Raw genomic sequence first — 57671 nt, forward strand, 5'->3', positions numbered from 1 at the left:
CGGTCACGCTGACGGCCGCCCTCGGCACGTGGCTGAGGCCCTGACCGCCACCGCGGCCTTGACTGAGCGTGTCTGGTGCTTTTGGGGTTGATGTCAAGAATGCCCTAGTTTCTCTAGTTTGCTCACTGTCACTACGATTTCTGCGTGCCTCCTGAGCAACAGAACACGACAGCCGTCTTCGTCAACCAGAGTGGACGGCGTCGAAGGCTGATCATGATCGGCTCGATCGTCGCGAGCGTCCTGGCTCTCGCGCTGCTCGCCGTCGTGCTCGCAGGAATGTTCTCCAGCACCACGCTCTCGGTGAACGGCTGGCCGGGCGACCGCTCAGGAGCGGCGGACGGCACGGCTTCGCCGGACCGCACGCCGACGCCTTCGCCGAAGCGGTCCGAGCGGCCGACCCCCTCCGCGACCCGCCCGGAGACGACACGCCCGCCGTCGCGCCGGCCGACCCCCAGAGCCACCGGCCAGGTCCGGCCGTCGGCGACGTCCGGGCAGACCTCGTCGCAGCAGGCGCGGCCCACGCCACGGCCCAGCACGGATCCGGCGCCGAGCAGCGACCCCACCACGGATCCCGCGTCCGATCCCACCACCGGCCCCGCGGACAACGAGGCGCCTGGCCAGACCAAGACGCCGCCGGGACTCGATCCGAACCGGACGAAGGGCCCGAAGAAGTGAACGGCCCACCCTGGCACGACAAGCTGGTCTGGCCGGCCGCGCCGCTCCCCGCCTGGCAGGACCACACCGCCCGGCAAGGCGACGAACGGCCGCACGACCCGACCGCGCCGCCCGTGCCGACCGCGAGACCCCCGGCCGACCCCAAGGGCCACTGGTTCCCGCTCGCCGTCTGCATGCTGCTGGCCGCCGCCGCGCTGGTGCTCAACGGGTACGTGACCAACGTCGGCGGCGAGACGCAGGCGCCCCCGCCCTCCACGGACTCCCCGACTCCGGAGCTGGAGAAGGCCCGGCGCGGCGGCCCCGTCCTCAACATCACGGCGAACGGGCCCGCCAGCGCCCGCCTGCCGGCCAGGACCATCGCGCTGACGTTCGACGACGGCCCCGATCCGGCGTGGACCCCGCAGGTGCTCGACATGCTGAAGAAATACGGCGCCAAGGCCACCTTCTTCACCGTCGGCTCCAAGGTGGCGCAATACCCCGACCTGGCGCGGCGCATCGTCGCCGAGGGGCACGAGCTGGGCAACCACACCTACTCGCACGCCGACCTCGCGGCGCTGCCCGCCTGGCGGCTCAAGCTGGAGCTGTCGCTGACGCAGCGGGCGCTGGCCGGGGCGACCGGGCTGCACACGACGCTGGCCCGCCCGCCGTACTCCTCGACCCCCGCGGCGATCTCCGGGCCGCAGTGGGCCGGCATGAAGGCCCTGGCGGCCGAGGGCTACCTCGTCACGCTGACGGACCTCGACACCAAGGACTGGAGCCGCCCCGGGACGGCGAACATCGTGGCGTCCTCGCTGCCGGCCAGAGGCCGGGGCGCCGTCGTCATGATGCACGATTCGGGTGGCGACCGGCGGCAGACCGTCGAGGCCGTCGGGGCCGTCCTGCGGGAGCTGACCGGCAAGGGCTACCGCGCCGTCACGGTGACCAAGGCGCTCGGCATGCCCTCGGCGCACCAGCCGGCCGGCGGCGCGGAACGGTTCGCCGGCTCCGCGCTCAACCTGGCCCAGCGGGCTTCGGAGACGTTCGCCGGCGTGCTGGCATGGGTGCTGCTGGCCGCGGGAGCGCTCACGGTGGGGCGGCTCGGCTTCTTCGCCGTGCTCGCCTGGGTGCACGCGGCCCGCAACAGGGGCGGCAGGCGGCGCAAGGGCCGCGCGCCCGTGTGGTCCGCGCCCCCGCCGGTGACCGTGATCGTGCCCGCCTACAACGAGGCGGCCGGGATCCAGGCGACGGTGCGGTCGCTGGTCGAGACCACGTACCAGGGCCCGCTCGAGATCCTCGTGGTCGACGACGGCTCGACCGACGGCACCGCCGAGCTGGCGCAGGCGCTGGGGCTGCCCGGCGTACGGGTGATCCGCCGGCCCAACGGCGGCAAGCCGGCCGCGCTCAACACCGGCATCGCCCAGGCCGCCCATGAGCTGCTCGTCATGGTGGACGGCGACACCGTCTTCGAACCCGCCACGATCGGCCACCTGGTCCGCCAGCTCGCCGACCCCGCGGTCGGCGCGGTGAGCGGCAACACCAAGGTCGGCAACCGGCGCGGCATGATCGGGCGCTGGCAGCACATCGAGTACGTCATCGGCTTCAACCTCGATCGGCGCGCCTTCGAGCTGCTCGACTGCATGGCCACCGTGCCCGGCGCGATCGGGGCGTTCCGGCGTTCGGCGCTCGTGGCCCTGGGCGGGGTGAGCGCGGAGACGCTGGCCGAAGACACCGACCTCACCATGGCAATGTGCCGGGCCGGATGGCGCGTGGTCTACGAGGAGAAGGCCCTGGCCTGGACCGAGGCCCCGACCTCGCTCGGCCAGCTGTGGAAGCAGCGCTACCGCTGGTGCTACGGCACCGTGCAGGCGATGTGGAAGCATCGGCGCGCCGTCCTCGAACCAGGCCCGTTCGGCCGCCGCTGCCTCGGCTACCTGACGCTGTTCCAGGTGCTGCTGCCCCTGCTGGCCCCCGTCGTCGACCTCATGGCGATCTACAACACGGTCCTGGGCGATCCGCTCCCGGTCGTCGCGGTATGGGCCGGTTTCGTGGTGGTGCAGGCGCTGACGGGCTGGTACGCGCTCCGCCTGGACGGAGAACGCGCCTCCGCGCTCTGGGTGCTGCCGCTCCAGCAGTTCGTCTACCGCCAGCTCATGTACCTCGTGGTCATCCAGTCCCTGGCGACGGCCCTGCTGGGCGTGCGGCTGCGCTGGCACACCGTACGGCGGGAGGGCACGTTCAGCGACCCCGGGCCCGCGGCGCCGGCCCCGCACGGAATCGACGGCGCCGAGCGGTTCGCGGACGCGAGGTGAGACGCGTCAGGCGGTGTGCGGCAGGGGTTCGAGCATGCGGTGCGGACGCCGTAGGGCGCGGCTGACGGGGTCGTCCCGGAGGAGGTCGGCGTCGGGGCCGGGGCGTACCTCGATCTCGGTGAGCTCGGGACGGACGCCGCAGGCCGGGCACATGCCGTATCCGTCGATCCTGGTGTCGCAGGGCACGTGGCAGAAGATCCGCCGCGGCTTGCCCGACAGGTGGCGTTCGCCCCAGCTGCTCAGGGCGAGGGCGGCCGGCCAGAGCTCCTGCCCCATCTCGGTCAGGACGTACTCCTCGCGCGGCGGCGACTCCTGGTAGCGGTGGCGGCGCAGGACCCCGGCGTCCACCAGCGTGGTCAGGCGCTGGGACAGCACGGCTCGCGGGATGTCCAGGTGGGCCAGGAAGTCGCCGTAGCGGCGCACGCCGTACAGGGCGTCGCGGACGACGAGCATCGTCCAGCGCTCACCGACCAGCTCCAGGGAGCGGGCGAGCGAGCAGTCCTGGCCGTCGTAGTTCTTGCCGAGCGCCATGACCCCCAGGGTAATTCATTCATTGAACCTTGGCGTGTTAGCGTGTGCCTCCACAGTTCAATGAATGAACCAAGGAGACGCCGTGACACTCACCCGATCGGCTCCCGCCACGACGACCCCGCACGCGGCGGGCACGGTGGCCGTGGCGGCCTGCGCCGCCGCGCTGCTCGCATTGGTCAACTACACGGTGCCGATGGTCACGCTGTCCCAGGCCGCCGCCGACCTCGGCTCGGGCCCCACCGGTCCCGCCTGGATGCTGAACTCGATCTCGCTCGGCCTGTCCGCGCTCCTGCTGGTCGCGGGCGGGCTCGCCGACGACCACGGGCGCAGGCGCGCCTACGTCGCCGGCACCTGGGCGCTGGCCGCCGGAGCCCTGCTGGCGGCGCTCTCCGTGAACACCGCGATGTTCGTCGTGGCCAGGCTGGTGCAGGGCGGGGCGAGCGCGGCCATGCTGGCGGGCAGCCTGGGCATGCTCGGCCACGCCTACCCGGGTGGCCCGGACCGCGTCCGGGTGACCGGGCGCTACGGCGCGATGCTGGGGTTGGGCATCGCCCTGGGGCCGCTGCTGTCCGGCTCGATCGCCGCCGCCTGGAGCTGGCGCGGCGTGCACGTCCTGATCGCCGTCGCCGGCGCGGTCCTGGCCGTGGCGGCCGGCCGGGTGCTGCCGGAGTCGCGCAGCGACCGCCGCCGCCCGCACGACCTGCCCGGCGCGATCACCCTGGCGCTCGGCACCGCCGCGCTGCTCGCCGGGGTCACCGAGGGCCGGCTGGGCTGGAACCGGCCCGTCGTGTACGCGTCGTTCGCCGCCGCGGTCGTGCTGCTGGCCGCGTTCGCGCTGATCGAGAACCGCCGCCGCGAGCCCCTCATCGAGCTCGGCCTGCTGCGCCGCCCGCTCTTCCTGGTGGCCACCTCGGGCGCGTTCGTCACCGGGATCGCCGTCATCGGGATGATGAGCTACCTGCCGACCGTGCTCCAGGTGACCCGTTCGCTCACCCCGCTCACCAGCGCCGTGCTGTTCTCGCTGTGGTCGGGCATGTCGTTCCTGGCCTCCCTGCTGGCCCGGCACCTGCGCGTCCACTCGGGCGTCCGCCTCGCGCTCGGCCTGCTCCTGTCCGCCGCCGGAGCCGTGCTCACGCTCGGGGTCGCGGACGCCGCCCCCTGGACGCGGGTCGTCGCCGGCCTGGTGGTGGGCGGCGTCGGCAGCGGGCTCATCAACGCCTCGCTGACCCATCTGGCCATCGAGAGCGTGCCGCTCGCCCGGGCGAGCATGGGGTCGGGCGCCAACAACACCGCCCGGTACGTCGGCTCCTCCCTGGGCGTGGCTGCCATGGCCACCACGATCGGCGCGCTCGGCTGGCAGCACGGCACCGACGTCACCACGGTCGCCTACGCCGCCATCGCCGCCCTCGCCGCCGCCCTCACCCTCACCCTCGGCCGCTCCCGCACATGAGCGCGTCGCGCCGTCGGACCGTGGCGGGCTCAGGGGAGGTCGCGCCGTCGGACCGTGGCGGGCTCAGGGGACGAGGACCAGGCGGCCGCGCAGGCCGCCCTTGGCCAGGCGGCGGTGGGCGGTGGCGACCTGGTCCAGGGGCAGGGCCTCGGCCACGCGGAGGGTGAGGGAGCCGGCCTCGACCAGCGCGACCAGGTCCGCGAGGCGGGCGCCGTCGGCGCGGATCCAGTGGTCGAACACCTGGGTGCCACGCAACGGCAGCGGCGCCCCGCCCGCGACCAGCGCGGCGAAGAGGCCGCCCGAGCGGACGGCGTCCAGGGCCGCCGCCCCGGTCACCGCGGCGTCCAGCGCCCCGTCCACGCCGCCCGGCACGAGAGCGCGTACGGCCTCGCCCAGCCGCGCCGTACGCGGCACGAACCACTCGGCGCCGAGCCCGCGCACCAGCGGCTCGTCCTCGGCGCCGGCCACCGCGACCACCCGCAGCCCGCGCGCGGCGGCCAGCTGCACGGCGAACCCGCCCACGGCCCCGGCCGCGCCGGTGACCAGCAGCGTCCGCCCGGCGGCCGGCTCCAGCCGGTCGAGCGCCTGCACCGCGGTGAGCCCGTTGAGCGGCAACGTCGCGGCCTCCACCGGCGAACGGCCCGACGGCGCGCGGGTGACCGCGTCCGCGTCGAGGACGACGTACTCGGCCTGGGCGCCGAGCGGCACGTCGAGGCGGTCCGACAGGCCGATCACCCGCTCGCCCGGCACGACACCGGTCACGCCGGGGCCCACCGCGTCCACGATTCCGGCCACGTCCCAGCCGATGCCGATCACGTCCCGGGCCGGCAGCAGGCCCGCCTCGCTGAGAGCCCCGGACCGGGTGGCCAGGTCGACGGGATTGACCGTCGCCGCCTCGACCCGGACGCGGACCTGCCGCTCCCGGACCGCGGGCACCGGCACGTCCGCGATCTCCAGCACCTCGGGCCCGCCGAAAGCGTGAATGACGACTGCTCGCATCGATAACTCCCTCATCAAGTTTCGCTGCGACAAACCTACGGAGAGCTGCTCTCCATCGGGAAGTACGCACTTCGAGGTGCGTACCGCACGCGGACGAGCGCGGCTCGGATGGCTTCTACCGCCGAACCGGCACCCTCCAGCACCTGCTGATCATGGTCTATCCCGGACGCGGCGCGCGATGGCCCGTCACCGCTGAACACGGAGAGTATTCGCTGGCGACCCGGTACCCGTATATCCGCAGATCAGCCATCATGTTGGGAAGGGGATACACGGGTGAGCGTCACCCGTGGTGATACGGGGAGGCCGGAATGAGATGGTGAAACGGCTGTTTCCACGCTCGATCCGGGCGCGGCTGACCACGGTCGCGACACTGGCGGCGGCGGTCGTCTTCACCATCACGGCCGCCATCACGCTCGCCACCGCGCCCGCCAATCTGCGCGGGGCCGTGCAGACCAGACTCGAGCTGGCCGTCCGCCGGGTGGCCGGCGAGCTGGAGTCGGGAGAGTTCCACACGGTGCTGCAGACCCCGTCGCGGGTCCAGCTCCTGCAGGTGGTCTCGGCCCGTGGCAACGTGATCGCGACCAGTCCCGGCGTGAGCAACATCCCGACCCTGATGAGGTTCCGGGCGGACCAGCCCGAAAAGATCTACATGACCGAGCTCACGCTGTCCCCCCATCTCACCGAGCCCGAGGCCCACTACCTGGTCATGGCCCTGAAGGTGAGCTCGCCGATCGGCGTCACCACGGTGTACGGGGCGGCCTCGCTGACCGACGTGGACAAGGCCATCAAGTGGGTGGAAGTCCTGATGTTCCTCGGCATCCCGCTCATCCTGCTGAGCGTGGCCGGCATCGCGTGGGCCGTGGTCGGGGCCGCCCTGCGCCCGGTCGAACGCGTACGGGCCGAGATGGCCGAGATCACCGGCCAGGACCTCAGCAGGCGCGTGCCCGTGCCCGACACCGGCGACGAGATCACCGACCTGGCCACCACCACCAATCACACCCTCGACCGCCTCGAACGCACGGTCGAGACCCAGCGCCGCTTCGTCGCCGACGCCTCCCACGAGCTCCGCAGCCCCATCTCGGCCCTGCGAGCCCAGCTGGAGGTGGCCAGCGCCTATCCCGACGAGACGGACTGGAGGGCCACCGGCGAGCAGGCGCTGGCCGCCGCCGACCGCCTGACCGGCATCATCGACGAGCTGCTGATGCTGGCCCGGCTGGACGCCGGCGCGGTCGGCGAGCGCCGCGTGGTGGACCTGGTCCGCGTGGCCGAGGAGCAGGTCAACCGCCGCGCGGGCGGCCGGGTGCCGATCGTCGCCGACCTGTGCGTCTCGGCGCCGGTCTACGGCTCGCCCCTGCAGCTCGACCGCCTGCTGACCAACCTGCTCGACAACGCCACCCGCCACGCCGCCACCCGGATCGACCTGGAGGTGGCCGTGGACGGCGACAAGGTGACCGTCACGGTGACCGACGACGGCGACGGCATCCCGCCGCAGGACCGGGAGCGGGTCTTCGAACGCTTCACCCGCCTGGCCCCCGCCAGGGCCAAGGACAAGGGCGGCAGCGGCCTCGGCCTGGCTCTGTGCCGCGACATCGCCGCGGCCCACGACGGCACCCTCAGCCTCGCCGACCACTCACCCGGCGCCCGCTTCGTGGCCGTCTTCCCGGTGCCCGAGCGCTCCTGACATCGCTGTTCGGAACTTTTCGGAACACGGCGTATTCCTTGTTGGGCCCGGCCGCCCGGGCCAAGGTGAAGGTCATCCAGGTTCCCGTACCTCCAGCCATCCGTGCAGAGCACAGGGAAGGAATCACCCCGATGACCGCGACGATCGCAAGACTCGCCGACAACCTGCTCCAGCGCCTGGTCCCGCGCGCCGAGGCCGCGGCGGCCTGCCCCGGGTGCGGCTCCGACTGCCAGACCCGCTGCTGCACCACGGGGGCGCGCGTCATGTACATCACGTGCTGCCCGAGGATCGGCAGCACCGGCTGCAACTGCTACTCCCGAGGCGACTGCTGACCGACGAGGGCGACGGCCGTCACCCGTGCCCGGCACGCGGTGACGGCCGGGTGAGCCCCGGGCTCGCCGGCTCGCCGTGATCGTCTCCCGTCTCGACGAGCTCGTGGAGCTCTTCTCGCCCACCCACAACGAAGGGGAACAGCATGACCGTGCTCGTCGTCGCCGTGGTCCTGGTGGCAGCGCTCTGCCTGCTGGATCTGCTGCTGACGTTCGGGGTGATCAGACGGCTCAAGCAGCACACCGTTCACCTCGAGGACCTGCTGCAGCGCCGCTACCTCGGCCAGGACATGCTGCCGGTCGGCTCGCGGATCGGTGAGTTCGAGGCGGTGACGGCCGACGGGCGGATCGTGTCCGGCGGCACGCTGACCGGCAACACCGTGGTGGCGTTCTTCTCGACGGAGTGCGGGCCGTGCAAGGAGGCGCTGCCGGGCTTCGTGGAGGCGGCGCGGGAGACGCCGGGGCAGGTCCTCGCCGTCGTCGCCGGTGACGCGGAGCGCGCGACCGAGATGGTCGAGCGGCTGGCGCCCGTGTCGCTGGTGGTGGTGGAGGAGATGGGCGGGCCGGTCAGCCGGGCGTTCGAGGCCAACGCCTTCCCCGGGTACTGCGTCGTGGACGCCGAGGGGTACGTGATCGCGACCGGGCCCGACATCATGCGGTCGCCGGTCGTGGCGATCGGGTGAGGTCGACCGCCGGACAGGCCCTGGCGCTGGTGTGGCGGGCCGCCTCCGGCACCCTCCTCGCCTCCCTGGCGAGCGTGCTGCTCGCCTCGGCCGTGCCCGTGGTCATGGCGTGGCTGACCAAGCTGATCCTGGACGGCCTCGTCACGGGCGGCGTACTCCTGCCGCTCGCGGCGGGCCTGGCCGCGAGCGGGCTGGCGGGGGCGCTCGCTCTGCAGGCGGGGCAGTATCTGCGAGCCGAGCTGGACCGGCGGGCCGGGCTGAGCGCGCGGGCCGGGCTGTTCGCGGCGGTCGAGCGCTGGCGGGGGCTGGCCAGGTTCGAGGACCCGGCCATGCTCGACCGGCTGCGGCTGGCCGAGCAGAGCGCCGCCGCGCCGGGCCGCGTGGTGGACGCGCTGTTCGGCCTCGGGCGCGGGGCTGTGACGCTGGCCGGGTTCGTCGGCTCGCTCCTGGTGATCAGTCCCGCGTTCACCGCCGTCGTGATCGGCTCGGCGCTGCCCGCGCTCGTCGCGGAGCTGCGCCTGGCGCGGGGGAGGGCGCGGGTGCAGTGGGAGATCGGCCCGGCCGAACGCCGCGAGCTGTTCTACGGCCACCTGCTCGGCAGCGTGGACGCCGCCAAGGAGATCCGCCTGTTCGGCCTCGGCGGCTTCCTGCGCGGCCGGATGATCGCCGAGCGGCGGTCGGTGGACGCCGCCAAACGCGGCCTGGACCGGCGGGAGCTGGCCGTGCAGAGCGCGCTCGCGGCGCTGTCCACGCTCACCGCCGGAGGAGGGCTGATCTGGGCCGTCGGGAGCGGGATGTCGGTCGGCGACGTGTCGATGTTCATCGCCGCGGTGGCCGGGATCCAGGGCGCGATCGAGGGCCTGGTCGGCTCCACCGGCCAGGCGCACCACCAGCTGCTGATGTTCGGGCACCACGCCGCCGTGCTGCGCGCCGAGCCCGACCTGCCCTCACCGGGGACGGGCGGGCCGCCGCCGCTGCGGCGCGGCATCGAGCTGCGTGACGTGTGGTTCCGCTACAGCGAGGAGCATCCGTGGGTGCTGCGCGGGGTCAGCCTGTTCATCCCGTACGGCCGGTCCGTCGCGCTGGTCGGCCGGAACGGCGCCGGCAAGAGCACGCTGGTCAAGCTGCTGTGCCGGTTCTACGACCCGCAGCGGGGCGCGATCCTGTGGGACGGCGTGGACCTGCGCGACCTCCCCGTCGAGGAGCTGCGCGCCCGGACCGGCGCGGTCTTCCAGGACTTCATGGCGTACGACTTCAGCGCCGCCGACAACATCGCCGTGGGCGACCTGGCGGTGCTGGGCCGGGCGGCCCCGGTCGAGGAGGCGGCGCGGCGGGCCGGGGTGCATGACGTCCTGGCGCGGCTGCCCCGCGGCTACGACACGCCTCTGACCCGCATGTTCTTCGGCGAGAGCGAGGACGGCGAGCAGGAGACGGGCGTGCTGCTGTCGGGCGGGCAGTGGCAGCGGGTGGCCCTGGCCCGCGCCTTCCTGCGCGGTGACCGGGACCTGATGATCCTGGACGAGCCGAGCGCCGGGCTGGACGCCGAGGCCGAGTACGAGGTGCACAGCCGGCTGCGGGAGATCAGGGCGGGCCGCACCAGCGTGCTCGTCTCGCACCGGCTCGGCTCGATCCGGGACGCGGACCTGATCGCGGTGCTGGTCGAGGGGCGGGTGGGGGAGCTGGGGCGGCACGACGAGCTGCTCGCCCGTGGAGGTCTGTACGCGAGCTTGTGGGCGAAGCAGGCCTCGGGATACATCGACGCGGAGGAGCAGCGCATCCCATGATCTTCATTGTCGTCGCGGCACTCGTGGCCGTGCTCTTCTGGGCGCTCAGGAAGAGGTACCTGGTGGTGACGGTGCGGGGGTACAGCATGCGGCCCTCCTACCTGCCCGGGGAGAAGGTGCTGGTACGGCGGACCGCCGCGGCGAAGGTCCGGCGCGGTCAGACCGTCGTCTTCGAGGCGCCGGGCCGTACGGGGGAGGGGGCGGTGGCGGAGGCCGCGCCGCCGCCCGGCTCCTTTGTCGTGGACGTGGGTCTGCTGATCAAGCGGGCGGTGGCCACGGGCGGCGATCGCGTGGACTTTCCCGTTCCCGGGGCGGGGCCGGTCGTGCCGGAGGGGCATCTGGCCGTGCGGGGCGACAACGTTGACGAATCCTTCGACTCCCGAGATTTCGGATATGTCCCACCAGAGCGGGTGGTGGGCGTCGTGGTGCGCCGCCTCGGAGCACCTTAGCCACGCGGGTCGCCTGGTGTGCGGGTCGCTTTGCGGTGCGAATCGCCTTTGCGCAGGTCACTGCCCGCGCAGGTCACTGCCCGCGCGGGTCGCCGCCTGCGCGGGCCAGGTCGGCGAGCTCGGCGATGACCTGGCGGGCCGCAGCCTCGGTGATCGGGTCGGGGGTCCGGCTCGCCGCCGCCACGATGAGCCGGTAGCCGAGGACGGCCAGCTCCTCTCCCAGCGGCCAGACCGGGTCGTCGGGCCGTGAGGCGGCCGGGGTGCGTACGGACCGGGCGGCGACGCGGCGGTGCGCGTCGAGCCAGGCCGCCGTCTCCTCCGCACGGCAGCCGCAGGCCCTGGTGAAGGCCACGACCAGCTCCCGGCGGGGCAGCCGGTTACGGCCGAACGCCGAGGCCAGCGTGCTGTACGGCAGGAAGTCCCCGGCAGCCGCCGCACGGGCTTCGAGCTGCCGGTACGTCAGCCCCGACCACGCCTTGAGGCTGCGCAGCCCCGCGACGAACTCGGCGGGCGTACGTAATCCGATGGACGGGATGGCGGCGGCATGGTCGGTCACGGGTGAAAGAGTCGATCAAGGAATGTTGAGCCCGCGTTGAGCATGCGTCGAGCGCCCTCAGTCCGGCCGGTAGTCGCGCATGTAGCGGGAGACCTTCTCGGTGTAGTCGCGCCACCGTTCGGGGATGCCGCCCGCCCGCTTCAGCGGGTCGACGCCGCTGCGGTAGAGGGCGGCGAGCTTCAGCGCCGGGTCGCCGGGCAGGTCCGCGACCCTGGGACCCAGCGTGCACAGGAACCGTCCCATCGACAGGATCGACAGCTCCGGGCTGAACGGCGGCGCGGGCTTCGGGCTCTGCAGGCCGCCCGGCTGCCAGTACCACAGCACCGACGGGGTCCACCTGGAGATGCCGTACTCGTCCTTCACCGGATCGGACAGGCCGGGGTCGTAGCCGGACTCCGCCTTGAGCATCGCGGCGATCAGGGCCGGGCTGAGCCCGGGCTCCTGGCAGTACGTGCCCGCCTGCACGATCAGCTCGCGGTACTGGCCGGGGATGTCGGAGCCGTCCCGCAGCCACCGGCTGGTCGAGCCGCTCGCGGGCGGCGTGCTCGCGGCCGCGCGGGTGCCGCCGGGCTGGTCCGGGCTCTGGGCGAGGTTGACGGCCACGACGGTGACGGCGGCCGCGGCCACGACGGCCGCCGCACCCCCGGCGATCACCCTGCGCCGGCCCTTTTCGGACGGCCGCATATGCGCTTCCCCGCCCGATGACAGCCCCTGTGCTTTCCCGCCGGACGGCCGCCCCTGTGCTTCTCCGCCCGACAGTCGCACCTGCGGTTTCCAGCCCGACGGCGGCACGGCGGCGGACGACGACAGGGCCGCGGCGTAGGCGGCCGCGTCGGGCCAGCGGGCCTCCCTACCGGGATCCAGGGCGCGCATCACGGCGGCGTCGACCGCCTCCGGCACCTCGGGACGCAGCGCGCTCGGCGGCACCCGCTGCTCCGGCTTGGCGGGCACCCTGCCGGTGAGCATGTGGTAGGTCAGCGCGCCCAGGCCGTGGACGTCGGCGCGCGCGTCCGGCGCGCCGTCGAAGTAGAGCTGCTCGGGAGCCTGGTAGCCGGGCGAACCCGCGGGCAGCGTCAGCCCGCTCAGGTGGTCGGTGGACCGCGCGATGCCGAGATCGGCCACCATCACCCGCTCACCGCCCTCGGGACGCGAGCAGAACAGCACGTTCGACGGCTTCAGGTCGCGGTGGACGACCCCGATGCTGTGCAACACGGACACGCCCTGGCAGATGTCGCGCATCAGGCCGAGCGCCTCGTCGACGGTGAGCGCCCCGCCGGACAGGCGGTCCTCCAGCGTGCCGCGGTCGGCGTAGGTCATCACGAAGTACGGGCGGCCGTCGTCGAGCTCGCCCACGTCGAAGACCTGTACGAGCAGGTGGGAGTCGGCCCTGCGCAGCAGCCGCGCCTCCTGGAGGAAGCGCCCGCGCACGTCGGGCTGGCGGGCCCAGTTGTCGGCGAGGATCTTGACGGCCACCGGCGAGCGCAACTCGTCGTCATGGGCCAGATAGACGGAGGCGAACCCCCCGACACCGATGAGCTGCTCGATCCGGTAGCGACCTGCTTGGGACGGAGCCGTCATTCAGCTCATCATCGCCGATCATCGTGGATCCGTCCACGCGCCCTGGTAGCTACCAGGTTACGGAAACGGCCCCGCGGCCCGCAGGATCGACGCGGATACCGACATCGGGAGGAAAAGCATGATGAGTATCCGACGGGCCGCGCTCGCCGCAGCCTTCGGGTTGGCGATCGCGGGGGTCGCCGGCCCGGCTGCGGGGACCGCCACGGCCGCCGCGGGCGACGCCAGCCCGTGCGGGAAGCCGTTCCGGCACGGTAACGACACGGTCCAGAACTGCCCCGACTGGTCGCCGAGCGGGAGCATCCCGGTCTACGAGTCACCGGCCAAGGGCAAGATCGTCGGCTACATCGATCCGGCGGGGGACGACTGGTACCTGTGCGAGAAGGCCGGGGCGAGCTACACGCTGGGCTCGTACCGGAACTACTGGTGGGCGGCCACCATGGCCGACAACGACAGGTGGGGGTACGTCAGCGAGGTCTACTTCCGCGGGGGCGGCAACGACGAGTCCGACGGCGGCCTGCGGGAGTGCAGGCGCCCGGGTGGCAAGCCGTTGCCCGTATGACCTGGACGCCTTCACCGGCACGCGAGTAGGGTCCCGCGGATGCACAGCACCATCTTGATCCAGATGGCGGCGGCGCCTACCGACGACCGGCCGTACTCGCTGGAGCTCGCGCCCGGGGAGCAGGCGCTCTTCGGGCGCGGGGCTCCCGGCTCTCCCGTGGATCTCCGGCTGGACGACGCCGCGGTCTCCCGGCGCGCCGGCGAGATCGTCGCGGTGGGGGACTACTGGCTGCTGTCCAACCTCAGCACCTCGAAGACGTACGTCGTGGAGAACCCGGAAGGGGGCGGGGAGTTCGTCAAGGTGCCGCCGGGGCGGATGGGGGCGCCGATCCCGTTCGAGTTCTCCAGGGTGAGCCTGCCGGCGGTCGACGGCACGGTCTCGTTCCTGGTGTTCGCGCCGCAGCACGTACATGTGCCGCCGCACCGCGCCGACGAGGGCGCGGCCACGCAGGTCGCCTACCCGCTCGACCAGAACGCCAAGTACTTCCGCATCCTGGTGGCGTTGTGCGAGCCGCGCCTGCGCGACCCCTCGACGTCGCGCATACCGACGATCCCCGAGATCGCCGAGAGGCTCCCCGACCTGGAGCTGAGCCGTACCGCCATCGGCTTCCACATCGGCTACCTGGCCGAGAAGAAGCTGCACGTCAAAAGCCCGCAGGGGGTGAGGGCAAGGCCGACTGGCAGCGTCACGCGCTGGTGTCGCTGGCGCTGAGGTTCGACCTCGTGACCAGCGAGCACCTGGCCCTGCTGCCGGTGCCCGGCCGCTGAGCGTCAGCCCGGCCGGAACGCCCTGACGGCCAGGACGGACGGTACGGGGCGCTCCTGCGGCTCGTACACGCGCCCGACGGCCAGCCCGGCGTCGACGAAGGCGTTCATCAGGTCGGACAGCGGCACGTGGCTCATCCCGACCCGGTCCCGGACCCCGCCCTTGCGCCACCACGGCGAGCGCTTGTGCCACCCCTTGATCCGGTACGTGGGATGGATGATCACCGCGCCGTCCTCGCGGGATTCGATGTGGGGGCCGTTGAAGCACGGGTGCACCCCGTAGAACAGCAGTTGGCCGCCCGGGCGCAGGACCCTGGCCGCCTCCCGCAGCAGCCCGGCGAAGTCGGGGATGTCGGTCGAGACCCAGATCGCGGTGACGGTGCCGAACGTGCCCGTGGCGAACGGCAGGGCCGTGGCGTCGCCCTGGAGGAGGGGCGCGGGGTCCCGGCGGCGGGCCAGGCGCAGCTGGTCGGCGGAGCGGTCGAGGCCGATGACGGTCCGGCCGGTGGAGCGGATGGCGTCGAGATAGAGGCCGGTGCCGCAGCCGACGTCCAGGCACGGCCCCTCGCCGGGGCCGAGGAGGTCGACGATGTCCTGCGTGGTGACGTGGGCACTGGAGCCGATGTACTCGTCGTACCAGTCGGCCTGGCCGTCATAACGCGCGGTCATGATCTATTCATACCTGCCGTGGCGGGGCATCGGGGCGTCCTTGCAAGGGCGGTCAAGGAAAATTACTCACCAAAGCTATACAAATCGGACTTAAGGCCATAATCTCGACATGCCCCAGCCCGGGGAGCTGGCTGGGGCACCAAAACCTCATGGCGCGTCACCGGGAAGCCGAGCGGGTCGCCCGCACCATCGCCTCGGAACACCGGCGCGCTGAGGCCATCGCCTCGATCGCCGAGGTGGCGTCGCACCTCCGCGTGAACCGCGGTCAGAATGTGGCGATCGGGTTGACCGGACTGCCGGACGTGCCGGCGAAACGGACCGGCGCGACTGCGAGGTGGAAGTCCCACTGGCCGAGCTCGGCGGCCGTGGTCGCGCACGCCTCCAGGTCGCAGTTGTCGAGCATCCACAGACCCATGGCGACGAGGCTCACGGCGTGAACCGGCATCAACACGTCTTCGTACCCCGACGGCTGAACGTCCTGGGGGGTGTCAGCGCCGATCAGCGCGACCTCCCGTTCATGCAGCCACGGCAGGCAGGACGCGTGCCAGCCGGCCTGCGTGAAACCGCTGACCGCACCGCTCTCGTGCCGGACGCGGCCATAGCCGGTCCGCAGGAGTACCGCATCGCCGGATCGCACCCGCACACCCTGGCGACGCTCGGCCTCCTCGAGATCGTCGGGAAACACACCCTGCCCCGGTTCCAACCACGGCACATCCCGCACGCTCGCAATGTCCAGCAGGACACCACGCGTGATGATCCCGTTCGCCGCCGCCGTGACGGACGCCCACGCCGATCCCGTTGCGGCGTCGACCAGCGAGTGCGACCGCCCGTTGTACATCGTGCCGTCCCAGAAGATGTGGCACGGCGAGTCGATGTGGGTGAGGGTGTTGCCGTGGAACGTGACGCCGAGCCGCTCGGACGAAAAGCCCCAGCGCCGGTCGTTGTGGAATGCGGCCACCGGCATGTTCTCGGCACCCGGCATGTCGGCGGCGCACGGGCACGTCGTCGTCGACCGCTCCATGTCTTCCGGTACGGCGACCTCCCATGCGCACGACACGCTCCTGCCGTGGCGCACGGCCCGCGCCGCCGCCAGCCGGACGTCGTCGGTGATGTGGTTCAGAGTGCCGAGCTCGTCGTCGTCGCCCCACCGTCCCCAGTTCGACAGCGTGTCGAAGTACTCGAGCACGTCGTCCTGTGTGGGCATCGGTCGCTCCGCCGTCATCCCAGCATCGACTCCTCCGGTCACGTGGTTCGAGGCACCGCAGGCAGGGTATCCCGCCCTCTCCTTTGATATGACCTCTTTGATATGACCTCGCCGGGCCGGCGAGACGGTGTGACCTCGATTCGCGTCCGAGGGCGACCCCGACCTCCGAAAGAACCCAGCAGGAAAGATCATCCAGGCCATCGCCGTGACCTTCTCCGCCATGGTGCTCGGCGTCGCACTCCTCGCGGGTCCGGGCTTCGGATGAAGGGTTACCTTGCCGGAGTGGCTGACAGTCGCTGTGAAGACGGCCAGAAGCTCCCACCAGCCCCGCCCGTCTCAGCACAGAGAGTCCACATCTCCGACTGAAGATCGGCGCTCAGCGGATAGAGCTGGATGAACCCGGACATCTCACCGCTCAGCCGCCAGGTGCTGGGGGGACATGACGGCGATGTCGTCACCGAACGCGACGACCAGCCGGCCGCCCGACGCGACGGCGACATGCGACACCGCGCCGGGCAGATCCGCCTGTCGCAGCTGGCGCCCGCTGCCCAGATCCCACATCCGGACGGTTCGATCCGCGCCGCCGGTCACCAGGGCGGGGCGGCCGTCCAGTTCGGTCACGGCCACGGCCATAACCGGTGCCATCTGCCCGGTCAGGGGGTCTCTGACCAGTTTTCCGCTGTTCAGGTCCCACACCCGGACTGTCTGATCCGCACCGGCGGTCACCGCGACCGGGGCGCCGTCCAGGTCACTGATCGCGACGGCGTTCACGGCTCCGCTGTGACCTGTCTCCGGCTGACAGACCGGGCGGCCGCTGGACAGCCACCACACCCGGATCTCGGGCGTGTCGGACCCGTGTCCGGCGGTGACCGCCACGGCGCGGCCTCGAAGCGAGCCGACGGCTGTGGCGGTGACATGGGTGTACCCGCCGCCGCGCCCGGCGACGGCCGTACACATAGAGCCGCTGTCCAGGTACCACACGCGCGCCTGGTTGTGCCGTCCGCCGGTCACCACCACGGGGCGGTCGGTCAGCCGGCCGGTGGCGAGCGCGGTGATCCGGCCGTTGTGGTCCTGCCGGTAGTCCGAGGTGGTGAACGTGATGTCCAGCTCCTGACCCTCAGGCAATCGCAGCAGCCGCGGCACGAATCGCTGATTACAGGTGATCACCGCTATGGGATCCCCGTGGAAGTCGGCCAGGGCGAGCTGTGTCCGTCCTTCTCCGGTGGGGATGGCGGGGGTCACCGCAGTGCCGTCGGCCAGGTCGGTGACGCACACGTACCCCTCGCCCCATCTGGGGTCGTCGGCGGGGCCGTCGTGGTGGGCCGTGACGATGACCTCGCGGCCGTCGACCTCGCAGACCGTCAGGGCGGTGATGTCGCCCGGCAGGCCGCGCGGCGCTCCGGCGGCTGGCGCGGCGCACGCGGCGGTCAGATCCCACGCCTGCACCACGGACGAGAGCATGCCGCTGGTGACGGCGATCGGACGGCCGCCGGCCTCGGCCACGCGGATCGCATCAGGTTTTCCGCGCCCTGGAGGCAGGGGCGCGCACAGCGGCTCTCCTGTGGCGAGGTCCAGCACTCGTACGCGCCCGTCGCGGTCGAGGGCGACCACGATCGAGCGGCCGTCGAGTTCGGCGGCGGCGAGCGAACTGCTGCCACGCGCCAGTACGTCCTCGGGCAGCAGTTCGCGGACGAGAGTCCCCTCGCGCAGATCCCGCACTTCGACCAGGCCTTCGTAGCCGCCGGTGACCACGACGGGGCGGCCGTCGAGAGACAGGGCGAGCAGGCTTTCCGGCCGGCCGGAAGTCTCTGTCGGCGCTGCGACCTCCGTCCCGTCGAGGGGATCCCACACACGCACGAAGCCGTCGTAGTCACCGGTGACCGCGACCGCGCGGCCGTCCAGGGTCGTCGTGGCGATCGAGACCACCCTCGTGTCGCCGTGCGCCTCGAACGGCGTGCCGAGAGGGCGCTGCGCGAGCAGGTCCCAGACTTTCACCGCCGATCCGCCGGAGATCGCCACCGGACGGCCCGCCACCGTGGTGACGGCCAGCGGATCGCTTACGTGACCTTCGGTGACGAACGGCGAACCGACGCGCTCCCCGGAGCCGACGTCCATCACCCAGACGCTCGCCCGTACGAGGTCGTCGACGATGCTGTACCCGCTGACGACCAGCGATCGACGGCCGTCGAGCACCACGCTCTCCAGGGCTTCGACTCCTCCGTCGTCGAACAGGGGCCTGCCGACGCAACTGCCCGACGCCAGATCCCAGGTCCAGCCGTCACGGCCGAAGGCCGCGACCGTCACCACGGCTTGGTCCGGCGGCCCGCCGGCCGCCATCGCCCAGACTGCGGCCGGCCCGAGTCTTTCGTGGTCCGGCAGATCGGCCGACCACAGCAGCGCGCCCTTCAGTGCCGTGCCCGTTGCCCACTCCACCCGGTACGGAGCGGCCGCGCCGTGCTCGTCCGGCGTCTCGGCGAGCCGTCGCCCCAGATCATCGGCTTGCCACCGGGCGGCGTCCACGGTCAGGACCTGACGGCGCGCGGCGGGAGGCAGGTCACGATGCCGGCCGGCCGACGTGCGGTAGACCGCCGCGGCCAGCCGCGCCTCGGCGCCGTCTGCTCGCGACGCGAGCGCCATCACCTCGTCGGGGTCGGCGTGGATCAGGAAACGCGGATCGCCCAGCGTCTCGTCGGCCGACGCCTGGCCCGAGGCATGTGCCTGGCCGGAGCCGGGTAAGTCATGATCGCCAGTAGACACGACGAGCAGGCTAACACCGGCCCGCGCCGGTGATGCCCGGATGCGGCAACCACCCCTCGTCCACGCCCTCGACGATCGACTCGCCCGGCACCGCGCGCAGCCGGATCACGATCCCTCGCCCTTGCCCGCGCCGCGCTTACACCGTCAAGACCCCCTCCGCCCGTGCTGTGCGAACCGGTCAACGCGCCTTACGCGCCAGAAAAGATCGTCTCGCTTTGACCTGCAAGGAGGTCGTGTCCTCATCAAGGCCACCGACCCACGCCGCGACACCCGCTGTATGGCGGTGTCGGAGAACCTCAGCGAGACGATCACCATCGCGATCAAGGCCTGCGCCTGAAAGGGGGCAGTCACGCCGCGACGAAATCATCTCGCGCTGACGCCGACCGATGCCGGGTGATGGCTGCCCCGAGAGTGAGGGTCAGCCCGCTATGCCCTCCTCCTCACCCGTGGGCTCGGTGCCCGTCATGAGCCCGGCGTTCGTGGTGCCGAACTCGTACAGATAGACCGGCTTCTCCTCGCGCAGCAACTGCAGGATCCCGGTGAGCTGCGACAGGTTGAGATGGATGAAGATCTGGCCCGCGGCCGCGTCGATCACCGGCGGCGCCAGCGGGGTGCCGTCGGGGTAGAAGTAGGCGTAACCCCGGTAGGTGCCGCCCTCGTACAGGTAGATCCCGGTGACGGCGACGCCGGGGCTGAGGTTCGTGGTCGGCCTGGAGGACCAGACTCGCACGCTGTAGCTGTCGATCGTGTAAGTGGCCATCGTCTCGCTCCTTTCCGCTCCTTAGGAGGGACGCCCACGACGGCTGATACGTGATGCGTGTCCGCATGCGGCCAGGACACGCGGCGCTGGACATCTGTGGCGGCAGCGGTGGCGCGGCACAGGGGTGACCTCGGAGATGCCGACCGCGGTGACCTGCCGACCGCGGTGACCTGCCAGCCACGGTGGGCCAGCCACGGTGGGCCAGCCACGGTGGACCGGCTGTGGTGGGCCGGCTGTGGTGGGCCGGCTGTGGTGGGCCGGCTGTGGTGGGGCGGCCGCGGTGGGCCGGCTGTGGTGGGTTGGCTGCGGTGGGTTGGCTGCGGCGGGCCGCCGGAGCGCGTCGACGCCCTCGCCGCATCCCACGTCGAGTGCCTGGCCCGGCAGGAGATCCTCGGCCCCGGCTACGAGCACGCCGTTGGGTTGGCACTGAGCACCTGGTCACGGCTGCGGTCCATCGTGTCCGAGTGCTGGGCGTCCATGCCGCGTGGACCTTGCGAGGGACGTCGGGGGTGCTCGCGCATTGTGCCCGCTACCGTCCCGACGACCCTCGTTTCCCCTGAACAGCCCCCGCAGGCGCATGCGACAAGGGCACCCGAGCCTCGGACGTCCCCCTGCCAAGGGGAGTTCCCCGCCGAGCGCCTGGTAGAGGCCTTCCTCGGGCCTGCTTCCCTGGACACCACCGCCCCGTACTTCCGCGCCGGTACCGCCGAACAGGCCACCGTCGCCGACCGCATCTCGGGCAACAACAGCCCTTCGGGCCGTACCGCCGGTTCCTGCGCGGTTCCTCCTCGATCCCGAGCCAGGTCACAGGCGATATGTCAACGTCCCCGGCAGGTGCGGAGCATGTTGAGCAGAGCCTTCTTCTCCTTTTTTGTCACGAAGAGCCGGTAGTGGTGCTTCACGGTGATCCATGAGGTCGCGTAGCGGCACCAATAGGCGCGGCGCGCCGGACGCCAACTCTGCGGCCCCTGGCCACCCTTGGCGATGTTGGCGGAGTGGCTGACGACGACCAGTTCTGGTCGGGTGAGGTCGTTGGCGAAAGCGCGCCTGCGTGCCTGGCTCCACCTGCTGGCGCCGGAACGCCAGGCATACGACAGCGGCACGACGTGGTCGACATCCACATGCTTCTCGCTCTTCAGCCACTTGCCGTCGTACGGGCTGTACCAGAGGCCCTTGACGGGGTAGCACGTGGCGTTCCTGCGCACGCGTCGCCCGTCGCGTGCCAGCACCGTCTCCCGGGTGTCGCACTTACCCCTGTGGTGCGCCCATCGGGGCAGGAAGCGCCGGTGGGCATAGCCGCGGATCGATAACGCCCTGGCGACCTTCAACTGGGACAACATACGGCGGGCGAGCGCGGCGCCGGCTTCGGCCTGCGGCCGCTTGCGGGTGTCGGCCGCCGCCGGCGGGATGGCGATGATCGGGAGGACCAAGAGGGCGAGCACGGTCACGTGGATTGTCCGCCTCAAAAGGATCATGGTTCCATCCATACCCGGTAAGTCCCCGTTGCGGGCGGCGCTACTCAGTGCGTCACGTTCCTGTGGCGCGGCGGCACACTGTGCCCTGCGAGGCTGATCAGTACGGGCCGGTGAAGACGGCTCCAGGACACCTGCGCAGCCCATCCCCGCTGAGCGTGCGACTTTCCGGCCGCCGCCCGCCAACCCGTGCCCAGCACCCCCCACGCCGCCCCGAGCGCTCCAGCCAAGGAGGCGCCGGTAGTGCATTAGCCTGGCACGGCGGCTCGTCGAGATCACCAAAGTTCATGTCCATCGGGCACTTCTGCGTTGACGGGCGCAAGATAGGCAACCGGATTCGGGGCGGCCCAGGTGGGGTTCACGGGGTGTGCCCTCGGTGAGGGCGACGCCGATGCTCCAGCTCGCCCCGCCGAGGACCGGACTGCGCTGGGTGCTCATCCCGTCAGTCGTAGCCGCGGCGCGAAGAGCCGTACGGTCCTCGAGACGGCCAGCCGGGACACCGCGTCCCGGCGTGGCGCCAGGGTGCTCACAGGAAGGCGCTGACCTGCGTGGCGAACTCCTCCGGATCGACGATCCGCACGCCCAGGCTCTCGGCCTTGGCCCGCTTGGACCCGGCCTTGTCGCCCGCCACCAGCAGTGATGTCTTGGCCGACACGCTGGAGGACGCCTTGCCGCCCGCGCGCTCGATCAGCTCGTTCATCTGGTTGCGGCTCAGCGCCTCCAGCGCTCCGCTCATCGCGCCGGTCACCACGACGGACATCCCAGCCAGCGGCAGCTCGGACGCGCCGTCGGCCTCCGCGTCACCAGGCTCGGCGGGTGGTGTCCAGCCCGGCTCCGTCATGGCGACGCCGGCCTTGACCAGCTTGTCGATCAGCGGGGCCAGCTCGATCAGCTCGGCCACCACGACCGGGGCCTTCTCCGGGCCGATGCCGTCCACCTGCTGGATCGCCTCGGCGTCGGCGGCGCGGATGGCCTGCATGCTGCCGAAGTGCCTGGCGATGCGGCGGCTCATGGACCGGCCGGTGCCGCGCACGCCGAGCGCGCAGAACACCCGGCTGAGCGGCCGCGTCTTGGCCTGCTCGATGGCGGCCAGCAGGTTGTCGGTGCTGGTCTCGCCCATGCGCTCCAGGCCGAGCAGCTGCTCTCGGGTCAGGAAGAACAGGTCGGCGAAATCGGCGATGAGGCCCGCGTCCAGCATCTGCTTGATGCGGTTCTCGGCCAGGCCCTCGATGTCGAGCTGGTCGCGGCCCACGGCGTAGACGATGGAGGCGATTGCGCGGCACTGGCGCCCGCGCACGCACCGCCACCGCTCCTGCGAGTTGTCGATGGCGTCGCCACAGGACGGGCAGGCCGCCGGGATCTCGATCGGCTGCTCCTCACCCGTGCGCAGATGCACGACCGGCGCTTCGACCCTCGGGATGACGTCGCCCGCCTTGTAGACGGTCACGCTGTCACCGAGCATGAGGCCACGCCGGGCGATGTCGGCGGGATTGTGCAGGGTGGCGTAGGTGACGATGCTGCCGTCGAGCTCGACCGGCTCCAGCACGGCGCGTGGCGCGATGATGCCGGTGCGGCCGGTGTTCCACTCCACGGCGAGCAGTTTGGTGATCTTCTCGGTGGCGGGCAGCTTGTAGGCGATGGCCCAGCGGGGCGCCCGCGAGCTGAACCCGGCCTCGGCCTGGTCGGCGGCCAGGTCGCACTTGATCACGATGCCGTCGATGCCGAACGGCAGCTCGGCGCGGACCGCCGCGATCTCCTCCACCCGCTCCTGCACGCGCTCAACGCTGTCGGCCACTATCCCGGCGACCGGCGTGGCGGCGGTGGTCTGCACACCCTGCGCGGCCACCCAGCCCATGATCTGGCTGTGCGGCAGCTCCCGCAGCCGCACCGCCAGTTCAGAGTCGTCGTCGGAAGGTGGCAACACCCCATAAGCGAAGAATGTCAGCTCGCAGACGTACGGCCTGTCCTGGGCACGCAGCGTGCCCGCGGCCGCGCTGCGCGGGTTGGCGAACGTGGTGCCGTCGTGGGCTTGCCGCTTGGCGCAGGCCTCCTCGAACTGGGAGGCGGTCATCATGACCTCGCCGCGCAGCTCCACCGTGACCGGCTCGGCCAGCCGATCGGGCAGCCCGACGATGGTGCCGATGGCGTGCGAGACATCCTCGCCCGCGCTGCCGTCGCCCCGCGTGACCAGCTGCGCGAGGCGGCCATGCCGGTAGCGGGCCGAGATCGCCAGCCCGTCGAGCTTGGGCTCCACGCTCCACGCCGTCACCGGGCGGCCCAGCCGGCGCTCCAGCGAGGCCGCCCAGTCGGCCAACTGCTCGGCGCCGAACACGTTGTCCAGGCTCAGCATCGGCACCGTGTGCGGCACGTCGCCAACCACGGCCCCGCCGGCCACCTTGCCCGTCGGCGAGGACGGCAGCACCGCCTCGGGGTGGGCCTCTTCGTACGCCTGGATGCCCCGCACCAGCCGGTCGTAGGCGTCGTCGTCAAGCGTGGAGGTGCCGTCGGCGTAGTAGGCGGCGGCGGAGTCAACGGCGAGCTGAACGGCCTCGGCGTAGGCCGTGTCATCGGCGAGGACGGTGAAGGGCGGCGTCTCGGTCATGGCACCACCATGCCGGTAGCCACCGACAATTCCGAGACCCAGATCCCTTCCAAACCGGCGATCGGACTGCGGCGCCTCGGACGCTGCCCCGACACGGATCGGCGGTCATGACGACGCAGCAGCCGCCAGGCCACCCCGCCCCCTACACCGAGCCCGAAAAAGTCTCCCTGAAGTGGTTTGCGATGGTGACGCGGCGCAGCAGCATGTTGGCAAGTCAACGAAGTCCACACCGAGTTCGAGCGAAGTGGGTGCGTTCCGAGACCCCGGAGATGTTCAGGCTGATGACATCCGATTGGAACAACCGACAGCGACGCAGCCGGCCCGGCTGCGTGCCGGCCGGCGGCAGGTGGCGAGGACGCTTACCGTCTCGCGGGATCCACCACCCCGGCGACGTCGGAGATGTCGATGGTCCCGTTGCCGGGATCGGCGAGGTGGGTGCGAGAGTCCAGAGCGGCGTGACGATTGTCGCTCATCACCCAGAGCCGGTTGGGCGGGACCTGAACCTCGAACCGCAGATGCGAGGCCGGAGGCGCGGCAAGGTAGGGCTCGTCCAGCGCCTTGCCGCTCACCTGGAGCCGCCCCTGAGGATCGCAGCAGTTCACCGTGCTTCCCGGTACGCCGATGACCCGTGATACGTGTAACTCACCTGGCGCGGCATTGGCCCAGTTCTTGGGGGTTCGATAGACGATGACGTCGCCGAGGTGGGGAGCGTAGTGTCCATCGGTGCTGCGTGGCGACAGGTTCGCGCCCGCCTTGATCGTCGGTTCCATCGACTCACCCGACATGGTGATGGTGAACGTGCCGACAACTCCGCAACCAGCAGTGGAAGCCAGTAAGAGCAAGAGGGATAAAGCGGTTGTACGTACGCGAATCACCGGCGCATTATCCCGAATGGTGAGCCCTGGCGAGGGTTATGCCACGGCCACGCCCGCCGAACCGCGTGGTGATCAGCTCACTGACCGCGAAAACCCACAGCAACCTGGCCGTTACCGCGCCCAACTTGTGGTTTTCGCCGATAAATCCGTCCTGGTCGTCCCATTCAACGCCTGCCATCCGGGGCATGACTCGGCAGATCCGCGCGGCGCGACAGCGAACAGGTCGGCTGTGCCGGCGGCCTCGTGGTGCTCGGCCGCAGGTACCGGGGCGCAGGGCGACGGCGGTGATCAAGCCGGTCACGAACTCAACGGCTGGGCGGGCTACTCGGGACCGTGCAGGAGCCTGCCACCGACAGGATCGACCAGCCTGTATCTGGTGCTCGAGTGCGACCTGCCGATGAAGGACTTCGCGTTCACCAGGTCGTGATCAAGGAACGGCAGAATCTGCGATCTCCATGGAAAGGAACCTCATGAATCGGATGATTGCGGGCGCCGTCGTGTCGGCCATGACCATGCTCATAGCCGCCACCCCCGCCCAGGCCGCCGCGGCGGACCCGGTCAAGACGTTGCAGGGCAAGCTGAAGGCGGGCAAGGGGGTGAAGTTCACCGACGTCACGTCCTTACTGCAGGACTCGGAGAAGATCACGTTCCTTCGGCGGTCCGGGAAGTGGCAGTTCGGCAAGAAAGGCATCGCCGCGTCCGACATCACCACCGACTACAACAAGCACACCGGCGGCATCTTCGACTACATGTACTCCCTGAGCGGCGGGCGTACGATCTGGGTCGACGGCAAGAGCTGGACCACGCACCCGATGTACGGCGAGGTGCCCAACGGCAAGAAGTACCTCGTGGACCCCCTGCGCATGACAGGCAGCTACATCGGCACCTTTTCCCAGCTCGTGAACCCGGCCGAGCCTGCCACGCTGAAGGTTCTGCTCAAGGGCAAGAAGCAGGGCCGTACGTACTCCGGCAAACTCACCTACGCGGCATTGGCGAAGGCGTCACCCTGGTTCCGCGCGTCATCGCCGCTCAGCGAGGGCGACAAGACCGTAGTGGAGTACAGGCTCACGCTCGGCCCTGACAATCTCCCTCGCAAGCTCCTCACCTCGCACCTGGCCTCCACCCACGTCGCCGACGGCGTCGAGGTAGGGGACGGGCGCTTCAGCACCGAGACCAGCTACTCGGGATGGGGCTCGAAGGTCAGCGTCTCCGCGCCACCGAAAAGCCAAGTCGCCGGCTGAGCCCGGAACCGGCTTCGCTACCTTTTCTGTTAGCCCCGGGTACCGCTAAAGGCCGCTTACCAGTACGTATCCCGGAGAACGTCCGTCACAACGGCCACGCCGGGACATCGCGCTTGCTCGGTCTGGCGTCCGCGCGTGTGGACTGGCCACGCCGAGTTCAGCCGGCTCGGCGTGGCCCGGTTCGCTACCGGCCCAGACCGGTCAGCCGCTGCTGGGGACTCTTGGCTTGCAGACCGGGACCAGTGCCGGCGCCGCGTGGGTCGCTCGCGCCCGCGAGACCGCCATCGATGCCCTCCCGCGGCCGACTCCTTGGAGGAGGTGCTCAACCGCGGCAGGAGCCAGGGCCGGTGTCCTTCCGAGGGCGGCCGCCGCCGAAATTCATCGTCAAGGGCAACCAGCCCGCCCCGCTGACCCGGCTCAAGGCCATCCTCAACCGTCACCAGCGCCACCGCCAGAAGCGGCGTTGACGGCGGATGAGCAGCCGCCCGGCCACCTGCCTGCCGCGTACCACGAAATGGAGTCCCCACCGATCGCGGGACCGCTCAGGGATCGAGGACCCCGAGGATGCCCGCACGCTCAAGATCGGTCGCTCCACCGCCTACGAGGCGCTGGCTCGACGCTGAACAGTGGCTTATGGTCGATCGTCACGGCGGGTAAGCCTAGGCCCCGCTTTGCGACGGACTCAGGCATGATGGCGGAGGGCTTGCCATGCGCTGTCCCCGGATCGCACTCTGTAGCAATGACGTCGCCCTCTGAAGACGAGCCTCCGGCCGACAAGCCGTCCAGCGGCCAGCCCGGCGCTTCTGCCGAGAAAGCGCAAGCTGGGTCTGCGGCTGATGACGACACCAAAGTCGGCCTCTGGCTTGTGGGCGGCCTCATCGCATGGGTGGTGGTGGGCACGCCGTTCGTCATCAGCCTGGTCGGGTCGCTGGCAGGCGTTGACATGGAGGCACCGGCGGGACAGGCGCTGCTCGACAGGTTCTACTGGTGGGTCGCGCTCGGCGTGCCAGGAGCGATCGCCGCGGTCGGCGGTTCCTTGTGGGGGGTGACCACGCTGCTGGCCCGTCGCCGGGAACGGGTGGCGCGGCGGGAACTTATCCTGACCGAGCGCGTCAAAAGGCTGCAGGACATGGTCAAAGAGGCGCAGGCGGTCTCGCGCGAACTCGAGCGCTACCTGCAGGAGCGGCTGGTCGCGCTTCAGCAGCTCAGCGCGCAGGTGGACAGTACCGAACGGCTGGCGGCGCTGACGCCCGAACAGGTCAAGGCGCTCGACGACGTCTTGCGACGCCAGTTCACCGGACAGAACCGCAGGGGGTTCGTCACTCAAATCGTCTTCTTTCTCTTGGGCATCCTGGTCGCATTCGTCGTCAATTGGCTGTCCAACCCGATGCTCGCCCTCGTGCGGAACTGGCTGTCCTGATAGCTGGTGCAGGCGCTGCGCCGCGAGCCGACCAGGTATGCGGGTGGGTTCCGCGCTGCTCGGGCTGCAGATCACCGATGCGTGCGGCGCGTAGCCGCGCGGCCGCGACATGCCTTGAAGGCCGGTCCACGTGCTTGCGTACCTGAAAAGATCATCTCGCTCTGACCTGCGAGAAGGGACCTCGAACCCGAGGAGGAGCAGCTGAGGTGGGCTGCCTACTTGTGCGCTGGAGACCTCTACAATGCCGCGGGTGGATCGTGACCAGATTCTCCTGACTCATCCCGGTACCTCGAAGCCCAAGTACCTGGAACTCCGGGTCGACGGGGCTGAGCTGCACCGGAACTGGTGGGCCGGCACGGGGAAGCCTCAGGGGCGCACGAAGTCGTTCGATCACGGAGACGCGGCGCGCGAGGCTATGGAGAAGGTCGTCGCCGAGAAGATGCGTGACGGGTACGCCCTGCTTCGCGACGTCGCGGCAAGCGAACCGGGCGACGTCGTCGTACAGTGCGCGACACAGGCGAAGAACGGCGTCGTGGCGATCGCTCTGCACCCGGACGGCCACACTGTCGCGGTCGCCCGCGGCATCCCCGACCGGATCGGGGCGGCCGGCTCCGATGTGCAGACAGTCGACCTACGGACCGGCGCGCGCCAGGTGGTGTACACCGATGCGTACCAGTACTCACTGATCCATACCGTGATGTTCGAACCGGACGGATCGCACCTGACGTTCACCGTCCGCGACACGATCTCCATGGCGGAGGTGAGCTACACGGTGGCGCTCGCCACCGGTCATGTCCAACGCCTGCCCTACACCCGGCCAGGGTGGGACACCGCCCGCCGGCGGATGCTGATGGTCGACAACGATCACGCGCTGCGAGTGCTGGGCCCGGACGGCGATTCGTGCCTCGATCTTCCGGCAGGCAAACGCTTCCAGACCACCGCCGCACTGTCGCCGTCGGGTCGGCTCCTCGGCCTCGCCCACGACCCGGACAATCGCGATACGGAGTACGACCTCGAGATCTGGGATGTCGACGCAGGTCAGCGAGTGCTCGCTGCCCCGTTCCCCTTCCCGGCAGGGTTCCAGGGGATCAGTCACCGGTTCGACAAGCTGGCGTTCGATGGGACCGAGCAGATCCTTGTCGCGAGCGGCGCGACGTCAGGATGCTTTGGCGTCTCGGTGGAATCCGGTGACTTGTGCTGGGCGATCGAGGACGAGTGGGAGGGGTGCGAGCGGTTGGGTGACTTCGCGCTGTCACCCAACGGCACCCTGCTCGCCGGCGTTCTCCACCGCGGCCCGGTCGTCGTTTATGACGTTGCGACCGGACAACCGCTGGAGCCGCACTTCGCCGTACCCGGCGAGCGGTCGGGCTGGTACCAGGAGGTTGGTTTCTCCGCCGACGGCCGACTTCTGGCGGTCAGCGACTACCCCGGCCGCACCACGGTGTTCCGGTTCGACGGCGTGGAGTTCACCAAGCCCGGCGGCTGATCGCCGGCACCCGGGCGACTGCGGTCGTAACCGCATCCGTTGACTGTGCGGTTGCCGTTTTTGGCGGGCGCGATCGCGTTCTGGCACGACCCCGACTTCACCCTCCGCTGAGCGGACAACCTTGATCTGCGTGGTGGGCGCTGGGCTTTGTCCCCGGTGGGCGTGCTGGTCGTCTCAGTTTGCAGGTGTCCGGTGGCCCCAGCTGCGTAGGGATGGCCCTCGGCGTCCAGCATCTCGTGTCTGCGAACAGGCAGGTAACGATCGCTGGAGGCCGGGAAACTGGCCTTTAGACCGCGAGCTTCCTGAACTGTCCCGTCACGACGAGTACGGCGAGCAGGATGGCCATGACGAGCCAGCCCGGCCAGCCGGAAAGCGATGCGTGGAAGGCGGCGTCGGCGACGTTGACGGGCCTTCCCAGGATTGCAGGAAACGCGGAGGCGATCAGGTTAGCCGCCGCGTGAGCGGCGACCGCCGGCCAGATGCTCCCGGCGGCGAGGCGCAGCCAGCCCAGCAGTGCGCCGAGCAGCACCGACGCGGTGGTGAAGGCAAGCACGGCCAGGCCGCCCGGCAGGCCGGGATAGTGGTACCCCTGCAAGGTGAACGGGGTGTGGAACACTCCCCAGATCACCCCGCTGATCAGCAGGCCACGCCAGAGCCCGAGCGGGAGCAGCTTGGGCAGCAGGTAGCTCCACCCGAACTCCTCACCGAACGTCAGGACCATCCCGAGCGGAAAGATCAGGAGCTGGGAGGCCAGCATGCTCGCCAGCCCCCCGAGGGGCAGGGGATCGTGGAAGGCGAAGCCGCCGGCGGCGGAGCTGACGCCCAGGGCGGCGAGTGCCAGGAGCGGCGGGAGGAGCAGGCCGGCTGCGCTGTAGCCGGCCACCCTGGGCAGCGACCGCGATGGCAGGACGCCCGTCTGCTTCAGCAGGTCGCGTGGGCGGCGCAGCTCTCCTGTCAGCGTCGCCGTGACGAGTACTCCCAACGTCGGCGTGTACATCGCGATCATGAGGATGGGCGCGGCCGCGTCCTCGTGAAGGTCGCCGCCGTTGAACCAGGCAGCGGCGCCGGCGGCCCAGATGCCGCTGAAGGTGACGGCGAGGAACGCCGCGATCCTGGACCATGGCACGGCGGGGTGGTGGAGGGTTTTCGTGGTCATGACCACGGACGGTAGGTCTCACCCCGATCCGCTGACGATGGGGCAGGCGGCCCGGCCGGTATTACAGTCCGCTGTAGTGCGTCCCCCGGTTGCGGTGGCCAGACTGGATGCCGTGCGTGAACGAGGGCGGAAGATGTGGCGGGGTAGCCGATACCTCCTGCTCGGGTTGCCGACCGCGATGGCCACGATGATGGTGCCGCCGCTTCTGGCGGCCGCGGTGCTGTCGACCGGGCTGGGCGGCGTCGGGCTCGTACTGTTTCCACGGGCGATGGCCGGGCTGCGGCGGTGGGCGGAGTGGCACCGCCGTCGCGCCGCCGCGCTTTTGGGCAGGCAGGTGTCTGCCCGGCCTATGACGCTGGGCGAGGGGATTCGCGTGCGGTGGCGTCAGGTGCTCGACGACCCGGAGACCAGGCGTGATGTCCGCTGGGTGTTCAGGCACATTGTGACGGGTGTTCCGGCGGGGCTGGCGGCGTTGTTCTGTGTCGGCACGGTGGTGTTCACCGTGTTCGCGGCTCCTCTGTGGTGGTTGTTCCCACCGGATCTACCGCTGCGGCTGCTGGGCGTCTTCCCGGTGACCGGGTGGGGCAGCGCGTTGGCCCTGGGACTCGCCCAGGTCGGAGGCTTCGCAGCCCTGGCGTACTGGGCGGTGCCCAGGCTGGCGGGCTTCCACGCGAGCAGGTGCCTGGCCGCGCTGGAGCCCTCGGCGGAGGACCAGCTCGCCCGGCGGGTCGGCGAACTGGCCGAAAGCCGCGCGGGAGTGCTGGATGCCCATGGCGCGGAGCTGCGCCGTATCGAGCGGGACCTGCACGACGGCACGCAGGCCCGGCTGGTCGCCATCGCCATGCGGCTGGGGGTGGCCAGGGAGTCGCTTCCCGACGACACCGGCGACCTGGCCGACCTGCTACGGGAGGCCCACGAAGGAGCGGAGGAGGCCATGACGGAGTTGCGCGACGTGATCCGTACCATGTATCCGCCGATCCTCGCCGACCGAGGACTCCTCGGTGCGCTGGCGGCGCTCACCGCGCGCTCAGGCGTGCCCGCCGAGACCGACCTCGACGATCTCGGCCACTTGCCTGCGGCGGTTGAGGCCGCCGCCTACTTCGTCGTGGCGGAGTCGCTCACCAACGCCGCCAAGCACAGCGGCGCCACCCAGGTGCGGGTGCGGATCACCCGGGAGGGCGGCAGGCTGCTGGTCGAGGTCACCGACAACGGCATCGGCGGCGTCGACGAGGACCGGGGCACCGGCATCACGGGCATCCGTCGCCGGGTCGCCGCGCTCGACGGCACCATGATCGTCACCAGCCCGCCAGGCGGCCCGACCGCCATACAAGTGGGGTTGCCGTGCGAGTCGTGATCGCCGAGGACAACGTCCTGCTCTCCGCGGGTCTCGAACTCCTCCTGGGCACCAAGAGCATCGAGGTAGCCGCCGTCGTCACCGACCATCCCGGCCTGGTCGAAGCGGTGGACCGGCACCGGCCGGACGCGCTGATCGTCGACGTCCGGCTCCCTCCGTCCTTCCGCGACGAGGGCATCAGGGCCGCGCTGGAGATCCGGCGCGCGCATCCCGGCCTGCCGGTGCTCGTGTTGTCGCAGTACGTCGAGAAGGTCTACGCGCGAGAGCTGCTCTCCGACGGCCACGGGGGTGTCGGCTACCTTCTCAAGGACCGGGTGAGCCGGGTCAGCGAGTTCGTCGACGGCCTGCGCCGGGTGGCCGAAGGCGGCACCGTCATGGATCCCGAGGTCATCGCCCAGCTGCTGGCCGGAGGCGGCACGAGCGCCATCGACGCGCTCACCAAGCGGGAACGCGAGGTGCTCACCCTGATGGCCCAGGGCCTCGGCAACAACGACATCGGCAAGCGGCTTTTCATCACCGACAACGCCGTTCACAAGCACATCGGCAACATCTTCACCAAGCTCGGCCTCCCACCCGCCGAAGGAGGCCACCGCCGAGTGCTCGCCGTACTCGCCTACCTGGACAGCACCTGAAACCGCCCACCACGAGCCGGGCGCGCGGCCGGGTCGCCGACCGCGGCTTTCCGCGGAGCAGGCCGCCCTCGCCCAGGAGTTGCCGCGACCGGAGCACGGCCGCCCCACGCAAGTCGTCCCGCCGCCGCGGCAGAGAACCGGGTGCCCGCCTCCGGTCCGATCATCGACAGTCCCGGTTTGCGGCAGCATGAGGTGAATCATCGAGGCCGCTGGAGGGCAGTTGGTCATTTTCGCCTGCGCAGGATGCGATGCCGTACTGACCGCGCGGCTGTCGCGGGTCGAGCTGCCCGATCACGCACGCCAGCGGTTGGGCGATCGCAAGCTCCCCTCGCTGCTGGAGCCGGGAACGTACGCGGTGGACCCCAAGCCGTCCTTTCCGCCGTACCGGTTGTGGGACGAGGTCGGCGCGGCGGAGGCGGAGGCCCGCGGCGTTTACGCGCCCGTGTATTCGCTGCCGTACGGCCCCTCGGGACGGATCGGGGTTGCGCCGGGCGATCTGCGTGGAACCGTCCACATCTTGCGGCGGGATGACAACTCCTGTTGTGGCCTGAGTGGCAGCGCCGGCCCCAACCTGGCGTGCGCGGAGTGCGGGCGCGCGGTGGCCACCCTCGTCGACGACTGCTACCGCTGGTACGTGGCGTGGCTGGATCCGGACGCCGTGCGCCCCGTCAGCGTGTCGGGCCCCGCCTGCCGGGTGATCGGCTGGGAGTCGCTGCGGGAGGAGTATCCCGGCATACCACCCGTTGCGGAGCCCGGATGGTGGAGCCTCGAGTGGCGTGCGGCGGTCGCGGTGTCGCTGGCCCACCTGCTGGCGGCCTCGGGCGGGAAGCCGGTGGTCGTGCCCGATGGGCTTGCCGGGCAGGTGTTCGGCGGGGCGCTCGACAGGATGCTTCCGGCGGGCCCGCCGGAACGGCGTCTCGTCCTGGCCGGGCCGGGGCTGGCCGCCGCGTCCGGGAACGTTCTCCTGGTGCCGCGGCATCCGCAGACCGGCCGGGTATGGCCGTCCGGCGCGCAGGCGGTGGTGCCGCTGGCCGCCGAGGTGTGGACGTACCTGGCCTTCCATGACGACCGGCGGCTTCTCCCCGCGGCGAACCGGATACCCGCCGACGTACGCCGAGACGATCCGCCGCCGCTGTTGCCGTACGACCGTTTCAGTCCCGACTGGCAGGTGTTCCGCGACACGCTTGTGCGACTGCCGGCGGTTCGTCGGCCGTGGTTACGCGCGATCTATGACCGGGTGGCGGCCCTCTGATTCAAGCACCCGCTCTCCTGGCTCATCTCGGCGACGAAGAAAAGTCGCAGCAGGAGGCGAACATACCGCCGAGGGTACGTTGGCAGGCGATCCCATGGCGGAGCCTTACGCAGTGGGCGCGACCGGGCCGGTCATCCGGCCCGGTCGCGGAGGCAGATCAGCCGGGCGGCACGATTCCGTTCTTGGAGACGGGGACGGCCAGTTGCGCGGCGCCGGTGAGCCTGAGCTCCTCGGGGGGCAGGCTCCCCAGCACCGGGTTCAGGTGTCTCAGGGTCAGCGGCACCGGGGAGATGGCCGGGCTGCTGATGTCGAACTTCTCCAGGTCGATCCAGCGTACGACGTTGAGCACGTCCGCCGGGATGTCGTCACGGGCCTTCTGCACCGGGACGCAGAGCTGGCGGGCGGCGGTGACCTGGACGGTCTGGGTGGGGATCTGGTTGACCAGCACGGGGTTGAGCTGGGTGAGGGTCAGGGGCAGGTTCATGGACGGGTTCGGCTGGTGCGCGTAACACAGCAGGTCGATGTGCGAGATGACCCGCAGGATGTCCGGGGCGGGGACCACGCCGTTCTTGGCGACCGGCACGCACAGATGCTGGGGCACGTTCAGCGTGACACTGATGCCCGGTACGTTCTGCAGGACCGGGTTCAGGTGGCGCAGCCCCAGATTCTGGTTGATCGAGGGCCCGGTCACCCGGTAGCACGACAGGTCGACGAACCTGACGTAGTCGAGGACATTCGGCGGTGGGATGACGTTGTTCTTGGCCACCGGGACGCAGAGCTGCTCGCGCTGGCCCAGCGTGACCTGCACGGTCGGCAGGTTGCCGAGCACGGGGTTGAGGTGGCGCAGCACCAATGTGGTGGCCGGCGGCTGGTACGCGGTGGTCTTGAAGCACTCCAGGTCGAGGTTCGACACGAATTCCTTCGGCGTCGGCAGGGCCAGGGCCGCTGCGGGCGGCGCGACGAGGAAGGCGGCGGCGAATATCGCGAGGCCAGCGGATAAGAGACGTCTTATTGCGATTCTGCTGCGGGGATTTGGTGCGCCCTTTTTGTTCATGTGCCCTCCAGGGCCGGATTGTTTGCTTTGACTGTGCGCTTGTGAATCCGGCTTGACAAGGCTCGTGTCCGCAATGTGCCACGGGTTTGTAAGCATGCATATCCGGCAATTTAGAGCGACCTAAAATTTCAGCCGTCCACTTCCCTCAATCCCTCATTTCGCCTGCCATTGTTTACTGCTCGGACATGGCAGCCGCGGCCCGGCTGAACCCGGCCGCCGCCGAGGAGACCCGGCGCCTGCCAGAGGAGATCGGTGCAGGACAGCGACCAACTGGACATTCGGGGCGTGATCGCGCCGGGTCAGGGAGATCGCGGCGCTCCACGGGAGTCGTGCTCGCCCTCTGCGAGCAGTTCGATGGCACGACGGGGGTGGACCAGAGTGCCACTCGCGGACCTGCCGTCGGCTGTCACGAAGCGCCCAGACGTCCGGCGATTCGGGCCTGACCGGCTCGGGTCAGCCCGACACGATCGAAGCAGTCGCGTCCACCAGGCGCCGCGCGGGCCGGGCACGCCGGGCTACCGCTGCCGATCGGCAGGATCTCGATCGGAGGCGTTGTACGGGCTGCTCGCCGATGGACCGGTCTTCATCGACCACAATCAGCAGCCTTCGCCCGCCGACTGAAGCGGCGGCCCGTGGGAGCAATTAGGCGCGCCAATCCATTATGGCTGGTAGTTGTCGTCGATGGTCGGCTGCTTGCCCAGCCTGACTCCACTGTATGCGTTGGCTGTCATCGCCCAGTTTCCAGGGGAGGCGACTCCGACAATCAGATCCACTGTATGAAGCGAGTTTGCGAGGACATCTTTTTCGAAGTCGATGCCACTCGCGGTTGCTGCCATCACCAGGTCATTCTGATCTATCACGGTCGGCCCTCCTTCGAGGTAAGCGCTGCCGCCGGCGGTCAGCGTGCTGTCGGTCGTGAAGCTGCCCGTGTTGTGCGTGGTGTTTGCCTCGAGGTGGTTTGTGATACTGGCCGTGCTCGCTTCGAGGTTGTTCGCGACGGTGAGGTCGCTGAGGGTCGGGTTGGTGATGGTGGCGCACAGGTGCACCAAGTGTCGGCTCCAGTCGGACGCGCCACGACAAGGTCACCTGACGCTATAGAAATGCGGTGGTATGAGACATTGCCAAGGCCGACAATGATCGTATGCCTGACGCTGCCATCGCTGAGCGCAAACCTCGGCTTGCGGTCCTCACGGGAGCCGGAATCTCCGCCCCCTCGGGGCTGCCCGTGTACCGAGGTGGCAACGGCATGTGGGATCGCAACCCCGACATCGCGAAGCTCACGACCGCCTCCCGCTGGCGCGGCAAAGCCCAACAGGCATGGGAGCACTGGAACGAACTACGCCACGCCGCATCCATCGCCCAGCCCAACCCGGCGCACGAGGCGTTGGTCGCCGCCGAATCCCACTTCGACGTGCACATCGCCACCCAGAACATAGACGGGCTCCACACCCGGGCCGGATCCGCGAACGTCACCGAACTCCACGGCAACGCATTCGCCACCCGCTGCTCCCGGAAGGCGTGCCACGCTCGCAACGGCGCCTGGTTCGACGACGACATCCACGAAACCGTGCCCACCTGCCCGCACTGCGGACGCATCGCGCGCCTCGACGTCGTCCTTTTCGGAGAGCAACTCTCCGCCAAGAAGATGCGTGCCTCGATCGAGGCTTCCCGCCGCGCCGACGTGTGGATCGCCATCGGCACTTCCGGCACGGTGTTCCCTGCCGCCGGGCTCATCGAGTTCTGCCGACCCGGCACGGTCCGGGTGCTCGTCAACGCCCAGCCATGGAGCGACAGCGCTTCGACGTTCGAGAAAGAAGTGCTCGGCGACGCCGCCGCCGTTCTCGGTGATGTGCTCCGCGAACTGCACGTCGCAGCCCTGAGGTGACTGGCTGGTCGGCGTGCGCCCGCTCCCGGCGCCGAGCCGGTGCGGCGGTCGGCGGACCGGGGCCCGCCACAACAGCGAACAGCGGGGAACCTCGCCGATCAGGAAGCCGGGGTGTCCCGGTCGATCGCGGAACGCAGCACTCCGACCATGGCGGCGAGCTCGGCCAGCAGGCCCGACACGGTGGTCCGGTCGCTGCCGTTGATCGACACCATGCGCAGCTCCTCCGGCTTGGGGAGTTGCGCCATGATCTCGGGCAGCAAGCCGATCAGCTTGGCCTGAAGGCTGGCCGGAGACTGCTGGTTGTCGATGTCGGCCCGCATCCGCAGCCGCTCCACGTCCAGCAGCGCCCGCTCATGGTCGGCCAGCGCCCGGGAACGCGCCAGCTCCAGCTCGCCGGCGAGCTCCAGGCTCTTGAGCTCCTGTTCCCGCTCGATCCGGAGCCTGCCGGTCTCGGCCTCCTCGGTGTGCCGTTCGCGCTCCATCCGCAGCGCGTGCAGGGTCGTATGGGTCTCCAACTCCGCCACCGCCCTGGAGTCGTCGTGCCGGCGCTGGGTGCGCCGCAGCTGCTCGGCCACCTCGGTGTCGAACTGCCACGCCTCGTTACGGGCCCGCAGCCCGGCGAGCTCCCGCTCGTTCTCCAGGCGCTGGGTCTCCTTGAGGCGTTCGGCCGCCATCTCGCGCTGGGTGATCGCTTCTTCGGACTGCAGCTCGGCCAGGCGGGCGAGCTGCCCCTGCTCGGCCCGGTAGGGCTTCTGTAAGTTCTCCCAGAGCCGCGACGAGCTGACTACGGCCTCCTTGATCTGGACGGTGACGATGCGCAGACCGAGCCCCTGGTCGCTGTCGTCCTCGCCCTCGGCCACCGCGCGCAGGCGGGCGGTCAGCTCCTCGATGATGGGCTGCTTGTCGCTGAGCACGTCGCGCACGCCCATGGTCGCGACCTTGTCCTTGATGGCCGCCTCCGCCTGCTCCCGTAGCTGGAGGTTGACCAGCCGCATCGGGTCCTGCGGATCGCTGAAGTCCAGTTTGCGGTACGCGACGGGGAAGGTCTGGATGATCCACTGCACGTACCCCTGCACCAGCACACCCTGGAGCTCGCGGCAGACGCAGTAGGCGTTGATCAGGATGGTCTGGGTGGCGCCAGGCACGACCAGGAAAGAGTCGGTGGACGGGTTGAAGCGGAACGACACGCCCAGGCCGACGTGCAGGGGCTTCTCGCGGCCACGCCGGGTGTGCACCACGAAGGCGTTGGGCGGGACGAGCACGTTCTTCCAGCGCCAGAACCCGGTGATGCGTACGTCCACCGGGCCCGCGGCCGCCGTGTCGGGCGCCGCCCCGCCGATGGCCCGCTCGCGTTTGGCCAGCGGCCCCGCCGGCGGCGCCGGCTCGCCGGGGGCGGCGCGGCGTGCCCTGAGGTCGTCCTCGAGCACCGCCTGCTGCGCGACGACCCGTTCCAGATAGGCGTTGCCCTTGTCAGCGGTGCTCATCGTCCCCTCCGCCCACCTCACGACTGCCGCCGAGTCTTGCCTACGCCGCCGAACCACCGCAACCCGCGATCCGCTCGCGATGCCCTACGCCGTTGCGGGCGGTGTGAGACCCGAGGGCCGCGCGGACGCGGCGACGGCCGTGATCAGCTGGGCCGGTTGCCCGTCGGAATCACGATCTTGGTCTGCGCCCCCTTGGTGAGGTAGTACGTGGTCCACTTCTTGACCGCCTCGTCGAGGAGCCAGGCGGCGGCGGGCACCAGCGGCAGCCCGATCAGACCCTCCCGGAACTGCACCAGCAGCGGCCAGGCGGTCTTGACCACCGGGTCCCACAGCGGCTCGCGTCGGATGCCGTTCCAGTCGGCCACCTGGTTGCCGGTGAGGTACCTGGAGAACGCGTTGACGAGAGGCTTGTCGACGCCGCCGGGGCTGGTCAGCTCCGCGAGCATGTCCCGCAGGATGGCGTTGAGTTCCACCCCCTCGGTGGTCGGTCCCATGTTCCTGGGCAGGACCAGGTCCGACTGGGTGTAGGAGGTGTCCCAGGTGGCGGGGAGGAACTCGTCCCTGATGCCGAGCATGTGCCCCAGCATCTGCACCGAGTGCAGGTACCCCGCGGCTTCGGTGGAGGAGATGCGCACCTTCCACTCCCGCATCCCGCGCATGGAGTAGGTCGCCAGGGTGTGCCACGTGACGAGCATGTCCTCCTGGCTGATCGGGATAGGGCCGGACCAGTGGGGAGACGACTTCAGCAGGTGCCGCACCGCCGCGTGCACCAGCCGGGTCTTCACGGCCTCGACCACGGCCGTGCCGCCGGCACCCCAGGCGTTCTGGGGTCTGACCGCGTACGCCAGGATGTTCGTCTTGGCGATCCGGTCCTTCAGATCCGCACCACCCGCGGAGTAATAGACGGCGCGTGCCTCCTTGGGGATGGCGGTGGCCAGCATCCCGGCGCCGACGATGGTGAGGACGACGATGTAGTTCCCCTTGAGCGCGTGGAACCGCGCCCCGGCATCCAGCAGGGCGGGGTCGGCCCACGACGGCAGCTGACGCGCCTGCTCGATGAAGGCCCGCAGATCCTCCGGCAGTCCCGCGGGCAGGGGCTGGTCGTTGCGGTTCCAGTCGTACAGCAGCCGGTTGACCTCGGGTATGACGCCGCGGTCGAACAGTGAGGCGAGGAGCGGATCGGCCACGTCGTCCCACACCCATCGGGGGTCGGCGCCGCTGCCGGAGCCCGCGATCGAACCACTGGCCGGCCAGGTCCAGTCGCCGGCCAGGGAGTCCGCCTGGGCCGGGGAGATCATCCCTAACGCGCCGAGCGCTCCCATGGCGGTGCCCGAGATCAGCACCTTGCGCCTGCTCAACTCTGCCATGCTCTGCACTCCTTCGAGGTGGGGGGTTCCGCTCCGGGCATGCAAGAAATGGATGATACTGAGAAACAAATCATGAGTCTGTGTATCATCATCAGAGCACAGTGTGACGAGCATCACAAGAGCCGCGTTTGAGGCAGAATCCCTACAGGAGGTGATCGTGGAATCGGTGCTGTCCGGATTCATGGCGCTGTCGGACTCGGATTCGCTGCTCCAGCGCGCCTATGTCGATGCCGTCGAGCGCGTCGACGACAGCGACGAGCTACGGACGCGCATCCTTGACGCGGCGTACGAGCAGTTCTGCCGGATGGGCATCAGGCGCTCCACCATGGAGGACGTCGCCCGGCTGGCGAAGGTGTCGCGGATCACGGTCTACCGGCGGTTCGACACAAAGGACACGCTGATCGAACACGTGGTGCGCCGGGAGTTCCGCCGCTATTTCGACCAGTTCCTCATCGACATCGAACAAGCCGGCACCGCTGCCGACAGGGTGGTGCTGGGCTTCGTGAGCTCATTGCGGGCAATTCGCGGCAACCCGCTGATCGGCGGACTCATCGCCACGGAACCGGACCTGCTCGTCCCCTCTATGACGGCTGACGGGGGGCAGACCCTCGCCACCGTGCGGCATTTCGTCGCCGGCCAGCTCCGCAGCGAGCAACGCGCGGGAAACGTGTCGAGCGGCCTCGACGTCGACCTCGTGGCCGAGATGATGGTGCGGATCTCCACCTCTTTCCTGACGATCCCCAGCGCCGTCATCAACCTGGATGACGACGAGCAACTGGCCGCGGTGGCCCGGCGGTTCCTCGTACCCATGCTGGAGCCATCAGCCTGAGCTTCAGTCCCGCGCCGGCTTCGACGCGACGGCGGGTCCGCCGCGGCTGAACGGCCCGCCCGTCGGGCATCTGCCGGAAACATTCGCAGGGTTGAGGTCGTCGTGTCGATCGGGCAGGGGGTCGTTCGTGTAAAGGGCAGGAAAGCCGGGCTGCGGTCGGTGCAGTCGGGCGAAGTGAGGAGGCGTCATGTCCAAGCCGAAGGTTCTGCTTACGGGCCTGGGGATTCCCGAGTCGCCGCGGTGGCACGAGGACCGGCTGTGGTTCTGCAACTGGATCGACAGGGAAGTCGTGGTCGTCGACCTTGACGGCAAGTCAGAGGTCGCCTCCGTACGGGGCCCGGTGCCGATGGGGTACTCCATCGACTGGCTGCCCGACGGGAGGCTGCTGATGACCGGGGACAAGTTGCGCCGTCAGGAGCCGGACGGGTCGACGGTCACCGTCGCCGAACAGGGTGGCAACGAGATCGTCGTGGACGGGCGCGGCAACATCTACATCAACGGGGCGGACTTCGACTTCGCCGGTGGCGGCGCGCCCAAGCCCGGCTACATCAAGCTCGTCACGCCAGACGGCGAACTGCGCCAGGTCGCCGGCGACATCCAGTTTCCCAACGGCATGGTCATCACGCCCGACGGCCGGACGCTGATCGTTTCCGAGTCGTTCGCCGGGCGGCTCACCGCGTTCGACATCGATGCGGACGGAGGGCTGTCCAACCGCCGGATCTTCGCCGACGGCGTCGCCCCGGACGGCATCTGCCTGGACGCCGAAGGCGCGGTATGGGTCTCCACCGGCGGGTCCTCGATCGCCCGCGTCGCCGAGGGCGGCCACATCCTCGAGCGCATCGAACTGCCGGAGGAGCGGGCACCGTTCGCGTTGATGCTCGGCGGTCCGGACCGGCGTACGTTGTTCGTCCTGACCGCCGAGTGGCGCCAGTCCGATGGCGTCACGGACAATCTCCAGCGGCTGACCACCGGACCTCGTACCGGACAGCTCCTGACCTTCTCCGTTTCTGTGCCTGGTGCCGGCAGGCCCTGATCAAGATCACGGCACGGCCCTAAGCAGCCGAGTCCGGACGGGAGGTAGCTACTGTCTCGCCGGACTCCGATCCTCGCTCAAGGTGCTCTCCCGGCGTCAGAAGCGACACCGCCTGCGTTTCCCGCTTTACCGATCATCCCAGCAGGTGCCACGGCAGGACGATCGGCGAGGCCGGGAGGTCCCCGACCGCGAGCCGCGCCACCAGCGGGCCGAGATCCCGGGGCACGACCTCCTCTCCATCCGGGGGCGGCCCGGCCAGCTCGGCCTGGGTCCACCAGTGGAAGCGGTCGGTCACCGCCCGCTCCTCCTCATCCATGCCGGAGGTATCCACGTCCAGCCCATTCACACGCAGCAGAAAGTAGAAGTCGCGGGAGAAGAAGCGCCGCCTGCCCCCGGACCACGGGCCCTCACTCGTCGCCACCACCGGGCCGAGTGCTTCCGGGGCCACGACATGCCCGAGTTCCTCTCGCAGTTCCCTGGCGGCGGCCTGCTGCGCGCTCTCGCCAGGATCCACGCCTCCTCCCGGCGTGAACCAGGCGTAGCGTAGGCCCTCTACCTGCAGAAACCTGCCCCGGTAGAGCAGGGTCCGGCCGGCAGGGTCGATCAGCAGAACCCGGGCTGACGCCCGAGAGATCACTTCGCTCATCGTGTCATCTCCACACGGATGTTCAGGATGGTGATATGAGGGAGAGAGAAGACCCCGGTCAGGGTGGGGATCAGCGCATTGCGCTCATGGCGCGTTCGATCTTCTCGCTCGGGTACGGCGTTGTCCTGCGGGTGCCGTACAGGTCCCAGTAGAAGTCGTTCATGGCCGCCGCCACGGGTGCGTACCGGCAGATCACTGCGGCTACAGCCGGCGGGGCACCAGCGGGGTCCGTGCCGTCCGCGCACGCGCGGATGTATTCGTTGCGTTGCGCCGGTATGCCGTTCGGCGGCACCTTCACCCCGCAGATATTGGTGACGAGCCAGTTGACCAGCCGCATCAGCGCGTAACCGATGTCGTGGGTACGGTTGCGCTCCAGAAACTCGATCTCCTGCGCGGACAGGTCGAACCGAGGGGAGGTCGCCAGCCCGAGGTCGGCGATGTACAGGCGTTCACCGTCGGTGAGGATGTTGCCGAAGTGGCCGTCGAAGTGCATCAACTCCTGGCCGTTCATGAAGGCCACGTCGGTGCGCAGGCACGACTCGACCATGGCGCTTGCCGCTATCGCGGCGTCCTGGCCGGCGGTGAGCTGAGCGGCGAGCCAGTTGTCGAGGTTGTAGGGGACGAACTCCTGGAACAGCACGATGCCGGCCGAGGCCCGGGCAACGGCGTGAAGACGATCCCGTACCGCCGGCGATCCTTCCCAGTACCGCACGACCGCGTCGACGTCGGCGTGCTCGTCGATGGGTGGCGGCGCACCCGGCAGCACCCGCCAGTGATACAGCAGCGGGAAGGCCGCAGTGCGCCCGGCCAGGACCCAGTTGGTCGTCATGGCGTTGGCCGCGAGTTCACGCCACGCACCGAAGCTCGGCCCACCGATCCCGTACTGGCAGAACGGAGGCAGCCCGAACAGGTTCGCGGTGGACATCACGTTGCCCGCGCGGCGCTCCAGGTCGGTCAGCGGGATTCGCTTGGCGAAGACCGGCACGCCGTCGATGTCCAGCAGCACCGAGGTGCCGCCGATCCCCGAGCCCAGAGTCTGCGCCTGCTCCAGTGACTCGCCGAGTTGCCGGTCACTGTGCAACGCCAACGCGCTCGCGACCTCGCTGTATCTACTGACACGCTCACCGTGAGACATGTCCAGCCGTGTGTCTTGCAGGTCCAATGGCAGGCACCCTTCGTGATCAACTTCGCCTGTCAGACGCTATACCCGTCGGGATGGGCCTTCTGGGTTCATTCCGCGGTGATCTTGAGTGGCCGGGGATCCGCTTGAGTTTCTGGTACGTCTTCGGGCCGTCACCAGGCGGACGGGTTGACCTTCACGTATGGGTCAACCCCTACCGTCGTCGGCATGGACACACCTTCGAAAAGCACGACATTCTCCCGCACCGGACTGGAGGTCCGGCTTGTCGCACGCCCGGAGGGCCTGCCCGATCCCGGCGACTTCGAGATCGCCGAGGTCGCTGTCCCTGATCCCGCAGTGGGTCAGGTACTGGTCCGCAATCTGTTCATGTCGCTCGAGCCCGGCATGCTCATGTTGATCGCGGGGATCTCTGGTCTGCCGATGCCCCGCTATGAGATCGGTGAGGTGATGTACGGAGCCGCCATCGGTGAGGTGGTGGCCTCTGCCGACCCGTCACTTGGTGCAGGCGACCTGGTGATGCATCGGTTCGGCTGGCGCGAGTACGCCGTGGGGCAGGCCGGGCTGTTCCGCCGCGTTGACCGCAACGCCTACTCGACGCCTTCCACCTACCTTGGCTCCGGGCTGGTCGCGTATGTCGGGCTCATGGATGCCGCGGAGCTACGGCCCGGCGACACCGTCTTCGTCTCCAGCGCGGCTGGAGCGACTGGAAGCATGGCCGGTCAGATCGCCCGGCTCAAGGGGGCGTCCCGGGTGATCGGCAGCGCCGGATCAATCGAGAAGGTTGCCCATCTGACCGGCAAACTCGGGTTCGATGCGGCCTTCGACCATCACGACGGCCCGATCGTGGACAGGCTGCGCGAGGCCGCCCCCGAAGGCATCGACGTCTACTTCGACAACGTGGGCGGCGAACAGTTGCATGCCGCGATCGAGGTCATGAACCCGCATGGCCGCATCGCGCTGTGCGGAGCCCTCAACCGGCAGGGCAAGAGCCGTCCTGGCGACGGGCCGGGCGACCTGCTCAGTGTGATCGGCAAGCGCCTCACCATGCGCGGCTTCACCACGAGCGATCATCTTGACCGTGCTCCGGAGTTCGACACACAGTTCCGTACCTGGCTGAGCGAAGGCGCGATCGTCTACGACGAGACGTTGATCGACGGGCTCGCGAACGCGCCGCAGGCCCTCCTCGATCTCGTGAAGGGCGCATACACCGGGAAGACGGTGGTCCGGCTCGGGACTTGACCTTGACGTGTACGTGAAGCCGTGCGGGTGGACTCGGAGGTGCCTGTGATGCTCATCGGTGAACTGGCCGCGGAGGCCGGAACCACGACCCGTGCCCTGCGCTACTACGAGGAGCAGGGCCTGCTGGAGTGCGGCCGTACGACCGCGGGACATCGCGTGTACGAGCCCAGTGCGACCCTCCGCGTCCGCAACATTCGTGAGCTGCTGGCCTGCGGGTTCACCGTCGAAGATGTGAAGTCGTTGCTGGACCATCTCGACGCTGAGCTGCCCGAGGCGTTCTGCCCTGCGCCACCGTGCGCCGCCAGTAACGCCGTCGCCGCGCAGCGGGTGGCTGAGCTGGAGAAGCGCATCGCCACTCTCACCCGGCTGCGCGACAGCCTTGTCCACCGCATGCCCTGGCTGGTGGCACCTGGCGACACCGCAGACGGGCGGGTCACCTGATGACGAGGTGCCGCGGACTTTCCGGCAGGGCGAGCACACCATCCAACGCGCCGCGCACCACACCCACGACGCGCGGCGGACCAGGCCCACCGCGGCCGCCGTCGGCGAGTCCCCCGTGGCGGTGGGGCCGCTGGCCAGTGGGACGAGTGGATCGTCATCGCGATCATCGGTTCTGTGTCGGGGGAGGGGAGCTTTGCCATCGAGGTGCCGATCACCTGCGGTCGGAGGGTTCCGATGTGGGGAGGAGCCGGGCGAGGGCCTGGCGGGCGCGCTTTTCCTCGCCTGGGTTGTTCAGCTCCACGGCCAGGTCGAGGGCGGCAGTGTGCAGGCGTACGGCCTGGCCGGGGTCGCCCGTGGCCGCCGCGACCTCGGCCAGGTTGTTGAGTGCCTTGGCCTCGCCTCGCCGGTAGCCGAAGCGCCGATACAGCTCCAACGCCTGCTCGTGATGGTCACGGGCCTCCGCGTGGCGGCCCAGCCGGGTGCAGGCCACCCCGAGATTGTCCAGGGCGTCGGCCTCACCGCCTCGGCTGTCGATCTCCCGGGACAGCGCCAGCGCCTGGCGATGCAGGTCGGCCGCGCGTGCGTACTGGCCCAGCCGCTCGTGGACGATGCCGAGGTAGTCCAGCGTCACGGCCTCGCCGAACCGGTCGCCGATCTCGCGGAACAGCTCGAGGGCGCGCAGGTTCGCCTCCCTGGCCCGCTCGTGCTCGCCTTCGTCCGTACTCACCTGGCCTATGCCGACCAGCGCCCGAGCCTGACCTCGCAGATCCTCTGATGTACGGCAGGCGGCCAGGGCTCGTTGGAAATGGTCACGGGCGACGTCATGGCTGCCCTGCACCTGGTGCACCCAGCCGAGATCGGTCAGTGCCCGCCCTTCACCGGTCGGATCCTCGCGGCGGCGGGCGGCCTGCAGTGCCTTGCCGTACAGAGCGAGCGCATCGTCGTGGTGGGCGTGGTCGTAGAGGTAGCGGTACAGCGTGGTGGCCAGCAGGCCGGTGTGCGTCAGGTCGCGATCGGCGGCCAGGACGAGGTTGGCCCGTTCGGCGTCCAGCCAGGCCAGTGCCTGCGGCGCGTCCTGGAGGGGGACCGGCGGCGGCGCGGTTCGCTCGATGCGCGGTCGCCGGTGGGCGCTGTCGGGGTAGAGCACGTCCATGGCGGCCGACGCCGTGGACAGCTGGTGGCCGAGCAGCCGGGTCAGCGCCGCCTGCCCGACATGCGGCGGCTCCTGCTCGGCGGCGAGCTGCGCGGCGTAGTGGCGGAGCAGGTCGTGGAAGGTGTAGCGGCCGAAGGCGCGCTGCTGGAGCATGTGCGCATCCAGCAGGTCCTCCAGCAGGTCCTCGGTGCGTTCCACCGGGAGATCGGCGAGCGCGGCGGCCGCGTGGGGTTCGATGTCGCGGCCGGGATGCGGCCCGAGCAGGCGGAAGAGCCGCTGCTGGTCAGCGGTGAGCTGCCGGTACGACAGGGTGAACGCGGCCGCCACGCCGCGTTCCGACCTGGCCAGCTCGGTGAGCCTGCGGCGCTCGTCCCGCAGGCGTTCGGCGAGGTGGGCGACGCTCCAGCGGGGGCGGTGCCGCAGGCGGGTGGCGGCGATCCGTACGGCCAGCGGCAGGAACCCGCACAGCAGCAGGACCTCCGCGACCGCCTCGGGTTCGGCGGCCGCGCGCTCGCCCACGATGCCGGTGAAGAGCGCGACGGAGTCGGGCAGGGGCAGCACGTCCATGGACAGGGTTCGCGCGCCGTCCAGGTCGGTGAGCCGCTGGCGGCTGGTGATGAGCACCAGGCTGTTCGAGGCCCCGGGCAGCAGGGGGCGGATCTGGGCGGTGTCGGCGGCGTTGTCCAGGACCAGCAGCACGTGGCGGCCGGCCAGCTCGGCCCGCCACAGGGCGGCCCGTTCCGTCATGGACGCGGGGATGCGCTCGGTCGCCACCCCGAGCTGCCGCAGCAGCGCCTCCAGTGCTTCCGCGGGCCCGAGCGGGCGCTGGCCCGCCGTGTGGGCGTGCAGGTCGATGAAGAGCTGACCGTCGGGGTAGCGGTCGGCGAGCCGGTGCGCGGCGTGGACGGCCAGCGCGGTCTTGCCGATGCCGGCCATGCCGTCGATGGCGGCGATCGTCACCGCTTGGGAGGCGCCCTCGCACAGCTCCACCAACTGGACGGAACGTCCGGCGAAGTCGGCGATGTCGTACGGAAGGAACGCCGCCACCGGCCTGGGCATCACGGGCCCGACCACCACGGGCCTGGTCGCGGTGGCGGACGTGGCGGGCTCCGTGGGCCGGATGCCGGTAGCCGCGGTGATCTCTGCGGGCCGGATGTCGGCGGACGTGGCGGGCTCTGCGGGCCGGATGGCGGTGGCCGTGGCGGGCGTCGCGGGGTGGGTGACGGCAGACGCGGGTGGGTCACCGCGTAGGACGGTCTCCTCCACAGCCAGGAAGGCGCGGCCCGGATCAAGTCCCTGCTCCTCGGCCAGCCTGCGGCGGTAGTCACGGCCGACGGCGAGCGCGTCCGCCTGACGCCCGGCGCGGTGCAGGGCCAGCATCAGCTGTCCGGCAAGCCGTTCCCGTAAGGGATGCGCGGCCAGCTCGGTGGCCAGCAGGTCGATGAGCTCCGCGTGCCTTCCGGCGGCGAGCTCCAGCTCCGCCAGCCGCTCGATCGCGGCCAGCCGCTGGTCCTCCAGCCGGGCCCTGGCGCCCTCGGCGAAATAGGCCTGGACGTCGGCGAAGGCGGGCCCGCGCCACAGGGCAAGCGCTTCCCGCAGCGTCCGCACGGCCGCGCCCGGCCCGGCCTCCGCCTCCGCCTCCGCCTCCGCCACGAGCCTGGCGAACTCCCGCAGGTCGAGCTGCCCCGGCCCCGGGTTGATCACGTATCCCGCCGGCCGGGTCTGCACCAGGTGGACCGCGTCCGCGGCGCGCAGCGTACGGCGGATCGCGGTCAACGCGGCGTGCACCTGCGCACGGGCCGTGTCCGGCGGCGTCGGCCCCCACATCGCGTCGATCAGCCGCTCGACGCTCAGCACGACGCCGGCATGCAGCAGCAGGTAGCCCAGGAACGCGCGGTGACGCGGGGCCAGGGCGGGAAGCGATCGGTCACCGGCTGACACCTCGACCGGGCCGAGGATCGTCAGCCGCACATCCACCCGCGAATCATACATTTGCCCCTTTGGTAACAGAGGCCCCCATAGGCGATGCATTGACATCGCATCGCGATCGTATGGATCGCCCTCCCCATGCTGGTCACATCAGCCGATCACCACGCATGAGGAGGCTCCCATGCAGGCACGCATGAAGAACCCCGCCCTCGTCCTCCCCGGCGCCATGAAGGCGCTCCTGGACCTCGGAAAGGTCGCCGACCAAGCCGGGCTGCCCAAGGTCACCGTGGACCTGGTGCTGCTCAGAGCCAGCCAGATCAACGGCTGCAGCGTCTGCGTCGACATGCACGCCAAGGACCTGCGCAAGGCGGGCGAGAGCGACGAGAGGCTGTTCGCCGTGGCGGCGTGGCGCGAGGCGCCGTACTTCACCGACGCCGAGCGCGCCGCACTGGCACTGGCCGAGCAGGTCACCCGGCTCGCCGATGGCGGCCAGGTCGGCGACGAGCTGTGGGACGAGGTCGCCGACCTCTACTCCGAGACCGAGCTCGCCGCGCTGATCATGACGATCTCCACCGTCAACCTGTGGAACCGCCTGAACGCCTCCACCCGGCAGATCGCGGGTGCGGCATGGTAGCGGTCGCGCTCGTCACGGGCGCGAACAAGGGCATCGGCGCCGAGATCGCCCGCCAGCTCGCCGACGCGGGAGTCACCGCGATCATCGGCGCCCGTGACGAGGAGCGGGGGCGCGCCGCGGCCGAACGGCTCGGCCTGCCGTACGTACGGCTCGACGTCACCGACGCGGCCTGCGTCCGAGCCGCGGCACAGTGGATCGAGCAGGAGTACGGCAAGCTCGACATCCTGGTCAACAACGCCGGGATCACCTTCGACGACGGGCCGCCCAGCCAGGCCACCACCGCGCAGGCCCGCCAGGTCTACGAGACGAACGTGTTCGGCGTCATCGAGGTCACCAACGCGATGCTGCCGCTGCTGCGCCGCTCACCCGCGGGACGCATCGTGAACGTCTCCAGCGAACGCGGCTCGATCGGGCGCACCCTGGACCAGGCCCATCCGCTGTGGCCGATGCTCAATCTCGTCTACTGCTCCTCCAAGGCCGCCCTCAACATGATCACCGTGTCCTACGCCAAGGAGCTGTGGGACACCCCGATCAAGGTCAACGCGGTCGACCCGGGCTGGGTCAAGACCGACATCAACCACAACGAAGGCATCAAGACCCCTGAAGAGGGCGCCGCCCCGATCGTGGCCATGGCGCTGCTGGACGCCGACGGCCCCACCGCCGCCTTCGTCCGGCACGAAGGCCCTCTTCCCTGGTAGCCCCGGGTGATCCCGTAAGGAGACGACAGCTATGGATCTACGTCATGCGGTCCGGGGGCGTGTGCTGCTTCCCGGCGAGGACGGGTTCGACGAAGCGGCCCGCCCGTGGGCGGTGGGCGTCCACCAGCCGGTGTCCGCCGTCGTCGAGGCCGAGGACGCGGCGGATGTGGCGGCGCTGGTACGGTACGCCCGCGAAGCCGGGCTGACGGTCACCGCCCAGCCATCGGGCCACGGCGCCTCGGGCGACGCGCAGGGTGTGATCCTGCTGCGCACCGGCCGCCTGGACCGGGTGGAGGTCGACGCGCGGGCGCGCGTCGCCCGGGTCGGCGCCGGAGTGCGGTGGGGCCGGTTGCTGGCCGAGACCGGCAGGTACGGCCTCACCGGGCCGGCCGGCAGCAGCCCGGCCGTGACGGTCGCCGGGTTCGTCGCCGGTGGCGGCGTCTCGTGGTTCGGCCGCATGTACGGCTGGGCCGCCGACTCGGTGCGCGCCTTCGAGATCGTCGACGCCGACGGCGAGCAGGTACGGGTCACCGGCGACTCCGACGCCGACCTCTTCTGGGCGCTGCGCGGCGGCGGCGGCGACTACGCGCTGGTCACCTCTATCGAGCTGGCGCTGTACCCGGCGCCCAGCGTGTACGGCGGGCGCATCACCTGGCCGGCCGCCCGCGCCGGTGCGGTGTTCGACGCCTTCCGCCGGATCACCGCGGACGCGCCACGCGAGCTGTCGGTGTGGATCAACCGGATGGCGCCGCCGCCGCCCGCGCCGCCGCTGGTCACCGTGGACGTGACCTACCTCGGCGGCGACGCCGAGGCCAAGGCGCTGCTGGCCGCCTTCGACGAGATCGGCGGCAGCCTCTCCGACAGCCGCGGCTCCATGGACATCGCCGACCTGGGCACGATCGCGGCCGAGCCGGTCGAGCCCAGCCCCATGCTGGCCCGCACCGAACTTCTGACCGACCTGCCGGTGCAGGCCCTCGCGGAGGCCGAACTCGCACCCTTGCTGAACCTGCAGGTCCGGCATCTCGGCGGGGCGCTGGCCGAGGCCGATCCCGCCGGCGGCGCGGGTGGCGCGCTGGCGGAGCCGTACATGCTCTACCTGCTCGGCCTGCGGCTGCCTCACCTGGCCGATGCGGTACGGGCCAGGCAGGCGGCCCTGGTCGAGGCGCTGGGCCAGGCGGTCAGCGGCCGCAAGCCGTACACCTTCCTCGCGCCGGCGGACGACGCCGCCCAAGCCTTCCCCGCCGACACCCTGGCCCGGCTGCGCGAGATCAAGCGCCGGCGCGATCCCTACGGCGTCTTCCGCGCCAACTTCCCCGTCCTGGACTGAAAAGAGCACCAACATGCTGAAAATCGCGACTGCCGCCGCGCTGGTGGCCGCCCTGGCGGCGGCACCGGCACCCGCCGACGCGGCGACCGGCAGGTGGGCGGCGGCCTGGGCGACCGGCGTCCAGCAGCCGTCGGCCGACGTCTGGTATCCCACCTGGGCGGAGAAGGGCTTCGCCGACCACTCCGTACGGCAGGCGGTCCGGGTCACCGCCGGCGGCTCGGCGGTCCGGATCCGGCTCTCCAACGCCTACGGCACCACCCCGCTCCGGCTCACCGGCGCCAGCGTGGGCAAGGCCGGCGCGGGCGCCGCCGTACAGGCGGGCACGCTCCGCCCGCTGACCTTCGCGCACGCCGCCTCCGTCGCCGTCCCCACCGGCGGGCAGGCCGCCAGCGATCCCGTCCGGCTCGCGGTCGAGCCGGGAGAGCGGCTGACCGTGACGCTGTACTTCCAGGGCGCCACAGGACCGGCCACGTACCACAACCTGGCCATGGCCACCTCCTACCGGGCCTCCGGCGACCACACTGGCGACCTCGGCGCGGCCGCCTTCGGCGAGACCAACAGCTCCTGGTTCTACCTGTCCGGAGTGGACGTGTACGGCGGCGAGGCCCCGGTGGCGACCTTCGGCGACTCCATCACCGACGGATACGCCGCCACCCAGGACGCCGACGACCGCTACCCGGACGCGCTGGCCCGCAGGCTGAACGGCCGGCGGCCGGTGCTCAACCTCGGCATCGCCGGCAACCGCCTGCTCAACGACTCGGCATGCCTGGGCGAGCGCGGGCTGACGCGCTTCCGCTGGGACGTTCTGGGCCAGCCTCGCGTCAAGACCGTGATCGTGCTGGAAGGCATCAACGACATCCTCCTGGGCATGCAGGACCCCACCCCCTGCACCACCCCCGCGGTCAAGGTCAGCGCCGCCGACCTGATCGACGGCTACCGGCGGCTCATCCGCACCGCCCACGCGCGAGGCGTCCGGATCATCGGCGGCACCCTCCTGCCGGCCGGTCTCCCCGGCGAGGCCGAGGCCGTCCGCGACGCGGTCAACGCGTGGATCCGGACCGGCGGCGAATTCGACGCGGTCGTCGACTTCGAACGCGCGGTCGCCGACCCCGCCGACCCCGATCGGATCCGGCCGGCCTTCGACAGCGGAGACCACCTCCACCCGAACCCCGCCGGCTACCGGGCCATGGCCGACGCCGTCGACCTGCACACCCTGTGAGGGCTGATCAGCGCCGGGGATAATGCGCCTTGGCGTAGTCGTCCCGCGCCTTTTCGCACGCCTCGACCTCCGCCCCCGGTCGGCAGTCGATGTAGACGGCCGTCACCGGCCGGCACATGTCGCTGCCCGAGCCGATGCTGTGCGCGTGCCGGCAGCTCTGGTACTGGATGTCGCCTTCGATGCAGAAGCGACGAGCGATCGTCGCGCCGTTGACGCTCCGCGTCTGGCAGGCGCGGTAGACCGGGGCGGCATCGGCGCAGATCTTCCCGCCGCCCCGATAGAGGCAGGCGGCATACCTCGCGGATCTGTCGCACCGGAGCGTCGACCTGCCCAGGAACCGGCAGTACCGGTAGGCCTCCCCGACAGGGTCCGCGGCCTCGGCGCACGTGTTCGGCAACGGCCGGATCACGTCGGCACGGCGGCAGTCGGCCAGGAAAGCCTGCTGGTCGTGGTGGAGGGCATCGCTGTCGCGGCACCGGCGGCCGGCGAAGCCGGACGCCGCGCAGCGCTCGTACTTCGCCTCTTCCTTCTCGCATCTCTTCTCATCGGGGGCGTCCTCGCAGGATTCCACCAGCTCCGGGTCCTTGGTCTCCCGTGCGCTCGCGACCACGGGCGCCACCGTGGTCCGGGATCCGCGTTCCGGGCTCACCTCGTCCGTGCCGTGACTGAGATATACGGAAGCCGCGGCCACCGCTATTACCGCGAGGACGCTGTATAAGCGGGCCCGCCTGCGACGGCTTTCGACTGTCATCGTCACGCTTTTTTCCGGATAGCCCGCTCGATTCCCTTGCAGATCATGCCATAAACGTTGCAGCGAGACCGAGCTCCTGATTTCGGGCGGCCGAAAACAGGAGCTGGTAAACGGAAATAGCCTAGGGGCGATCCCGAACATAAGGTGGACGCCTGCCATTCCGCGCGCGAAAGGGTGACGATGATCGAGACATTGTTCGATGAGGACTATTTCCGTGACCCGCATCCCGTATTCGCGCGGCTCCGCGAAGGGCGCCCCGTCTATCGCACCGCGACCCCGCAGGGCGTACGGGTCTGGGTGGTGAGCCGGTACGAGGACGTCAAGGCGGCCTGCACCGACCCGCGCCTCAGCAAGGACTTCACGAACAACCCGGACATGATCAAGTCGAACGAGCTGGAGGGCGGCGACAGCAGCGGCTACGAGGCCGTGGTGCCCCACAACATGCTCTTCGTCGACCCGCCCGACCACGCCCGCCTGCGGCGGCTGGTGGGCAAGGTGTTCACGGCGGGCCGCGTCCAGGCGTTGCGGCCCCGTGTCGAGCAGATCAGCGCGAGCCTCCTGGACAAGGTGGGCCCGGAGTTCGACCTGCTCCACGACTACGCCGTGCCCCTGCCCGCCATGGTGATCGGGGAGCTGCTCGGCATCCCCGAGAACGACTGGCCGCAGCTCATCAAGTGGTCCAACACCACCATCGAGGGCGCCGTACTGGATCCGCAGGTGGTCGTGCGGGCCGCCACCGAGTTCATCACCTACCTCGGCGAGCTCTGCGAGGCCAGGCGGGCCGCGCCGGCCGATGACCTGTTCAGCGCGATGGTGCAGGCCCAGGACGAGGAGGGCGCGCTGAGCGGGCGGGAGCTCGTCGACACCGCCTTCCTGCTCACGGTCGCCGGCCACGAGACGACCGTGCACCTGATCTGCAACGGGGCGCTCGCGCTCCTGCGCCACCCCGACCAGCTCGCCAAGCTCCGCGCGGACCCCGGGCTGCTGCCGGCGGCGGTCGAGGAGTTCCTCCGTTACGACGGGCCGGTCAGCACGTCCACCCTCAGGTTCACCAAGGAGCCGGTCACCATCGGCGGCACGGAGATCCCGGCGGGACAGCTCGTGCTGGTGTCCTTCCTGTCGGCCAACCGGGACGCGGCGCAGTTCGCCGACGCCGATCGCCTCGACGTCACCCGCGCTCCGGGCCAGCACGTCGCGTTCGGCCACGGCATCCACTACTGCCTCGGCGCCCCGCTGGCCAGGACCGAAGGCGCGGTGGCCTTCCGCCACCTGCTGGAGCGTTTCCCCGGCCTGCGGCTCGCCGTCCCCGAGGAGCGGCTGGCCTGGCGTCCGGGGCTGCTCATGCACGGCCTGGCCGGCCTCCCCGTACGGAGCTCATGAGGCGCGGTGAAGCACGCCGAATTCGACGCTTGTGTCCGGGTCGTGAATCATGGAGGGCCGAGTGGCTGAAAGGTGCTGTGCATGCGTTACCGTCTGCTGGGCCGGACCGGGCTCAGGGTCTCCGAGCTGTTCCTCGGCGCGATGACCTACCGCGAGGTGTCGCCGGAGGCGCGGCGCATCCTCGACCTGTACGCCGAGTCCGGCGGCAACGTCGTCGACACGGCCTCCATGTACGGCGAGAGCGAGAACGTCGTCGGCGAGCTGCTCCAAGGACGCCGTGACCGTTTCGTCCTGGCCACCAAGTACACCGGCAGCCGCGACCGCACCGACCCCAACGCCGCCGGCAACCACCGCAAGAACCTCGTGCTGTCGCTGGAGCAGAGCCTGCGCCGGCTGCGTACCGACTACGTCGACCTCTTCTGGGTGCACGTCTGGGACCGGCACACCCCGATCGAGGAGACGATGCGCGCGCTGGACGACGCCGTCCGCGCCGGGAAGATCCTTTACGCCGGCATCTCGGACGCCCCGGCCTGGCTGGCCAGCCGGGCCAACACGCTGGCGGAGTGGCGCGGGTGGACGCCGTTCGCGGGGTTGCAGGTGCCGTACAGCCTGCTGCGGCGGGACGCCGAGCGGGAGCTGCTGCCGATGGCGCAGGCGTACGGGATGAGCGTGACGGCGTGGGGGACCCTCGAGCGCGGCGTGCTGTCGGGCAGGTACAACGAGCCCGGCGCGCAGGCCTCCCGCGTGTCGCCCGACTCCCTGAGCGAGCGGGACCGGACCGCGGCGCGCGCGGTCGTCGAGGTGGCCGGCGAGCTGGGTGTCACGGCCTCGCAGGTGGCGCTGGCCTGGGTGCTCGGGCGTGGGGTGCATCCGATCGTCGGGGCGAGCAGCGTGGAGCAGCTCAAGGACAACCTGGGGGCCTCGGGGCTCGTGCTGCCTGAGGAGGCGGTGCGGCGGCTGGAGTCGGCGGTGGAGTTCGAGCTCGGCTTCCCGCGTGACTTCGTCGAGGAGGTGGATCGGAGCCCGGCCATCTACGGCGATGCCGTCCACCTGCTGGACGGCCGCTGACCGCCAGGCCCCCATGGCTCAGGGCGTCGGGGTGACGGTGGGGAGCAGGGTGCGAGCCAGGCGGTAGGCCTGGGTGAGGTCGTCGCCGCGGTAGTCCAGAGCGGCGAGGTCGGCGAGGTGGTGGTCGGCGTTGACGGCGACGGTGTGCGGCAGGTGGCGGAACAGCGGCGCGTCCGACATCGAGTCGCCGTAGGCCAGGCACTGCTCGCGGCCGAGCCCGAGCCGGGCGCGGGTGCTGTCGGCGATGCGGACCTTGTCGGCGGGCGTCAGGACGCCGCCGGGGTCCAGGGGCGCGGTGAAGGGCAGGGGCGGGAAACTGGAGGCGGCGACCTCGTCGAAGCCGAGCTCCAGCAGGTGGCGGGCGAAGAAGTCCGGGGCCATGGTGATGACCAGGGAGTGTTCGCCGCGGGCCCGGATGTCGGCGCAGACCTCGGCGATGCCGCCGAGCCAGGGGGCGGCGGCGTAGGCGGTGGCCACGACCTGGGGGGTGAGGTCGGCCCAGAGGCCGGGGAGGGCGGCGGAGAAGCCCCGGGTGTCGAGCTCGCCGGCGGCGAAGCGGGCCTCCATCTCGAGGAGCCGCGGCGTGGTGCCGGTGTGGCGGGCGATCTCGAGGCTGGCGGTGGAACCGGCCAGGAGGGTGCCGTCCATGTCGAAGATATGCAGGATGCCCATGGTTGTCCGATTATGTCAGGGCACCCCGCTCCAGCCTGGAGACGTGCTCCCAGTCCCACAGGTCGGTGCTCGTCAGGTGGTGCACCTGGCGGTGCCACGGGCTGGGCCGGCCGTGCGTGTCCCACGCCGGGTCGTCCGGCACGCCCCGGATGAAGGTCACGAACATGTGGTGGGAGCCGTCGTGCCAGACCACGTCCGGGCCCCAGAACGTGTTGATCCCGCGCTCGACCGGCAGCGCGAGCGTCCCCCGGTAGAGCCGGCTCCGGCCGCCGTCGGCCGAGCTCGCCACGCCCACCTGGCTGCCGTGGCAGCGGCCGATCCGCGGCGATGTCGGAGCCGAGCACTCCGAGCTTGTCGTTGGTCCACGCCGCGGCGCTCTTGACCTGGGCCAGCGCGGCCAGCAGCGCAGGGTACTCGCGCAGGGTCTCGCCGCCGAGGCGGAAGTTCTCGCCGGCCCGGGCCGTGTGGATGCCATAGAGGACGTCGGCGGACAGCGTGAGCGGCCCCAGAAGATCATGCTCCACCCGCGTGGAGAACTCCGGCCGATCCACAGCATCACCCCTCACTTGAAAGGTTGCCTGGTAAGTTGCCAGCCAGACTTTCTTGCCAAATCGGGTGTGTCAAGAGAGGGAAATGTAAATTACGTCGTACATGTCCTGTCGGACGTGCCGGAAACCTGTCAGGCAACCTGACTTCACGCCGCCGCACGCGGGCACGACGAAGACCCGCCTGTCGCTACAGGCGGGTCTTCGTCGTGCGGACGCGGGTCAGCCGTCGGTGGCGGCGGCCCCCAGGATCTCGTTGCGGTAGGTCAGGAGGTGTCGGCGCCACACCTCCGCCGCCTCGGCGGCATTGCCCTCCCGGATGTGCCTGATGACCGTGCGCGACTCCTCGACGTGGCCGTCGCGGGCACTGGCCTCGGCCAGCGCGCGGCGTCGCAGCTCCTGCCACAACGGCCCCGCGACATGCCGCAGCGCCTCTTCGAGGGCCTGTTCGAGCAGGGGGTTGCGGGCGGCGCGGGCGATGGCCCGGTGCACGGGCAGGTCGCTCGCGTAGGCGCCGGTCTCGGCGTACTCGGTCTCCAGCTTGGCCAGCGTGGCCTCGAGCAGCTCCAGGTCCTCCGGGTGGCGCTTCTCCGCGGCCAGCGCGGCCAGGGCGGGCTCGATCGCGAGCCTGGCCTCGAACACCTGCGGCGGCAGCACCTCCACGCCCCAGGTCGCCACGGTGGCCGCGGTGCCGGTGATCACCGTGCCCCTGCCCTTGTGGGACTTGGCCAGCCCGGCGAGCTCCAGGGCGGCGAGCGCCTCCCGGATGGTGGGCCTGCTCACCGCGAAGTTCTGCGCCAGCTCGCGCTCGGAAGGCAGCTTGTCACCGGGTTTGAGCTGCTCGTCGCGGATCGCCGCGACGAGCTGGTCGGCGACTTGGACGGCCGCGCTCCTCTTGACCACCGGAGTCACCGAGAACCCCGCGCTGCCACTTGTCACTACTCGATGCTCCTCTTTTGTGACCATTTGTGCGCTCGTTGGCATCATATCAAGTGGCTAGGCAACCTGACACGCTGACCAGCGACCACTGTCATACGGAGCTCAGCACGGCGTCTCACCAAGGTCAACCACCGTGGCCGTGGTCGGCATCATGCCCAAGGGCGCTTGGGATGGCTATGACCGGCCCGATCGCGGCTGGCACAGGGTTTGCGTCCGCACTGCCATGACGTTGCCCGCCACGGGTAGCAATAAGCCGAGGCCTACGAGGGCGCGCACGGGTGACGAGGTTTGTGGAAGCTATGGGGGCGATGGCGCGGTCACGTGCGGGGAATCTGCCACTGGAGCTCACGAGCTTCGTCGGTCGCAGGAACGAGATCGCCGAAGGCAAGCGCTTGCTCACCTCCGGCCGGTTTCTGACGCTCACCGGAGTCGGCGGGGTGGGCAAGACGCGGCTGGCGCGGCGGATCGCCGCCGAGATGTCACGCGAGTTCGGTGACGGGGTCTGGCTGGTCGACCTGGCCCCGCTGGTGGCGGGTGCGCTGCTCACCGAGACGGTCGCCGACGCCGTCGGATGCCCCCGGCAGGATCCGGCCTCCCTCGCCGAGTACCTGCACGACAAACGGCTGCTGCTGGTGCTGGACAACTGCGAGCACCTGTTGCCCCAGGTCGCCGCGCTGGCCGGCGACCTGCTGGCGATGGCCCCCGAGCTGCGCGTCCTGGCCACCAGCCGGCAGGCGCTGCACGTCCCGGGGGAGCTGGTCCTCGAGGTCCCGCCGCTGAACGTGCCGGGGACGTCCGAGATGTCGATGGACGGCGCCCTGGAGAACGAGGCGGTGCGCCTGTTCGAGGACCGGGCCGCCTCGGCCGTGCACGAGTTCAGGGTCACCGACGCCAACAGCGCGGCGGTGGCGCGGCTGTGCCGGCGGCTGGACGGCATCCCCCTGGCCATCGAGCTCGCGGCGGTGAGGGTGCTGGTCCTGTCCGTGGAGCAGATCCTGGAGCGCCTCGACGACCGGTTCCGGCTGCTGACG

At 70.4% G+C, this 57671-nt stretch carries 52 protein-coding genes (2 of these 52 running past the window's edge); 29 read left to right on the forward strand and 23 right to left on the reverse strand.

The features are described from left to right. The 3 genes from ACWDRB_RS19905 to ACWDRB_RS19915 form a co-directional block, all read left to right on the forward strand. Positions 1-44: the 3' portion of an FAD-dependent monooxygenase gene (locus tag ACWDRB_RS19905; RefSeq protein WP_449895710.1), read on the forward strand. It extends 1435 nt beyond the left edge of the window; only the last 44 of its 1479 coding nucleotides appear in the window; the start codon falls outside the window, past its left edge; the stop codon is at positions 42-44. Positions 45-144: 100 nt separating this feature from the next. Continuing rightward, complete coding sequence (locus tag ACWDRB_RS19910) at positions 145-675, forward strand: hypothetical protein (RefSeq protein ID WP_449895712.1); 531 nt, start codon at positions 145-147, stop codon at positions 673-675. Then, positions 672-2963, forward strand: coding sequence for a bifunctional polysaccharide deacetylase/glycosyltransferase family 2 protein (locus tag ACWDRB_RS19915; protein WP_449895714.1), 2292 nt, complete (start codon positions 672-674; stop codon positions 2961-2963). Before ACWDRB_RS19910 ends, ACWDRB_RS19915 begins: the two co-directional genes overlap by 4 nt. Positions 2964-2969: 6 nt before the next feature. On the opposite strand, the gene ACWDRB_RS19920 is transcribed toward ACWDRB_RS19915, so the two are convergent. Beyond that, entirely contained in the window at positions 2970-3494 is a 525-nt protein-coding gene (locus tag ACWDRB_RS19920) for a winged helix-turn-helix transcriptional regulator (protein WP_350739386.1), read from the reverse strand. Positions 3495-3576: 82 nt separating this feature from the next. Here ACWDRB_RS19920 and ACWDRB_RS19925 point away from each other — a divergent pair, with 82 nt between their 5' ends. Next, the gene (locus ACWDRB_RS19925; RefSeq protein WP_449895716.1) at positions 3577-4944 is read left to right on the forward strand and encodes an MFS transporter; all 1368 of its coding nucleotides are present in this window, start codon (positions 3577-3579) and stop codon (positions 4942-4944) included. 63 nt (positions 4945-5007) lie between these two features. Here ACWDRB_RS19925 and ACWDRB_RS19930 read toward each other — a convergent pair whose 3' ends face one another. Beyond that, the gene (locus ACWDRB_RS19930; protein WP_449895718.1) at positions 5008-5943 is read right to left on the reverse strand and encodes an NADP-dependent oxidoreductase; all 936 of its coding nucleotides are present in this window, start codon (positions 5941-5943) and stop codon (positions 5008-5010) included. A gap of 313 nt (positions 5944-6256) precedes the next feature. Here ACWDRB_RS19930 and ACWDRB_RS19935 point away from each other — a divergent pair, with 313 nt between their 5' ends. From ACWDRB_RS19935 to ACWDRB_RS19955, 5 genes are all read left to right on the forward strand, one after another. Next, positions 6257-7624 carry a sensor histidine kinase gene (locus ACWDRB_RS19935; protein ID WP_355198007.1) on the forward strand — a complete coding sequence of 456 codons (1368 nt, stop codon included), beginning with the start codon at positions 6257-6259 and terminating at the stop codon, positions 7622-7624. Positions 7625-7755: 131 nt separating this feature from the next. After that, positions 7756-7956: a hypothetical protein gene (locus ACWDRB_RS19940; RefSeq protein WP_350739375.1), complete on the forward strand. Its 201-nt coding sequence runs from the start codon at positions 7756-7758 to the stop codon at positions 7954-7956. A gap of 143 nt (positions 7957-8099) precedes the next feature. After that, positions 8100-8636, forward strand: coding sequence for a TlpA family protein disulfide reductase (locus ACWDRB_RS19945; protein WP_397373754.1), 537 nt, complete (start codon positions 8100-8102; stop codon positions 8634-8636). Continuing rightward, positions 8633-10420, forward strand: coding sequence for an ABC transporter ATP-binding protein (locus tag ACWDRB_RS19950; protein WP_449895722.1), 1788 nt, complete (start codon positions 8633-8635; stop codon positions 10418-10420). Before ACWDRB_RS19945 ends, ACWDRB_RS19950 begins: the two co-directional genes overlap by 4 nt. Then, positions 10417-10869, forward strand: a complete 453-nt coding sequence (locus ACWDRB_RS19955) for a S26 family signal peptidase (RefSeq protein WP_449895724.1) — start codon at positions 10417-10419, stop codon at positions 10867-10869. The genes ACWDRB_RS19950 and ACWDRB_RS19955 overlap by 4 nt, the downstream gene beginning before the upstream one ends. A gap of 73 nt (positions 10870-10942) precedes the next feature. On the opposite strand, the gene ACWDRB_RS19960 is transcribed toward ACWDRB_RS19955, so the two are convergent. Both ACWDRB_RS19960 and ACWDRB_RS19965 read right to left on the reverse strand, forming a co-directional pair. Continuing rightward, positions 10943-11425: a hypothetical protein gene (locus ACWDRB_RS19960; protein ID WP_397373751.1), complete on the reverse strand. Its 483-nt coding sequence runs from the start codon at positions 11423-11425 to the stop codon at positions 10943-10945. Positions 11426-11482: 57 nt separating this feature from the next. Further along, the gene (locus ACWDRB_RS19965; protein ID WP_449895726.1) at positions 11483-13003 is read right to left on the reverse strand and encodes a serine/threonine-protein kinase; all 1521 of its coding nucleotides are present in this window, start codon (positions 13001-13003) and stop codon (positions 11483-11485) included. A 118-nt stretch (positions 13004-13121) separates the two neighbouring features. On the opposite strand from ACWDRB_RS19965, the gene ACWDRB_RS19970 reads away from it, so the two are divergent. Continuing rightward, the gene (locus ACWDRB_RS19970; protein WP_355198021.1) at positions 13122-13562 is read left to right on the forward strand and encodes a hypothetical protein; all 441 of its coding nucleotides are present in this window, start codon (positions 13122-13124) and stop codon (positions 13560-13562) included. Positions 13563-13601: 39 nt separating this feature from the next. Further along, positions 13602-14273 carry a winged helix-turn-helix domain-containing protein gene (locus ACWDRB_RS19975; RefSeq protein WP_449895729.1) on the forward strand — a complete coding sequence of 224 codons (672 nt, stop codon included), beginning with the start codon at positions 13602-13604 and terminating at the stop codon, positions 14271-14273. Positions 14274-14332: 59 nt separating this feature from the next. On the opposite strand, the gene ACWDRB_RS19980 is transcribed toward ACWDRB_RS19975, so the two are convergent. From ACWDRB_RS19980 to lepB, 7 genes are all read right to left on the reverse strand, one after another. Continuing rightward, entirely contained in the window at positions 14333-14995 is a 663-nt protein-coding gene (locus ACWDRB_RS19980; protein WP_363972680.1) for a class I SAM-dependent methyltransferase, read from the reverse strand. Positions 14996-15260: 265 nt separating this feature from the next. Next, positions 15261-16217: a cyclase family protein gene (locus ACWDRB_RS19985; protein ID WP_449895731.1), complete on the reverse strand. Its 957-nt coding sequence runs from the start codon at positions 16215-16217 to the stop codon at positions 15261-15263. Positions 16218-16607: 390 nt separating this feature from the next. After that, positions 16608-18956: a WD40 repeat domain-containing protein gene (locus ACWDRB_RS19990; protein WP_449895733.1), complete on the reverse strand. Its 2349-nt coding sequence runs from the start codon at positions 18954-18956 to the stop codon at positions 16608-16610. 418 nt (positions 18957-19374) lie between these two features. After that, on the reverse strand, positions 19375-19716 hold the full coding sequence (locus tag ACWDRB_RS19995; RefSeq protein ID WP_364250027.1) for a hypothetical protein: 342 nt from the start codon (positions 19714-19716) through the stop codon (positions 19375-19377). An 818-nt stretch (positions 19717-20534) separates the two neighbouring features. Beyond that, positions 20535-21164 (reverse strand): HNH endonuclease family protein, encoded by a 630-nt coding sequence (locus ACWDRB_RS20000; RefSeq protein ID WP_449895735.1) that lies wholly within the window; start codon positions 21162-21164, stop codon positions 20535-20537. 550 nt (positions 21165-21714) lie between these two features. Next, the gene (ligA, locus tag ACWDRB_RS20005; protein WP_449895737.1) at positions 21715-23790 is read right to left on the reverse strand and encodes an NAD-dependent DNA ligase LigA; all 2076 of its coding nucleotides are present in this window, start codon (positions 23788-23790) and stop codon (positions 21715-21717) included. Positions 23791-24149: 359 nt separating this feature from the next. Further along, on the reverse strand, positions 24150-24665 hold the full coding sequence (gene lepB, locus ACWDRB_RS20010) for a signal peptidase I (protein WP_449895739.1): 516 nt from the start codon (positions 24663-24665) through the stop codon (positions 24150-24152). A gap of 470 nt (positions 24666-25135) precedes the next feature. Here lepB and ACWDRB_RS20015 point away from each other — a divergent pair, with 470 nt between their 5' ends. The 3 genes from ACWDRB_RS20015 to ACWDRB_RS20025 all read left to right on the forward strand — a co-directional run bounded on the left by ACWDRB_RS20015 (position 25136) and on the right by ACWDRB_RS20025 (position 28812). Further along, positions 25136-25906: a hypothetical protein gene (locus ACWDRB_RS20015; protein ID WP_449895741.1), complete on the forward strand. Its 771-nt coding sequence runs from the start codon at positions 25136-25138 to the stop codon at positions 25904-25906. Between the two features lie 739 nt (positions 25907-26645). Next, positions 26646-27326, forward strand: a complete 681-nt coding sequence (locus ACWDRB_RS20020; protein WP_449895743.1) for a hypothetical protein — start codon at positions 26646-26648, stop codon at positions 27324-27326. A gap of 250 nt (positions 27327-27576) precedes the next feature. Further along, positions 27577-28812 (forward strand): WD40 repeat domain-containing protein, encoded by a 1236-nt coding sequence (locus ACWDRB_RS20025; protein WP_449895745.1) that lies wholly within the window; start codon positions 27577-27579, stop codon positions 28810-28812. 286 nt (positions 28813-29098) lie between these two features. Here ACWDRB_RS20025 and ACWDRB_RS20030 read toward each other — a convergent pair whose 3' ends face one another. Then, positions 29099-29968: a CPBP family glutamic-type intramembrane protease gene (locus tag ACWDRB_RS20030; protein ID WP_449895747.1), complete on the reverse strand. Its 870-nt coding sequence runs from the start codon at positions 29966-29968 to the stop codon at positions 29099-29101. Positions 29969-30080: 112 nt separating this feature from the next. Between ACWDRB_RS20030 and ACWDRB_RS20035 the strand changes: the two genes are divergently transcribed. From ACWDRB_RS20035 to ACWDRB_RS20045, 3 genes are all read left to right on the forward strand, one after another. Further along, positions 30081-31322 (forward strand): sensor histidine kinase, encoded by a 1242-nt coding sequence (locus tag ACWDRB_RS20035; RefSeq protein ID WP_449895749.1) that lies wholly within the window; start codon positions 30081-30083, stop codon positions 31320-31322. Next, positions 31310-31954 (forward strand): LuxR C-terminal-related transcriptional regulator, encoded by a 645-nt coding sequence (locus tag ACWDRB_RS20040; protein ID WP_397373738.1) that lies wholly within the window; start codon positions 31310-31312, stop codon positions 31952-31954. Before ACWDRB_RS20035 ends, ACWDRB_RS20040 begins: the two co-directional genes overlap by 13 nt. A 220-nt stretch (positions 31955-32174) precedes the next feature. Then, a complete protein-coding gene (locus ACWDRB_RS20045) occupies positions 32175-33206 on the forward strand; it encodes a hypothetical protein (RefSeq protein ID WP_449895751.1) in 1032 nt (343 codons plus the stop codon). 157 nt (positions 33207-33363) lie between these two features. Here the strand turns inward: ACWDRB_RS20045 and ACWDRB_RS20050 are convergent, their stop codons facing one another. Beyond that, positions 33364-34119: a hypothetical protein gene (locus tag ACWDRB_RS20050; RefSeq protein ID WP_449895753.1), complete on the reverse strand. Its 756-nt coding sequence runs from the start codon at positions 34117-34119 to the stop codon at positions 33364-33366. Positions 34120-34919: 800 nt separating this feature from the next. Then, entirely contained in the window at positions 34920-35309 is a 390-nt protein-coding gene (locus tag ACWDRB_RS20055) for a hypothetical protein (RefSeq protein WP_449895755.1), read from the reverse strand. Between the two features lie 92 nt (positions 35310-35401). Here ACWDRB_RS20055 and ACWDRB_RS20060 point away from each other — a divergent pair, with 92 nt between their 5' ends. Further along, entirely contained in the window at positions 35402-36145 is a 744-nt protein-coding gene (locus ACWDRB_RS20060) for an SIR2 family NAD-dependent protein deacylase (protein ID WP_449895757.1), read from the forward strand. A gap of 98 nt (positions 36146-36243) precedes the next feature. Here the strand turns inward: ACWDRB_RS20060 and ACWDRB_RS20065 are convergent, their stop codons facing one another. Both ACWDRB_RS20065 and ACWDRB_RS20070 read right to left on the reverse strand, forming a co-directional pair. Beyond that, positions 36244-37629 (reverse strand): SPFH domain-containing protein, encoded by a 1386-nt coding sequence (locus ACWDRB_RS20065; RefSeq protein ID WP_449895759.1) that lies wholly within the window; start codon positions 37627-37629, stop codon positions 36244-36246. Positions 37630-37772: 143 nt separating this feature from the next. Next, positions 37773-38996, reverse strand: coding sequence for an oxygenase MpaB family protein (locus ACWDRB_RS20070; protein ID WP_350726923.1), 1224 nt, complete (start codon positions 38994-38996; stop codon positions 37773-37775). A gap of 181 nt (positions 38997-39177) precedes the next feature. Here ACWDRB_RS20070 and ACWDRB_RS20075 point away from each other — a divergent pair, with 181 nt between their 5' ends. Further along, positions 39178-39825, forward strand: coding sequence for a TetR/AcrR family transcriptional regulator (locus ACWDRB_RS20075; protein ID WP_449896288.1), 648 nt, complete (start codon positions 39178-39180; stop codon positions 39823-39825). A gap of 187 nt (positions 39826-40012) precedes the next feature. Further along, positions 40013-40858, forward strand: coding sequence for an SMP-30/gluconolactonase/LRE family protein (locus ACWDRB_RS20080; RefSeq protein WP_449895761.1), 846 nt, complete (start codon positions 40013-40015; stop codon positions 40856-40858). Between the two features lie 133 nt (positions 40859-40991). Here ACWDRB_RS20080 and ACWDRB_RS20085 read toward each other — a convergent pair whose 3' ends face one another. Together ACWDRB_RS20085 and ACWDRB_RS20090 are read right to left on the reverse strand one after the other, a co-directional pair. Beyond that, entirely contained in the window at positions 40992-41504 is a 513-nt protein-coding gene (locus ACWDRB_RS20085; RefSeq protein ID WP_449895763.1) for an NUDIX hydrolase, read from the reverse strand. Positions 41505-41574: 70 nt separating this feature from the next. Beyond that, positions 41575-42666 (reverse strand): serine/threonine protein phosphatase, encoded by a 1092-nt coding sequence (locus ACWDRB_RS20090; protein ID WP_449895765.1) that lies wholly within the window; start codon positions 42664-42666, stop codon positions 41575-41577. 186 nt (positions 42667-42852) lie between these two features. Here ACWDRB_RS20090 and ACWDRB_RS20095 point away from each other — a divergent pair, with 186 nt between their 5' ends. Further along, the gene (locus tag ACWDRB_RS20095) at positions 42853-43884 is read left to right on the forward strand and encodes an NADP-dependent oxidoreductase (RefSeq protein ID WP_449895767.1); all 1032 of its coding nucleotides are present in this window, start codon (positions 42853-42855) and stop codon (positions 43882-43884) included. Positions 43885-43932: 48 nt separating this feature from the next. After that, positions 43933-44325 carry a MerR family transcriptional regulator gene (locus tag ACWDRB_RS20100; protein WP_449895769.1) on the forward strand — a complete coding sequence of 131 codons (393 nt, stop codon included), beginning with the start codon at positions 43933-43935 and terminating at the stop codon, positions 44323-44325. 211 nt (positions 44326-44536) lie between these two features. On the opposite strand, the gene ACWDRB_RS20105 is transcribed toward ACWDRB_RS20100, so the two are convergent. Beyond that, entirely contained in the window at positions 44537-47455 is a 2919-nt protein-coding gene (locus ACWDRB_RS20105) for an AfsR/SARP family transcriptional regulator (RefSeq protein WP_449895771.1), read from the reverse strand. 133 nt (positions 47456-47588) lie between these two features. Here ACWDRB_RS20105 and ACWDRB_RS20110 point away from each other — a divergent pair, with 133 nt between their 5' ends. Genes ACWDRB_RS20110 through ACWDRB_RS20125 form a run of 4 tightly spaced genes read left to right on the forward strand, consistent with a single transcriptional unit; the run spans position 47589 to position 51285 of the window. Further along, positions 47589-48041: a carboxymuconolactone decarboxylase family protein gene (locus tag ACWDRB_RS20110; RefSeq protein ID WP_449895773.1), complete on the forward strand. Its 453-nt coding sequence runs from the start codon at positions 47589-47591 to the stop codon at positions 48039-48041. Next, the gene (locus tag ACWDRB_RS20115; protein ID WP_449895775.1) at positions 48035-48739 is read left to right on the forward strand and encodes an SDR family oxidoreductase; all 705 of its coding nucleotides are present in this window, start codon (positions 48035-48037) and stop codon (positions 48737-48739) included. The genes ACWDRB_RS20110 and ACWDRB_RS20115 overlap by 7 nt, the downstream gene beginning before the upstream one ends. A 31-nt stretch (positions 48740-48770) precedes the next feature. Beyond that, entirely contained in the window at positions 48771-50066 is a 1296-nt protein-coding gene (locus ACWDRB_RS20120; protein ID WP_449895777.1) for an FAD-binding oxidoreductase, read from the forward strand. 13 nt (positions 50067-50079) lie between these two features. Further along, a complete protein-coding gene (locus ACWDRB_RS20125) occupies positions 50080-51285 on the forward strand; it encodes an SGNH/GDSL hydrolase family protein (RefSeq protein WP_449895779.1) in 1206 nt (401 codons plus the stop codon). A 7-nt stretch (positions 51286-51292) separates the two neighbouring features. On the opposite strand, the gene ACWDRB_RS20130 is transcribed toward ACWDRB_RS20125, so the two are convergent. Continuing rightward, on the reverse strand, positions 51293-51895 hold the full coding sequence (locus ACWDRB_RS20130) for a hypothetical protein (protein WP_449895781.1): 603 nt from the start codon (positions 51893-51895) through the stop codon (positions 51293-51295). 321 nt (positions 51896-52216) lie between these two features. On the opposite strand from ACWDRB_RS20130, the gene ACWDRB_RS20135 reads away from it, so the two are divergent. Next, positions 52217-53416 carry a cytochrome P450 family protein gene (locus ACWDRB_RS20135; protein ID WP_449895783.1) on the forward strand — a complete coding sequence of 400 codons (1200 nt, stop codon included), beginning with the start codon at positions 52217-52219 and terminating at the stop codon, positions 53414-53416. Positions 53417-53497: 81 nt separating this feature from the next. Beyond that, a complete protein-coding gene (locus ACWDRB_RS20140; protein ID WP_449895785.1) occupies positions 53498-54484 on the forward strand; it encodes an aldo/keto reductase in 987 nt (328 codons plus the stop codon). 18 nt (positions 54485-54502) lie between these two features. On the opposite strand, the gene ACWDRB_RS20145 is transcribed toward ACWDRB_RS20140, so the two are convergent. From ACWDRB_RS20145 to ACWDRB_RS20155, 3 genes are all read right to left on the reverse strand, one after another. Further along, complete coding sequence (locus tag ACWDRB_RS20145; protein WP_449895787.1) at positions 54503-55156, reverse strand: HAD family hydrolase; 654 nt, start codon at positions 55154-55156, stop codon at positions 54503-54505. A 10-nt stretch (positions 55157-55166) separates the two neighbouring features. Then, the gene (locus ACWDRB_RS20150; RefSeq protein WP_449895789.1) at positions 55167-55445 is read right to left on the reverse strand and encodes a hypothetical protein; all 279 of its coding nucleotides are present in this window, start codon (positions 55443-55445) and stop codon (positions 55167-55169) included. A 478-nt stretch (positions 55446-55923) separates the two neighbouring features. Next, complete coding sequence (locus ACWDRB_RS20155; RefSeq protein ID WP_449895791.1) at positions 55924-56640, reverse strand: FadR/GntR family transcriptional regulator; 717 nt, start codon at positions 56638-56640, stop codon at positions 55924-55926. Positions 56641-56948: 308 nt separating this feature from the next. Here ACWDRB_RS20155 and ACWDRB_RS20160 point away from each other — a divergent pair, with 308 nt between their 5' ends. After that, on the forward strand, positions 56949-57671 hold the 5' portion of the coding sequence (locus tag ACWDRB_RS20160) for a LuxR C-terminal-related transcriptional regulator (protein ID WP_449895793.1). 1584 nt of this gene lie beyond the right edge of the window; the window shows 723 of its 2307 coding nt (coding positions 1-723); its start codon is at positions 56949-56951; its stop codon lies beyond the right edge, outside the window.

Source organism: Nonomuraea sp. NPDC003707 (genome assembly GCF_053587055.1).

Bases quoted from the DNA above. Each gene is read 5' to 3' on its own strand.
- ACWDRB_RS19920 (WP_350739386.1), bottom strand. From the start codon at position 3,494: ATGGCGCTCGGCAAGAACTACGACGGCCAGGACTGCTCGCTCGCCCGC.
- ACWDRB_RS19930 (WP_449895718.1), bottom strand. From the start codon at position 5,943: ATGCGAGCAGTCGTCATTCACGCTTTCGGCGGGCCCGAGGTGCTGGAG.
- ACWDRB_RS19935 (WP_355198007.1), top strand. From the start codon at position 6,257: ATGGTGAAACGGCTGTTTCCACGCTCGATCCGGGCGCGGCTGACCACG.
- ACWDRB_RS19940 (WP_350739375.1), top strand. From the start codon at position 7,756: ATGACCGCGACGATCGCAAGACTCGCCGACAACCTGCTCCAGCGCCTG.
- ACWDRB_RS19945 (WP_397373754.1), top strand. From the start codon at position 8,100: ATGACCGTGCTCGTCGTCGCCGTGGTCCTGGTGGCAGCGCTCTGCCTG.
- ACWDRB_RS19955 (WP_449895724.1), top strand. From the start codon at position 10,417: ATGATCTTCATTGTCGTCGCGGCACTCGTGGCCGTGCTCTTCTGGGCG.
- ACWDRB_RS19965 (WP_449895726.1), bottom strand. From the start codon at position 13,003: ATGACGGCTCCGTCCCAAGCAGGTCGCTACCGGATCGAGCAGCTCATC.
- ACWDRB_RS19970 (WP_355198021.1), top strand. From the start codon at position 13,122: ATGATGAGTATCCGACGGGCCGCGCTCGCCGCAGCCTTCGGGTTGGCG.
- ACWDRB_RS19975 (WP_449895729.1), top strand. From the start codon at position 13,602: ATGCACAGCACCATCTTGATCCAGATGGCGGCGGCGCCTACCGACGAC.
- ACWDRB_RS19980 (WP_363972680.1), bottom strand. From the start codon at position 14,995: ATGACCGCGCGTTATGACGGCCAGGCCGACTGGTACGACGAGTACATC.
- ACWDRB_RS19985 (WP_449895731.1), bottom strand. From the start codon at position 16,217: ATGACGGCGGAGCGACCGATGCCCACACAGGACGACGTGCTCGAGTAC.
- ACWDRB_RS19995 (WP_364250027.1), bottom strand. From the start codon at position 19,716: ATGGCCACTTACACGATCGACAGCTACAGCGTGCGAGTCTGGTCCTCC.
- ligA (WP_449895737.1), bottom strand. From the start codon at position 23,790: ATGACCGAGACGCCGCCCTTCACCGTCCTCGCCGATGACACGGCCTAC.
- ACWDRB_RS20015 (WP_449895741.1), top strand. From the start codon at position 25,136: ATGAATCGGATGATTGCGGGCGCCGTCGTGTCGGCCATGACCATGCTC.
- ACWDRB_RS20020 (WP_449895743.1), top strand. From the start codon at position 26,646: ATGACGTCGCCCTCTGAAGACGAGCCTCCGGCCGACAAGCCGTCCAGC.
- ACWDRB_RS20030 (WP_449895747.1), bottom strand. From the start codon at position 29,968: ATGACCACGAAAACCCTCCACCACCCCGCCGTGCCATGGTCCAGGATC.
- ACWDRB_RS20060 (WP_449895757.1), top strand. From the start codon at position 35,402: ATGCCTGACGCTGCCATCGCTGAGCGCAAACCTCGGCTTGCGGTCCTC.
- ACWDRB_RS20065 (WP_449895759.1), bottom strand. From the start codon at position 37,629: ATGAGCACCGCTGACAAGGGCAACGCCTATCTGGAACGGGTCGTCGCG.
- ACWDRB_RS20070 (WP_350726923.1), bottom strand. From the start codon at position 38,996: ATGGCAGAGTTGAGCAGGCGCAAGGTGCTGATCTCGGGCACCGCCATG.
- ACWDRB_RS20075 (WP_449896288.1), top strand. From the start codon at position 39,178: ATGGCGCTGTCGGACTCGGATTCGCTGCTCCAGCGCGCCTATGTCGAT.
- ACWDRB_RS20080 (WP_449895761.1), top strand. From the start codon at position 40,013: ATGTCCAAGCCGAAGGTTCTGCTTACGGGCCTGGGGATTCCCGAGTCG.
- ACWDRB_RS20085 (WP_449895763.1), bottom strand. From the start codon at position 41,504: ATGAGCGAAGTGATCTCTCGGGCGTCAGCCCGGGTTCTGCTGATCGAC.
- ACWDRB_RS20095 (WP_449895767.1), top strand. From the start codon at position 42,853: ATGGACACACCTTCGAAAAGCACGACATTCTCCCGCACCGGACTGGAG.
- ACWDRB_RS20100 (WP_449895769.1), top strand. From the start codon at position 43,933: ATGCTCATCGGTGAACTGGCCGCGGAGGCCGGAACCACGACCCGTGCC.
- ACWDRB_RS20110 (WP_449895773.1), top strand. From the start codon at position 47,589: ATGCAGGCACGCATGAAGAACCCCGCCCTCGTCCTCCCCGGCGCCATG.
- ACWDRB_RS20115 (WP_449895775.1), top strand. From the start codon at position 48,035: ATGGTAGCGGTCGCGCTCGTCACGGGCGCGAACAAGGGCATCGGCGCC.
- ACWDRB_RS20120 (WP_449895777.1), top strand. From the start codon at position 48,771: ATGGATCTACGTCATGCGGTCCGGGGGCGTGTGCTGCTTCCCGGCGAG.
- ACWDRB_RS20125 (WP_449895779.1), top strand. From the start codon at position 50,080: ATGCTGAAAATCGCGACTGCCGCCGCGCTGGTGGCCGCCCTGGCGGCG.
- ACWDRB_RS20135 (WP_449895783.1), top strand. From the start codon at position 52,217: ATGATCGAGACATTGTTCGATGAGGACTATTTCCGTGACCCGCATCCC.
- ACWDRB_RS20140 (WP_449895785.1), top strand. From the start codon at position 53,498: ATGCGTTACCGTCTGCTGGGCCGGACCGGGCTCAGGGTCTCCGAGCTG.
- ACWDRB_RS20145 (WP_449895787.1), bottom strand. From the start codon at position 55,156: ATGGGCATCCTGCATATCTTCGACATGGACGGCACCCTCCTGGCCGGT.